The 41,256-nt window shown below is 44.2% G+C and carries 37 protein-coding genes and 3 tRNA genes; 32 read left to right on the top strand and 8 right to left on the bottom strand.

Annotation, left to right across the window (positions count from 1 at the left end):
- Positions 1-51 precede the first annotated feature (51 nt).
- The 3 genes from L3V35_RS19100 to L3V35_RS19090 all read left to right on the top strand — a co-directional run bounded on the left by L3V35_RS19100 (position 52) and on the right by L3V35_RS19090 (position 397).
- A tRNA-Gly gene (locus L3V35_RS19100) sits at positions 52-127 on the top strand.
- A gap of 61 nt (positions 128-188) precedes the next feature.
- A tRNA-Met gene (locus tag L3V35_RS19095) sits at positions 189-265 on the top strand.
- A gap of 56 nt (positions 266-321) precedes the next feature.
- Positions 322-397, top strand: a tRNA-Gly gene (locus tag L3V35_RS19090).
- Between the two features lie 631 nt (positions 398-1,028).
- Here L3V35_RS19090 and queG read toward each other — a convergent pair.
- Positions 1,029-2,171 (bottom strand): tRNA epoxyqueuosine(34) reductase QueG, encoded by a 1,143-nt coding sequence (gene queG / locus L3V35_RS19085; RefSeq protein ID WP_171331057.1) that lies wholly within the window; start codon positions 2,169-2,171, stop codon positions 1,029-1,031.
- Positions 2,172-2,418: 247 nt separating this feature from the next.
- On the opposite strand from queG, the gene tsaE reads away from it, so the two are divergent.
- The 8 genes from tsaE to hflC all read left to right on the top strand — a co-directional run bounded on the left by tsaE (position 2,419) and on the right by hflC (position 12,026).
- Positions 2,419-2,883: a tRNA (adenosine(37)-N6)-threonylcarbamoyltransferase complex ATPase subunit type 1 TsaE gene (tsaE, locus tag L3V35_RS19080; RefSeq protein ID WP_004735870.1), complete on the top strand. Its 465-nt coding sequence runs from the start codon at positions 2,419-2,421 to the stop codon at positions 2,881-2,883.
- Complete coding sequence (locus L3V35_RS19075) at positions 2,877-4,598, top strand: N-acetylmuramoyl-L-alanine amidase (protein ID WP_237300480.1); 1,722 nt, start codon at positions 2,877-2,879, stop codon at positions 4,596-4,598. Before tsaE ends, L3V35_RS19075 begins: the two co-directional genes overlap by 7 nt.
- 51 nt (positions 4,599-4,649) lie before the next feature.
- Entirely contained in the window at positions 4,650-6,974 is a 2,325-nt protein-coding gene (mutL, locus tag L3V35_RS19070; RefSeq protein WP_237300479.1) for a DNA mismatch repair endonuclease MutL, read from the top strand.
- A 97-nt stretch (positions 6,975-7,071) separates the two neighbouring features.
- Positions 7,072-8,004 (top strand): tRNA (adenosine(37)-N6)-dimethylallyltransferase MiaA, encoded by a 933-nt coding sequence (gene miaA, locus L3V35_RS19065; RefSeq protein WP_054548395.1) that lies wholly within the window; start codon positions 7,072-7,074, stop codon positions 8,002-8,004.
- Positions 8,005-8,197: 193 nt separating this feature from the next.
- Positions 8,198-8,464, top strand: a complete 267-nt coding sequence (gene hfq, locus L3V35_RS19060; protein WP_004735866.1) for an RNA chaperone Hfq — start codon at positions 8,198-8,200, stop codon at positions 8,462-8,464.
- Between the two features lie 44 nt (positions 8,465-8,508).
- Positions 8,509-9,816 carry a ribosome rescue GTPase HflX gene (hflX, locus tag L3V35_RS19055; RefSeq protein WP_004735864.1) on the top strand — a complete coding sequence of 436 codons (1,308 nt, stop codon included), beginning with the start codon at positions 8,509-8,511 and terminating at the stop codon, positions 9,814-9,816.
- Positions 9,817-9,843: 27 nt separating this feature from the next.
- A complete protein-coding gene (hflK, locus tag L3V35_RS19050) occupies positions 9,844-11,046 on the top strand; it encodes an FtsH protease activity modulator HflK (RefSeq protein ID WP_017078236.1) in 1,203 nt (400 codons plus the stop codon).
- Positions 11,047-11,048: 2 nt separating this feature from the next.
- The gene (hflC, locus tag L3V35_RS19045; RefSeq protein WP_054548394.1) at positions 11,049-12,026 is read left to right on the top strand and encodes a protease modulator HflC; all 978 of its coding nucleotides are present in this window, start codon (positions 11,049-11,051) and stop codon (positions 12,024-12,026) included.
- Between the two features lie 201 nt (positions 12,027-12,227).
- Here hflC and L3V35_RS19040 read toward each other — a convergent pair whose 3' ends face one another.
- Positions 12,228-12,416 carry a DUF2065 domain-containing protein gene (locus L3V35_RS19040; protein WP_026012244.1) on the bottom strand — a complete coding sequence of 63 codons (189 nt, stop codon included), beginning with the start codon at positions 12,414-12,416 and terminating at the stop codon, positions 12,228-12,230.
- Between the two features lie 172 nt (positions 12,417-12,588).
- On the opposite strand from L3V35_RS19040, the gene L3V35_RS19035 reads away from it, so the two are divergent.
- The gene (locus L3V35_RS19035; protein ID WP_017078237.1) at positions 12,589-13,905 is read left to right on the top strand and encodes an adenylosuccinate synthase; all 1,317 of its coding nucleotides are present in this window, start codon (positions 12,589-12,591) and stop codon (positions 13,903-13,905) included.
- Between the two features lie 332 nt (positions 13,906-14,237).
- Positions 14,238-14,873 carry a tetratricopeptide repeat protein gene (locus L3V35_RS19030; RefSeq protein WP_004735859.1) on the top strand — a complete coding sequence of 212 codons (636 nt, stop codon included), beginning with the start codon at positions 14,238-14,240 and terminating at the stop codon, positions 14,871-14,873.
- Between the two features lie 187 nt (positions 14,874-15,060).
- On the opposite strand, the gene L3V35_RS19025 is transcribed toward L3V35_RS19030, so the two are convergent.
- Entirely contained in the window at positions 15,061-16,470 is a 1,410-nt protein-coding gene (locus L3V35_RS19025) for an amidohydrolase (protein WP_237300478.1), read from the bottom strand.
- A 248-nt stretch (positions 16,471-16,718) separates the two neighbouring features.
- On the opposite strand from L3V35_RS19025, the gene rnr reads away from it, so the two are divergent.
- The 5 genes from rnr to rplI all read left to right on the top strand — a co-directional run bounded on the left by rnr (position 16,719) and on the right by rplI (position 21,734).
- Positions 16,719-19,217 carry a ribonuclease R gene (gene rnr / locus L3V35_RS19020; protein WP_017078239.1) on the top strand — a complete coding sequence of 833 codons (2,499 nt, stop codon included), beginning with the start codon at positions 16,719-16,721 and terminating at the stop codon, positions 19,215-19,217.
- A gap of 219 nt (positions 19,218-19,436) precedes the next feature.
- Positions 19,437-20,177, top strand: a complete 741-nt coding sequence (rlmB, locus tag L3V35_RS19015; protein WP_004735856.1) for a 23S rRNA (guanosine(2251)-2'-O)-methyltransferase RlmB — start codon at positions 19,437-19,439, stop codon at positions 20,175-20,177.
- Between the two features lie 292 nt (positions 20,178-20,469).
- Positions 20,470-20,883 (top strand): 30S ribosomal protein S6, encoded by a 414-nt coding sequence (gene rpsF, locus L3V35_RS19010; RefSeq protein WP_004735855.1) that lies wholly within the window; start codon positions 20,470-20,472, stop codon positions 20,881-20,883.
- A 132-nt stretch (positions 20,884-21,015) separates the two neighbouring features.
- Positions 21,016-21,243 (top strand): 30S ribosomal protein S18, encoded by a 228-nt coding sequence (gene rpsR, locus L3V35_RS19005; RefSeq protein WP_000090472.1) that lies wholly within the window; start codon positions 21,016-21,018, stop codon positions 21,241-21,243.
- A 38-nt stretch (positions 21,244-21,281) separates the two neighbouring features.
- Positions 21,282-21,734: a 50S ribosomal protein L9 gene (gene rplI, locus L3V35_RS19000; protein WP_004735854.1), complete on the top strand. Its 453-nt coding sequence runs from the start codon at positions 21,282-21,284 to the stop codon at positions 21,732-21,734.
- Between the two features lie 218 nt (positions 21,735-21,952).
- Here rplI and L3V35_RS18995 read toward each other — a convergent pair whose 3' ends face one another.
- Entirely contained in the window at positions 21,953-22,852 is a 900-nt protein-coding gene (locus tag L3V35_RS18995; protein ID WP_065205751.1) for a DUF481 domain-containing protein, read from the bottom strand.
- Positions 22,853-23,028: 176 nt separating this feature from the next.
- Here L3V35_RS18995 and L3V35_RS18990 point away from each other — a divergent pair, with 176 nt between their 5' ends.
- From L3V35_RS18990 to L3V35_RS18980, 3 genes are read left to right on the top strand one after another with little or no spacing between them, the layout of a single operon-like run.
- Entirely contained in the window at positions 23,029-24,420 is a 1,392-nt protein-coding gene (locus L3V35_RS18990; protein WP_171309440.1) for a replicative DNA helicase, read from the top strand.
- Positions 24,421-24,424: 4 nt separating this feature from the next.
- Positions 24,425-25,510 carry an alanine racemase gene (alr, locus tag L3V35_RS18985; RefSeq protein ID WP_017078240.1) on the top strand — a complete coding sequence of 362 codons (1,086 nt, stop codon included), beginning with the start codon at positions 24,425-24,427 and terminating at the stop codon, positions 25,508-25,510.
- Between the two features lie 23 nt (positions 25,511-25,533).
- Positions 25,534-26,739 (top strand): BamA/TamA family outer membrane protein, encoded by a 1,206-nt coding sequence (locus L3V35_RS18980; protein WP_029224181.1) that lies wholly within the window; start codon positions 25,534-25,536, stop codon positions 26,737-26,739.
- Positions 26,740-26,856: 117 nt separating this feature from the next.
- Here L3V35_RS18980 and L3V35_RS18975 read toward each other — a convergent pair whose 3' ends face one another.
- Positions 26,857-27,276, bottom strand: coding sequence for a secondary thiamine-phosphate synthase enzyme YjbQ (locus L3V35_RS18975; protein WP_237300477.1), 420 nt, complete (start codon positions 27,274-27,276; stop codon positions 26,857-26,859).
- A gap of 326 nt (positions 27,277-27,602) precedes the next feature.
- Between L3V35_RS18975 and pgi the strand changes: the two genes are divergently transcribed.
- On the top strand, positions 27,603-29,255 hold the full coding sequence (pgi, locus tag L3V35_RS18970) for a glucose-6-phosphate isomerase (RefSeq protein ID WP_004735848.1): 1,653 nt from the start codon (positions 27,603-27,605) through the stop codon (positions 29,253-29,255).
- 140 nt (positions 29,256-29,395) lie between these two features.
- Here pgi and L3V35_RS18965 read toward each other — a convergent pair whose 3' ends face one another.
- Together L3V35_RS18965 and zur are read right to left on the bottom strand one after the other, a co-directional pair.
- Positions 29,396-29,857 carry a chemotaxis protein CheX gene (locus tag L3V35_RS18965; RefSeq protein WP_004735847.1) on the bottom strand — a complete coding sequence of 154 codons (462 nt, stop codon included), beginning with the start codon at positions 29,855-29,857 and terminating at the stop codon, positions 29,396-29,398.
- A gap of 17 nt (positions 29,858-29,874) precedes the next feature.
- On the bottom strand, positions 29,875-30,333 hold the full coding sequence (zur, locus tag L3V35_RS18960) for a zinc uptake transcriptional repressor Zur (RefSeq protein ID WP_017078243.1): 459 nt from the start codon (positions 30,331-30,333) through the stop codon (positions 29,875-29,877).
- A 225-nt stretch (positions 30,334-30,558) separates the two neighbouring features.
- Between zur and L3V35_RS18955 the strand changes: the two genes are divergently transcribed.
- The 3 genes from L3V35_RS18955 (at position 30,559) to L3V35_RS18945 (ending at position 32,171) form a co-directional block, all read left to right on the top strand.
- Positions 30,559-30,759 carry a hypothetical protein gene (locus L3V35_RS18955; protein WP_237300476.1) on the top strand — a complete coding sequence of 67 codons (201 nt, stop codon included), beginning with the start codon at positions 30,559-30,561 and terminating at the stop codon, positions 30,757-30,759.
- Entirely contained in the window at positions 30,759-30,920 is a 162-nt protein-coding gene (locus L3V35_RS18950) for a hypothetical protein (protein WP_176680813.1), read from the top strand. Before L3V35_RS18955 ends, L3V35_RS18950 begins: the two co-directional genes overlap by 1 nt.
- Before the next feature lie 861 nt (positions 30,921-31,781).
- On the top strand, positions 31,782-32,171 hold the full coding sequence (locus L3V35_RS18945) for a hypothetical protein (protein WP_237300475.1): 390 nt from the start codon (positions 31,782-31,784) through the stop codon (positions 32,169-32,171).
- A 98-nt stretch (positions 32,172-32,269) separates the two neighbouring features.
- Here the strand turns inward: L3V35_RS18945 and L3V35_RS18940 are convergent, their stop codons facing one another.
- Positions 32,270-33,343, bottom strand: coding sequence for a site-specific integrase (locus L3V35_RS18940; protein WP_237300474.1), 1,074 nt, complete (start codon positions 33,341-33,343; stop codon positions 32,270-32,272).
- A gap of 104 nt (positions 33,344-33,447) precedes the next feature.
- Between L3V35_RS18940 and dusA the strand changes: the two genes are divergently transcribed.
- From dusA to L3V35_RS18905, 7 genes are all read left to right on the top strand, one after another.
- Positions 33,448-34,452 (top strand): tRNA dihydrouridine(20/20a) synthase DusA, encoded by a 1,005-nt coding sequence (dusA, locus tag L3V35_RS18935; protein ID WP_004735817.1) that lies wholly within the window; start codon positions 33,448-33,450, stop codon positions 34,450-34,452.
- A 262-nt stretch (positions 34,453-34,714) separates the two neighbouring features.
- Positions 34,715-34,936 carry an envelope stress response protein PspG gene (gene pspG / locus L3V35_RS18930; RefSeq protein ID WP_004735816.1) on the top strand — a complete coding sequence of 74 codons (222 nt, stop codon included), beginning with the start codon at positions 34,715-34,717 and terminating at the stop codon, positions 34,934-34,936.
- 135 nt (positions 34,937-35,071) lie between these two features.
- Positions 35,072-35,740: a TIGR04219 family outer membrane beta-barrel protein gene (locus L3V35_RS18925; RefSeq protein ID WP_054548390.1), complete on the top strand. Its 669-nt coding sequence runs from the start codon at positions 35,072-35,074 to the stop codon at positions 35,738-35,740.
- Positions 35,741-35,932: 192 nt separating this feature from the next.
- A complete protein-coding gene (locus L3V35_RS18920; RefSeq protein WP_004735813.1) occupies positions 35,933-36,163 on the top strand; it encodes a hypothetical protein in 231 nt (76 codons plus the stop codon).
- 123 nt (positions 36,164-36,286) lie between these two features.
- Entirely contained in the window at positions 36,287-38,152 is a 1,866-nt protein-coding gene (locus L3V35_RS18915; protein ID WP_237300473.1) for an assimilatory sulfite reductase (NADPH) flavoprotein subunit, read from the top strand.
- Complete coding sequence (gene cysI, locus L3V35_RS18910) at positions 38,152-39,879, top strand: assimilatory sulfite reductase (NADPH) hemoprotein subunit (RefSeq protein ID WP_004735811.1); 1,728 nt, start codon at positions 38,152-38,154, stop codon at positions 39,877-39,879. The genes L3V35_RS18915 and cysI overlap by 1 nt, the downstream gene beginning before the upstream one ends.
- The gene (locus L3V35_RS18905) at positions 39,872-40,648 is read left to right on the top strand and encodes a phosphoadenylyl-sulfate reductase (protein WP_017073463.1); all 777 of its coding nucleotides are present in this window, start codon (positions 39,872-39,874) and stop codon (positions 40,646-40,648) included. The genes cysI and L3V35_RS18905 overlap by 8 nt, the downstream gene beginning before the upstream one ends.
- Positions 40,649-41,256: the final 608 nt, after the last annotated feature.

Raw genomic sequence — 41,256 nt, 5'->3', positions numbered from 1 at the left:
CAGTTAGGCGCCATTTATTGCCCAAGGCAGTAAGAGCCGCGATTAACTAATGCGATACTAGCTCAGTTGGTAGAGCGCAACCTTGCCAAGGTTGAGGTCATCGGTTCGAACCCGATGTATCGCTCCAAATTCTTTCTTAGGATTGATGTTGGAAATATAGAGTCATTAACTCAAATAATGCATCCGGACGCGGGATGGAGCAGTTTGGTAGCTCGTCGGGCTCATAACCCGAAGGTCGTCGGTTCAAATCCGGCTCCCGCAACCACATTACAGTTAGGCGCCATTTATTGCCCAAGGCAGTAAGAGCCGCGATTAACTAATGCGATACTAGCTCAGTTGGTAGAGCGCAACCTTGCCAAGGTTGAGGTCATCGGTTCGAACCCGATGTATCGCTCCAGCTTTCTTCTAAAAAGCTATTAAGACTCTTTAAGCCACCGTGTTTTTCTTTAGATCACAGAGTTTAAAGACGACCTTAAAGGTCACGCTCTTTCTTTAATGCTGCGAAGCATAATCCCCCCAAAAAGCAAATAATCCTCCATCATGGTGGATATTTTTTTGTCTTAAATTTTTCTTAGCAACTGGAATGCTAGTAAACATCAGGTCTCTGAAGCAGATACTTGAGGTTTTTCACATCTATAAACAGACTTATCCACAAAATGTTAGGTGTGGATAACTTGGTTGATAAAGTTATTTCAGACTTAATTCTTTACATATCCCCAAAAGATCTTTCTTGTTTTCAATATATTAGCTGAATTGTGGCGATCGTAACTTGTTGTTTTTTATCAGTTTGAGTGTTTATCTTGAATTTGATAAAAGATCGTTAACTTGTTGTTTTTTGATCTTAATCATTTATCTGTACTGTGTTTAACTTTGTGAGAGTGTCGGAAGTTTACGAGAGTTCTGAATTTTTTCCACATTGCTGAAATTGAGAACAAGGTCAAACATTGTTCTAAAATTATGTGCAACGAGTTGTCTTAAATCTTGGACTGTTGGCGTCCGTTAGTCCGCCAATCGTTGGTACCTAAAGGCTAGGCGTCTCTCGGTAGTCCTTTTTCCACGATACGGATAAGTCTGTGCTTTTTGGTGGAGACTTTATTCTTGCCTTCTTGGATGCTACTGGCATTCGGCAACTGTTGTAGTTGTTTATTCAAAGCCCACTCAATATGCACATCTAGCATTTCGTTTTTGCCTTGATGAGATTCTAGTGTTTCAACAATGCGTTGTTGAAATGGCGCATTGCCCATAGCAACAAAGATATTGCGCAACCACTGGGTGTGGCCGATACGTCTTATTGCTGAGCCTTCCATTTTCTTTAGGAAGGTTGCTTCGTCCCAACTTGAAAGTGAAACCAGATCGGCTTCTTGGAAATCTTCTCTACGATGAAAGTCTGTTTGCTCTGTGAGTTCGGCATGACGATTCCACGGGCAAACTAACTGACAGTCATCACAACCATAAATACGGTTACCAATTGCGTCTCTAAATTCTTCAGGGATCACACCATCGTATTCGATGGTTAAGTACGAAATACATTTTCGAGCATCCACTACGCCATCAGCAATAATGGCACCCGTTGGGCAAGAAGTGATACATGCGGTGCATTTGCCGCACTCATCAACACTGGGCTCATCAACAGGAAGCGGGATATTAACCAATAGCTCTCCTAGAAAGAACCAAGAGCCCGCGTCTTTATCGAGAATTAACGAGTGTTTACCTGTCCAACCTAGCCCCGCTTTTTGAGCGAGCGGTCTTTCTAAAATAGGCGCTGAATCCACGAAAGGACGTGAGTCTAAACCTTCGACCTCTTTTTCGATTCTTTGTCCCAGCTTTTTCAACTGGTTACGGAACAATTTGTGATAATCGCGGCCTAAGGAATAACGGCTGATATAGCCTTGAGTGGTATCGCTTAGGTTAGAAGCAAACTGAGCTTCTGGTGGCAGGTAGTTCATTCGGGCGCTGATCACTCGAATGGTGCCTGGATGAAGTTCATCAGGACGTGCACGCATCATTCCATGTCGAGCCATCCAATCCATTTCGCCGTGGTTGCCAGCATCTAGCCATGCTTGAAGAGGGGCTTCATGTTCACTTAAATCAACATCGCAGATGCCAACTTTTTGAAAGCCTAGCTCTTTTCCCCAGATTTTAATTTTTTCAGCAAGATGGTCTAGATTCATGGCTTCATTCTTAATTCTTATTTTCTCTGTTTTACAATTAGAGATAAGGCTAATTAAAACTAGGTTCGGCAAAAATGGGGGCGGATCTTAACGGATCTTAGTGATATTGACCAGAACTGACGTGTTTTGATCAGTATTTTTCATAGAACTTACACTTGAGTGCTTGTCTACTAAAAGCATCACGGTTTACTATTCTTGTTCTTTTGATTTTTATATAGTCAACGATCGATTTTTAGAGAACGTATTCATGAGCACGAAACAATTTACTTTGAAAGATGAACAAGCAACGATTCAATTAGGGACGGAGCTTTCTAATCTTTGCTCACAGCAGACGACTATTTATCTGCATGGTGATCTTGGCGCAGGTAAAACGACCTTCAGTCGTGGCTTTGTAAAAGCACTTGGCCATCAAGGAAATGTAAAGAGCCCAACGTATACTCTAGTTGAACCTTATCAACTTGCCGATTGGCAGGTATATCACTTCGATCTTTATCGCTTAGCCGATCCTGAAGAATTAGAGTTCATGGGGATTCGTGATTACTTCACACCAGATGCTATCTGTTTGGTTGAATGGCCTGAGAAAGGCTATGGGATGCTACCAGAAGCCGATTTGGACATTGATATTCGTTACCAAGACGATCACCGTATTGTTTCTTTAACCGCTAATAGTGAATACGGACAGCGCTTACTTAGTCAGTTGGAGTTATGTTGATTTCTAGACGCCTTATTTCAGCAGTAGCCATGACGGCTGCTGTTTTTTCTATACTGTTTTCTTCACTTGTTTCTGCAAACTCACTGAAAAGTTTAAGGGTTTGGCCTTCTCCAGAAGAAACTCGTGTGGTTATCGACTTAAAATCAGAAGCGGACTTTAGCTATTTCACCTTGAGTAGCCCGAGTCGTTTAGTGGTCGATTTAAAACATACCAACCTTGCAACTAAGTTACCGGTCGTGGTGAAAGATAGCCCCGTTCTATCTAAGATTCGTAAGAGTTCACCGCCAGACAAAAATACCTATCGCTTGGTTTTTGAGTTGAAGAAGTCCTCTACAGCGGAGTTGTTTAAACTCAGCCCGACTCCTGGTGGTCAGTACGGACATCGTCTGGTGATCGATCTGCCTCATGGTGCGGTAAGCAAGGGGATAACGACGTCGAAGCCGAGTAAACCAACGGTGAGCAAAAATATTAATCAGGTTAAACGTCAGAAAGACATTCTGATCGTGATTGACCCTGGTCACGGTGGTGAGGATCCAGGCTCTATTGGTCCAAGTCGTAAGTATGAAAAGAATGCGACTCTGAGTATTTCTCGTAAGCTTGCTGCACAGTTGAATGCGGTTCCTGGGATCAAAACTCGCATGACCCGTAATGCCGACTACTTTGTAAACCTTAACCGACGTGTCGCGATTGCTCGTGAAAACGAAGCTCATCTGTTTATCTCTATTCACGCGGATGCTTTTACTACCCCTCAACCAAGAGGCGGTTCGGTGTTTGTGTTGAATACTCGACGCGCAAATACTGAGATCTCTCGATGGATCGAGAACAAAGAGAAGCAGTCTGAATTACTCGGTGGCAGTGGTGCGGCTTTCACTGGCAATATTGATGATAAGAACGTAAACCAAACCCTGCTTGATTTGCAGTTTAGTCACTCTCAAAAAGAGGGCTACAAACTGGCAACGGCGATTCTGTCTGAAATGGGTAAAGTCGCGAAGCTGCATAACAGTAAGCCGATTAACACCAGCTTAGCGGTATTACGCTCACCACAAATTCCATCGGTATTGGTCGAGACGGGCTTTATTTCAAACCCAACGGAAGAGAAGCTTCTTTTCCAACGTTCGCACCAAGATAAATTGGCACGAGCAGTGACTAAAGCTGTTGTTAAGTATTTGAAGGCTAACCCGCCAGAAGGGATTATCCTGTCTAATGCAACGTCGTCAACGGGTAGCGTGAGCCAACATAAAGTGTCTCGTGGTGAGTCTCTGTCTGTGATTGCGAGTAAATATGGCACGTCGACACAGACGTTGATGAAATTCAACAATCTGAAATCGAGCAGCCTAGCGATCGGCCAAGTGCTTAAGATCCCAAGCAGTGCTTCAGGGTCATCATCAAGCAGCGCAGTGAAAACCAAGACCATAACCCACACGGTTAAGTCTGGAGAGTACCTAGGCAAGATAGCCAGCCGTTACAAAGTACGGGTGGCAGATATCAAACGTGAGAACCGCTTGAAGTCTGAAACATTGAAAGTGGGTCAGAAGCTACGTATTACGGTTGAAGTGAAAGATGTCCCTCTGCGTAAACATAAAGTCGCAAGAGGTGATTATCTTGGCAAGATTGCGTCGAAATACGGCGTGAGTGTTAACAGTATTCGCCAAGCGAATAAGCTACGATCTGACAGCCTAGCGGTAGGGCAGGTGTTGATTATTCCGCACAAGTAAGCTTTTTAACGCAGACATGTTTCCATCAATGGCAGTAAGGTAGCTGTAAATATGACGATCAAAATACTGCCAGCTCGGTTAGCTAACCAAATCGCAGCGGGTGAAGTGGTAGAAAGACCAGCCTCTGTTGTAAAAGAGTTGGTTGAGAACAGTTTGGATTCAGGTGCCACACGTATCGATATTGATATCGAGAAAGGTGGCGCTAAGATGATCCGCGTTCGTGACAACGGCAAGGGCATCGTCAAAGATGAGCTTGCCTTAGCGCTGAGCCGTCATGCTACCTCTAAGATTCATACCCTTGATGACCTTGAGGCGATCGTCAGCCTTGGTTTCCGTGGTGAGGCGCTCGCGAGTATCAGCTCTGTTGCGCGATTAACCATGACTTCACGCCCTGCCACTCAAGATCAAGCTTGGGCAGCACACAGTGAAGGCCGTGACATGCAGGTGAAACTGCAGCCTGCGGCGCATCCCATTGGTACTTCGGTCGAGGTGTTGGACCTGTTCTTCAATACGCCAGCACGCCGCAAGTTCTTACGCACCGAGAAAACCGAATTCACGCATATCGATGAGCTGCTTAAACGCATCGCATTGAGTCGCTTTGATGTGACGATTAACCTTCGTCATAACGGCAAAATGATTCGTCAGTACCGCGCTGCCAAAACACAAGTTCAAGCAGAAAAACGCATCGCTGCGGTATGTGGCAATCCTTTTGTTCGTCATATGCTTAAGATCGAACTTGAGCATCAAGGCCTAAAGCTTCATGGCTGGATCACCACGCCAGAAGGAGCAAGACAACAAAGCGATCTGCAATACTGCTATGTGAATGGTCGTATGATGCGTGACAAGCTGATCAATCATGCGATTCGTCAAAGCTATGAGACTAGCCTGCGTCCAGACCAATTCGCAACTTATGTACTGTTTATTGAATTAGACCCGCATCAGGTGGATGTGAATGTTCACCCTGCAAAACATGAAGTGCGTTTCCACCAAGCTCGCCTTGTGCATGATTTCATTTATCAGGCATTGAGTGATGGACTAGCCCAAAGCAAACAGATTAATGCGGTACCAATCAAGCAGTCTGCGTTTCATCAATCAGAAGCAACGAATTATCAGCAAGATAATGCAATGCCTGAATCTAGTGATGTGACTAGTTACCCAACGCAAGAAAGCACTGTCCCTGTTTATTCGGATCAAAACCCAGTATCTGATCAAAGCCCTCCATCTGAAAGGGCGCGACATGCTATTGAGCAAACGCCTTCATACCCAAGAAAAGCAGAGTCTGAGCGCGCTTATGAGCAACCTCAACACAGCGTTAATGATGGTGGGCAACACTATGGATCAACAGCCAACCGAGGTTCATCGTCTAACAGAGGTTCTTCATCGAGTCTTGGTTCGTCACCTAGCCGAGGTTCGTCAGCTAACACAGGCTCGTCGCCTCGCGACACCAGTTTTACCGGGTCTCCTCGTCAAGAGTGGATCGAGTCTCGACCTGAACCTAAAAAAGAGAAAGAGCCACACCAGCATCATGCTGAACCCGCGCCCTCTAAGCGAGAAGTGAAAGCCTACAAAGAGCTTCTGAAAACGCCAGATTTTGATGATCAAGTTGTAGCTCCATCATCTCCTCAAGGGCATGTGGCACCAGTTGAAACCAGAGACAACATAGAAAATAAAGAAAACATAGAAAACATAGAAAATAGAGAAGCTAAGCCTGCTCAACAGAATCCTGTTCATTCAAAGCCAAGAGCACCTGTGACGGACTTAGGCAAAGCCGTCTCGGTAGTGGAACGCCAATATTTGGTAATGGGAAACAAAAACGGCAGCGTATTGCTGTCTCTAGCCAAAGCGGAATTGTTACGTGTGATTGGCCAACTTGATACTCGAGAAGGGGCGTTAAAAAGCCAACCGCTATTGGTGCCTTTATCGATTAAGCTTGGTAGTGAACTTGTCGAGGTTGCTAAGGCGTTGAGCCAAACACTGGCGTTATTGGGGATTGAGCTTAAGGCGCGAAACAGTGAAGCGGTAATGGTGATGGGCGTGCCTTCTCCTTTGAGGCAGCAAAACTTACAAATTTTGATCCCAGATCTGTTATCTTACGCGGCTTCATTAAACGCTCAGATTGTCGATAATCACGCTGCTACTGTTTTTAACGCAGATAATGTTTCTAACGCTGCTAATGTTTTTAACGATATGTTGCCATCATTGGTCAACTGGATCGGGATTCAAACGGCACAAGTAAAAAGCGACTACACTTTATCTGAAGCGGTTCAACTAGTTGGGGAACTTGAACAGCTTTGGCATGGTCTACTTCCATTAGATGATCCAGAGTTTGTCAATCCTATCGACTTTTCAGCGACCATAGCCGCGTTTACGGTTTAACTTTTTCGCGATGGCATTTGTCTTTTTAGCTGAATACGTCGCGACACAAAGCCCTTTTTTATAAAGCGCTCTAACAGAGAAACAAATACAAAATATCATGACTGAAAAATTACCTTTAGCGTTGTTTTTAATGGGCCCTACGGCATCAGGAAAAACAGATTTAGCTATCCGCTTACGTCAGAAATACCCAGTAGAGATCATCAGTGTCGACTCAGCATTGATCTACAAAGACATGGATATCGGCACCGCTAAACCGGATGCAGGAGAGCTCGCGCTCGCGCCCCATCGTTTGATTGATATTCTCGATCCAAGCGAAGCGTATTCTGCGGCAGATTTTCGTCGTGATGCGATCAATGAAATGAATAAGATTGTAGCGGAAGGAAAAATTCCGTTACTGGTTGGTGGCACAATGCTGTACTACAAAGCATTGTTGGAAGGCTTATCGCCATTACCGGCCGCGGATCAAGAGATTCGAAAGCAGATTGAAGCGGAGTCTATTGAACAGGGTTGGCAGGCATTGCATGATCAATTAAGAGAGATAGATCCCGTATCCGCTGAAAGAATACACCCAAATGATCCACAAAGGCTTTCAAGGGCATTGGAAGTTTACCGAATTTCGGGTAAAACATTAACAGAGCTAACTCAAACGAAAGGCGATAGCCTGCCATTTCGTGTAAAACAATTTGCAATAGCTCCCAAGGAAAGGAAAGAGCTCCATCGCCGTATTGAACTTCGCTTTGAGAAGATGATAGAGGCGGGGTTTGAAGATGAGATGAAGGCGTTATATGCCAGAGACGATCTTCACCCTGAACTGCCATCGATCCGATGCGTTGGTTATAGGCAGATGTGGGATTATTTAGATGGGAATTGCGATTTAGACGAAGCGGTTTTCCGTGGTGTCTGCGCAACCCGTCAATTGGCCAAGCGACAAATCACCTGGTTACGCAGTTGGGATGATTTAACTTGGTTGGATAGCGAAAACATTGATCAGGCGTTAGAAACTCTTTCAGATGCAATAGCATCTGATTAGTATTGCTGTGTATAATGTGATCGCTTTTTGCGTGAATATACTCTGAAAAGGATCAGTTATTGAGGCTTTTAAAAATCACAGCCTTTCAATAACAACGGAGTTTTTTTATTCGTTTAGCTCAGATGCAAAGGCCGCACCTTTTTGTGCACCACTAGCTAAATAATTACAACAAAATATAAATAAGGAAAATAAAATGGCTAAGGGGCAATCGCTACAAGACCCATTCCTAAATGCACTCCGTCGTGAGCGCATTCCAGTCTCTATCTATCTTGTTAACGGCATCAAGCTGCAAGGTCAGATCGAGTCTTTCGATCAATTCGTGATCTTATTGAAGAACACAGTAAACCAAATGGTTTACAAGCATGCGATTTCTACTGTGGTTCCTGCTCGTGCAGTTAGTCACCACAGCGGCGAGCAACAGCGTGCGCCATCTGATCGTCCAGAGAAGACTGAAGATTAATCGTTCAATTGATACAGCTTACGCTGTAATAAGGAGTTGGTTGCTTGTTTGACCGTTATGAATCCGGCGAGCGAGCCGTACTTGTTCATATCAACTTCACGCAAGAGGGAGAATGGGAAGACCTAAGCGAATGTGAAATGCTGGTCTCCTCAGCGGGGGTAGAAACGCTACAAGTGATTACTGGTAGCCGACAATCCCCACTCCCTAAATACTACGTTGGAGAAGGTAAAGCCCTAGAAATCGCTCAAGCCGTTCAGCTGACCGGTGCTGAAATTGTGATTTTTAACCACTCTCTCTCTCCTGCCCAAGAGCGAAACCTCGAGCAATTGTGTAAATGTCGTGTGATTGATCGCACGGGTTTAATCTTAGATATCTTTGCACAACGTGCGCGAACTCATGAAGGTAAGCTACAAGTTGAGCTCGCTCAGCTTCGTCATATCTCTACCCGATTGATTCGTGGTTGGACTCACCTTGAAAGGCAAAAAGGTGGTATTGGTCTTCGTGGTCCAGGTGAAACTCAACTGGAAACCGATCGACGTTTGTTGCGTGACCGTATAAAAGCGATATTACGTCGTTTAGCGAAAGTGGCTAAGCAGCGTGAACAAGGACGACGTGCTCGTAATCGAGCTGAAATCCCAACAATTTCTTTGGTTGGTTATACCAACGCAGGGAAATCAACACTTTTCAATCAAATCACTAGTGCAGGTGTTTATGCGGCAGACCAACTGTTTGCAACTCTAGACCCAACACTACGTAAGATTGAATTGGCAGATGTCGGGCCTGCAATTCTCGCAGATACCGTAGGTTTTATCCGTCATCTACCACACGACTTGGTCGCTGCGTTCAAGGCTACGTTACAAGAGACGCAGGAAGCTGACATTTTGTTACATGTTGTTGATGCCAGTGATGACCGCTTTCGTGAGAACATTCAGGCTGTTCATGAAGTATTAGAAGAAATCGATGCTCATGAAGTGCCAACCCTTGTAGTCATGAACAAAATTGACTGCATGGAAGACCAAAAACCTCGAATTGAAAGAGACGAAGAGGGCGCACCACGCGCTGTTTGGGTTTCTGCAATGGAAGGAGAAGGGATTGAACTGCTGTTTGAGGCTTTAACTGAGCGTTTAGCGAGTCAAATGGTTCAATTCCGGTTGTGTATTCCACATCAACATCAAGGCCGTATTCGCAGCTTATTCTTCGAGATGAAATGTATTCAACAGGAAGAGTATGATGAAAATGGTAACTTGTTGATAGATATCCGAATGCAACAAATAGATTGGTCTAAACTTGAAAAAAGAGAAGGGGCGCTCTTAGGTGACTTTATCGTTACCAAAGAGACTGCTACAGTATAACGTCATATCAAATGATGGAGCTTTCTAATGGCGTGGAATGAGCCTGGAAATAATAACAACGGCGATAATAACGGCCGCGATAATGACCCTTGGGGTAAGAACAATAATCGCGGCGGCCGAGATCAAGGACCGCCAGACTTAGACGAAGTGTTTAGTAAACTAAGTCAAAAGTTAGGTGGCAAGTTTGGTAAAAAAGGTGGCAACGGTAACGGGCCATCTATTGGTGGTGGCGGTGCGATTGGCTTTGGTGTCATTGCTGTCATTGCGATTGCTATCTGGTTCTTCGCTGGTTTCTACACCGTTGGCGAAGCAGAAAGAGCCGTTGTACTTCGACTGGGTCAATTCGACCGTATCGAAGAACCGGGTCTTAACTGGCACCCACGCTTCATCGATGAAATTAAAGATGAGCAACTGGTTAACGTTCAAGCGATTCGTTCTCTACGTGCTTCTGGCACCATGCTAACGAAAGATGAAAACGTTGTGACGGTTGAAATGGGCGTTCAATACCGTGTTTCTGACCCGTACAAGTACTTGTATCGTGTAACGGATGCGGATGATAGCTTACGCCAAGCAACTGATTCTGCGCTTCGTGCGGTAATTGGTGACTCACTAATGGATAGTATCCTAACAAGTGGTCGTCAGCAGATTCGTCAGAGCACTCAAGAAACGTTGAACCGTATTATTGATAGCTACGACATGGGTATTCTGATTGTTGACGTGAACTTCCAGTCAGCACGTCCACCTGAGCAAGTGAAAGATGCATTTGATGATGCTATCGCGGCTCGTGAGGATGAAGAGCGTTTTGAACGTGAAGCTGAAGCTTACCGAAATGACATTCTTCCAAAAGCAACAGGTCGAGCTGAGCGTTTGAAGAAAGAAGCGGTCGGTTATTCTGAGCGTATTGTTAATGGTGCTTTGGGTCAGGTTGCTCAGTTCGAGAAGCTTTTACCTGAATACCAAGCTGCTCCTGAAGTAACACGTAACCGTATGTACCTTGATACAATGGAAAAAGTGTACTCAAGCACATCGAAAGTCCTGATTGATTCTGAATCAAGCGGTAACTTGCTATACCTACCAATTGATAAGCTAGGCGCACAAGGTGGTTCTCAGTCGGGCACTCGCCCTGCAAAAGCATCATCAACTTACGATCAAATTGAGTTAGAAACTCAAGCGGATCCAAAGTCTAGCACTCAAACTCGTTCAGACAGTTCACGTCAAGGGAGATACTAATAATGCGTAAATTAATGATCCCTGTATTAGTTGTGACGATTGCCCTTCTATTGATGTCACTATTTGTGATTCAAGAAGGCGAACGTGGCATGGTAATTCGTTTTGGTCGAGTTCTCGATGACAACGGCGTATCACGAATCTATGAACCAGGCTTGCATTTTAAACTGCCACTGTTTGACCGCGTAAAAGTACTTGATGCTCGTATTCAAACGATGGATGGTCGTTCTGACCGTTTCGTAACATCAGAGAAAAAAGACGTTCTAATTGATACCTACGCAAAATGGCGTATTGCTGATTTTGGACGTTTTTATCTGAGTACCGGTGGCGGCAATATCATGACGGCAGAAGCACTTCTTGAGCGTAAAGTGACAGATGTTCTTCGTTCTGAAATTGGTGCTCGTGAAATTAAGCAGATCGTGTCAGGCCCTCGTAATAAGGACATCCTGCCAGACTCTGCTGATAGCGAAGTTGTTACAACGGTAGCGGCTGCAGAAGCTCTAGAAGTTGATGGCGAACGCGACAAGATCATGGAAAACGTTTTGTCTGGAACGTCAGAAAGTGCGATGGCTGATTTAGGTGTTGAAGTTGTTGATTTCCGAATGAAGAAGATTAACCTTCCTGACGAAATCAGTGAATCTATCTACCGCCGTATGCGTGCAGAACGTGAATCGGTTGCTCGTAGACACCGTTCTCAAGGTCGTGAGAAAGCAGAAGTTATCCGTGCTCAAGCTGAGCTAGAAGTAGCAACAGTTCTTGCAGAAGCTGACCGTACAGCTCGAATCACTCGTGGTGATGCAGATGCAGAAGCAGCGAAGATCTATTCTGATGTGTACAGTAAAGATCCTGAGTTCTATGGCTTCATGCGTTCATTGCAAGCTTATGAGACATCATTTAGCGATAAGAGCGACATTCTAGTACTGGATCCGAAGACTGACTTCTTCCAATACATGAATCAAGCGAGCGGCGCTCCAGCAAAATAAGCTGATGCGTTGTGGATGCTTAACTCAATAAGCAAAATACGTTAACACTTAAAAGGCTCCTATTATGGGAGCCTTTTTGTTTTCTATTCTTTGAAGACTCAAGACTCAAGACTAAAGACTAAAGACTAAAGACTGAAGACTGAATATTGGCCATTACGTCCTCGAGGGAAATCGAGCGACAGAGCTGTGCTTTGAGAAAGCCTAGCGGTAGGTCATGAAAGCGATAACGACGCCGGCAACCACAAGGCAACCGCCAATTCGACGCAGTTGCGTGTCTGGCTGTTGGCTTAATTGAGCAACCATGTTTCTCCAGCCATTGGGTGCAATCAAGGGCCCCAGCCCTTCAACGATAAGAACAAGCCCGATTGCGAGCCAGATAGAATTAGACATGTTGCTGCCTTTTGCCTGTAAAAAGATAATAATATCAGCATCTTTAAGGATCTTCGCGGTGTCATTGCAAATTTGCTTGTCGTTAGCTTTAACAATTATGAACAAAAAATGACTGCAAGAAATGTGATTCGGTGCTAGAATCCATTTTTAATTAGCAACAGAAATTGGAAAGATGGGAAATAACGTAGTCGTTCTAGGCACCCAATGGGGTGATGAAGGTAAAGGTAAAATCGTTGACCTTTTAACTGAAGATGCAAAATACGTGGTTCGCTACCAAGGCGGTCACAATGCAGGTCACACACTTGTAATTGACGGTGAGAAAACCGTTCTTCACTTAATTCCATCAGGTATCCTACGCAATAACGTTAAATGTGTTATTGGCAACGGTGTAGTATTATCGCCTGACGCACTTCTTAAAGAAATGAAACCTCTTGAAGATCGCGGTATCCCAGTACGTGAGCGTCTTTTCATCTCTGAAGCTTGTCCTCTAATTCTTCCGTACCACATTGCAATCGACAACGCGCGTGAAATCGCTCGTGGCGCTAAAGCTATCGGTACAACGGGTCGTGGTATCGGTCCTGCTTACGAAGATAAAGTTGCTCGTCGCGGTCTACGCGTTGGCGACCTTTTCGATAAAGAAGCATTTGCTGAGAAGCTAAAAGAAGTTATGGAATTCCACAACTTCCAACTAGAGCACTTCTACAAAGCTGAAACAGTAAGCTACGAAGAAGTTCTTGAGCAAGCGATGAGCTACGCAGACATGTTAACTGCGATGGTTATCGACGTAACTGACGAACTAGACGCAGCACGTAAGCGCGGCGACAAGATCATGTTCGAAGGTGCTCAAGGTACGCTACTAGATATCGACCACGGTACTTACCCATACGTAACGTCTTCTAACACGACTGCTGGTGGTGTTGCTGCAGGTTCTGGTTTTGGTCCTCGTCACATCGGTTACATCCTTGGTATTACTAAGGCTTACTGTACTCGTGTTGGTTCAGGTCCATTCCCAACTGAGCTATACGATGGCCTTGAAAAACAAGACCCAGTTGGTAAGCACCTAGGCGATGTTGGTCACGAGTTTGGCGCAACGACTGGTCGTCTACGCCGCACTGGTTGGTTCGATGCTGTTGCTATGCGTCGTGCAATCCAAATCAACTCTCTATCTGGTATCTGTCTAACTAAACTAGACGTTCTAGATGGCCTAGAAGAACTAAAAATCTGTACTGGTTACAAGATGAAAGATGGTTCTATCCTAGAAGTTTCTCCAATGGCTGCTGAGTCATTCGAAGAAGCGACGCCAATCTACGAAACAATGCCTGGTTGGTCTGAAAACACATTTGGTGCTAAATCTATCGACGCGCTTCCACAAGCTGCTCTAGATTACATCAAGCGTATCGAAGACCTAACTGGCGTTCCAATTGATATCGTATCAACTGGCCCAGATCGTAACGAAACTATCATCAAGGTTCACCCATACGGCGCATAATGCCCGCTGAGTGATTACCAGGCACTAACCGTGCTGTGGTAATTAAAGTGCTTTGTTAATTAAAGTGCTCTGATAATGAAATAGTTTTATAAAAGCCGACTTTATTAAGTCGGCTTTTTAATACCTGCAATTTAGCCACGCACTCTTTGATGGTGATCTTTTAAGCGTCATCAGGCAAAATATTGCCCATTAGCGGCAAGTTTTGTCTAAAGCCGTCAGGGTTATTGCCGATACAGATATCATGGAAAGTGAAGTTCACCCTGTTTTGTGCGTGTAGAAATCCTCTGCGGCCCTCAATAGATAACTTTAGCGACAGATAATAGAGTGCAGGTATGAAGCTACGAATTGTAGCAGCTTCATTAATAATGGCGCTGAGCTCACCCTTGAGTCATGCAAATTTGACTGACGTGGGAGAGCCCGTTCCAATATATACAGAAGCTGAACTGATTAATTTAATCGAGAATAATCAACATCTAGAGCGAGTGAAAGCTGATAAGTGCCAGTTAGTTGAAGATATCGTTGCTCGTGCGACGCGTATTAGCTTGCCTTCTTATGAGTTTTTATACGGTGATATGTTGGCTTGGGGCGTGTGTGTTCCACAAGATGTCGAGCTTGGCATTTACTATATGGAAAACGCGGCGCATCAAGGTTTACCTGCTGCACTAGAGCAGCTAGGTCGTTATTATTCTCGTGGAACCTTGGTTCAACAAGACAAAGAGCGCGCGATTCCGTATTTACGTGAAGCGGCCTCTATGGGTAATCTAAGTGCAAGCATTCACTTAGCGGAACTCTTGCTGCGTGATTACGGTAGCCCGTTAGATTATGAAGATGCTTACCGCTGGTTATACAACTCGGTGACTGCGGATGATAGGCAACACAAACGCATCACCGTGCTTCGTAGCGGTCTGGAACAGAGAATGCCGGACAACATTATCGCTCGAGCAAAACGTCGAGACGTGTTCTGGTAATTACGAATATTAATTAAGGTTGATGGTGAACGACTGCACTCGTTAGCCATCTATCTTGATATAGAAAGATATCGTATTAAAAAGGCCTCGTAGGTAAATACCTATGAGGCCTTTTTTGATCTGAACTGCTTTTTTGTTTAACCGCTTTTTAGATTAAACAGAAAGCGCAGTGATTTAGTTTTAGTCGTTATTGAACAACTTCACCAGATTCAATCACCGTCTTACGAACGACTTTAGTGAAATCGAGTGCTTCTTGGCGAATCTTATCTTCATCGACGGTTAGCATGTCGCGGTCTTGCATGATGATCTTACCGTCAACGATGGTGTGGCGAACGTTACCCGAGTTAGCTGAGTAAACTAATGCAGAGTATGGGTTGTAGACCGGAACCATGTTTGGCGCTTTCGTATCGATCACTATGATGTCGGCGAGTTTACCGGCCTCAAGAGAACCGATCTTATCTTCCATGTGTAGCGCTTTTGCTGCGCCCATTGTTGCCATGTCGATCACTTTGATCGGCGGCATTGCGGCACGATCTTTATTAACCAGCTTGTGAACTTTAGCGACTTGGTTGAATTCATCAATGGTGCTCAGTGTGTTACCAGACATTGGGCCATCAGTACCTAAACCAATACGAACGTTTTCGTCGTACATCTTAAGCGCAGGAGATACGCCTTTTGCTGACTTGATGTTGGCACTCATGTTGTGAGCCACACCCATATCCGATTTTTTCACCAGCTCGATATCATGATCGTCAACGAGGATCATGTGTGCACCCACCAAGTTTTTGTTGAGTGCGCCAATGCTGTCCATGTATTGAACCGGTGATAGCCCATCTGAACGCTCGGCGATTTTCTCTTCTTCACGGTGTGATTCTGCAAGGTGAATCATTACTGGTACATCGAGCTCTAGAGAGAGCTTAGAGATCTTCTGCAGTATCTCTGTGGTGTTGGTGTAAGGCGCGTGTGGTGCAAACGCGGGTGTGATACGCGGATGGTCTTTGTATTCTTCAATGAAATTCAGCGCGTATTGGATGCCTTCTTCAGCATTAGCCGCATCAGCGACTGGGAACTTAATAACGGTTTCACCAAGAATGGCTCGCATACCGATCTTATCGACGGTTTTCGCCACTTCATCTTCGAAGTAGTACATGTCGGCGTAAGTCGTGACACCGCCTTTAACCATTTCGACATTACCAAGGTTAGCGCCAATACGCACCATGTCTCGCGATACCAGTTTCTTCTCTAGAGGGAAGATATAACGGTGAAGACGGTCAGGCACATCATCGGCCAGCGAGCGGAAAACCGTCATCGATACGTGAGTATGAGTATTGATGAGACCCGGCATCACGATATCGCCATCCACGTCTAACACTTGTTTCGCTTGGTACTGCTTCTCTAGTGAAGCATCACCAACGGCAATGATTTTGTTGTCTTTTACGACAACAGTACCGCTCTCATAAACCGTTTTGTTTTGGTTCATGGTTAGAACCATCGCATCGGTAATCATCAAGTCAGCTTTTTCCATTGCTGAACTCGCAAATGGAAATAGAGCGAGGCTTGCCATTGCTGAAGCCAATAGGGTGCGTTTTAGTTTCATATCAATACTCAGAACAGGAGTTGGTAAAGTGTCAGGATAATAGTGTATTTCATTCATGGCGCAAACGTTTGTTTTATCGTTTGCTTGAAATTTTGATGATAGTCCGCCTCTATGAAGCGATGTTTCACAAAGTGAAGATATGTATCAATCTTAGGTTATTTTAGGCTTTTCCAAAGCATATCTGTAGCTTACCCCTAGCATCAGATATACTAGGGGTATATACATTCCTTGCTTAAGCAGGCCCGCCTATGTCAAAAAACACACCAATGTCAGAAAACACGACAGCGACAACCACTGTTGATCCTTTTGCCGACCGAGAGTCGAAAAATTACGAAAACCCAGTACCAAGCCGAGAGTTCATTATTTCGTTTCTAACAGACGCGAATATCCCAATGAACCGTAACGATCTATTCGAAGCTTTGGGTCTTGCTGGAGAGGAACAATATGAAGGGCTGCGTCGTCGTTTACGTGCAATGGAACGTGATGGACAGCTTATCTTTACCCGTCGTCAGTGCTACGCATTACCTGAGAAGATGGAATTGATTAAAGGCTATGTGATTGGTCATAAAGACGGTCATGGTTGGGTTCGCCCAGACGGCAGCGTGGGTAAAGACAATGATATCGTGTTGCCGCATCACCAGATGAAAACCATCATGCACGGTGATTACGTACTGGCTCAGCCTACTGACAACAGTAAACGTGGTCGTCGTGAAGGTCGTTTGGTTCGTGTTCTTGAAGAGCGTAAAACCCCACTTGTTGGCCGCTTCTTCCTAGAATACGGCCATTCTTACGTGGTTGCTGATGATTCGCGTATTAGTCACGACATCCAGATCCCTACTGAGCATAAAGGCGGTGCTCGAATGGGTAATGTGGTAGTGATTGAAATTACGGATCGTGGTGGTCGTTCTCGTAACATGATGGGCAAAGTGACCGAAGTTCTTGGTGAAAACATGGCTCCGGGTATGGAAACGCAGATCGCGATCCGTACTCACCAGATCCCACAAGAGTGGCCTGAAGCGGTAGATAAGCAAATCGTAAACCTCGGTGAGCACGTTCCTGAAGAAGCAAAAGAAGGACGTGTTGATCTACGCAAACTGCCATTGGTTACCATTGATGGCGAAGATGCGCGTGACTTCGATGATGCGGTTTACTGTGAAGCGAAGAAAGGCGGAGGCTGGCGCCTGTGGGTAGCGATTGCTGACGTAAGTTACTACGTTCGCCCAGATACCGCGCTAGACAAAGAAGCGATTAACCGTGGTAACTCGGTATACTTCCCGTCACAAGTTGTGCCAATGCTGCCAGAAGTCCTTTCTAATGGTTTATGTTCATTAAACCCTCAAGTCGACCGTTTATGTATGGTGTGTGAGATGACTATCTCAGACAAAGGTAAACTGTCGGGTTACAAGCACTACGAAGCGGTAATGAACTCTCATGCCCGTCTGACTTACAACAAAGTTGGCGCTATCTTAGATGGCAATGAAGAACTTCGTGAGCGTTACGAGCCTGAAGTACCACATCTTGAAGAGCTTCATAAGATGTACAAGGTACTTAAGAAAACGCGTGACGAACGTGGTGCGATTGAGTTTGAAACGGTCGAAACGAAATTCATCTTCAATGCGGATCGTAAGATCGACCGTATTGAACCAGTCATCCGTAACGATGCACACAAGATCATCGAAGAGTGTATGATTCTTGCGAATATCGCATCGGCGTCTTACGTAGAAAAAGCGAAAGAACCTGCACTGTACCGTGTTCACGATACTCCGGGAGAAGAGCGCTTAACGGGCTTTAAGAGCTTTCTTAGTGAGCTAGGTTTAACGCTGGAAGGTGGCCTGTCGCCATCACCAGTAGACTATGCACAACTGATGCAACAGATTAATGAGCGTGAAGATCGTGAGTTAATCCAAACCATGCTACTGCGCTCGATGAAGCAAGCGGTATACAACGCGGACAACGCAGGTCACTTTGGTTTAGCTCTTAAACGCTATGCTCACTTTACCTCGCCAATTCGTCGTTACCCAGATTTGCTATTGCACCGCGCGATTAAGTACCTTATTGCGAAAGAAGAAGGCCGTCAGAGTGAGCGTTGGACGCCAACGGGTGGTTACCACTACACTTTCGATGATATGGACTTCTACGGCGAGCAGTGTTCAATGACTGAGCGTCGTGCTGATGATGCTACGCGTGAAGTGAACGACTGGCTGAAGTGTGAGTACATGCAAGACCATGTCGGTGAAGTGATGGATGGCGTGATTGCCAACGTGACTGGCTTCGGTTTCTTTGTGCGTCTCACTGAACTGCACATTGATGGCTTGGTACATATCTCAGCGCTAGCGAATGATTACTACCAATTTGATGCTGTTGGTCAGCGTTTAGTCGGTGAAAGCTCAGGTAACATCTACCGCTTAGGTGATTCGGTTAAAGTGAAGGTTTCTGCGGTTAATCTAGAAACTCGCCAAATCGACTTTGATTTAGAAGACACCGATCGTCAGCCTCGTGGTAAAGGTAAAACGGCCAAGAAGCGTGCAGCTGAAGCGATGAAAAAGGCGAAAAGCAAGAAGCGTTCAGCGGTGAAGAGTAATAAGCCGGGTGTACCTGCGACGCCTTTAGTTGAACCTACTAAGCGACCAGACGGTAGCTCTGAAAGTTCAGCTAAGAAGAAGTCAGCGAATAAAACCGGTGCTGCGAAGGCGCGAGCTAAGAAAAAGCGTACTGCAAGTCGTAAGCCAAAGGCTGATAAGTCTTAAGTTTATAAGTCTTAAGCTTAATAAGGCGCTTTGCTAGTTAGGTTTAGCACAGCGCTAATTTAATGCGACATGACTTTAACGCGAGATGACTTTAACGCGAAAAGATTTTAATGCGAGAGTATCAGGCGCAAGACGCATACTCTCGAAATAAACAACACAGGGGTGGGTGCATCGGGTTTGATGTCATTCATCTCTGAGCAATAAGAGTAACCAGAGACAATGAGTAACGAATTTATTTACGGTATTCACGCGGTGAAAGCCGTACTAGAAAAAGATCCAGCGCGCTTTATTGAAGCGTACGTGCTTAAAGGTCGTCAAGACGATCGTCTTCTTCCATTACTGAATCAACTGCAGCAATTTGGTGTGTCGATTCAACAAATGGGCCGTAAGCCGCTTGATGAAAAAGCACAGGGTGCAAATCACCAAGGTCTTATTGCTAAGGTGAAGCCTGCTAAGCAGCTTAATGAAACTCACCTAGACGATATCCTAGCGCAGCACGAACAGCCTCTGCTGTTGGTTCTAGATGGCGTAACAGACCCTCATAACCTAGGTGCTTGTCTACGTAACGCGGATGCTGCGGGTGTGGCGGCTGTTATCGTACCTAAAGATCGCTCTTCGCCGCTAACGGCAACCGTAAGTAAGGTTGCTTGTGGCGCAGCTGAAACCGTTCCTCTAGTACGCGTAACCAACCTAGCTCGTACAATGCGTGCACTGCAAGAGCAGGGTGTATGGTTCGTGGGTACCGCAGGTGAAGCAACGCATGATATCTATCAAGCGAAGCTAACGGGTCCTCTTGCGGTAGTTATGGGTGCAGAAGGTGACGGCATGCGTCGTTTAACGCGTGAAACCTGTGATGACCTAATTAAGATTCCAATGTCAGGCAGCGTGTCGAGCCTCAACGTTTCGGTAGCATCAGGCATCTGTCTGTTCGAAGCGGTACGTCAGCGCCTAGCTCAATAGGGTTAAGCTGAGTTAAAAGGCAAAACGACTCTAAGTCTATGAATTTATTAACGCTCACCATTTGCTGGTGGGCGTTTCTTTTTAGGGCGTAGAGTGACAAATTGACAGAATCACAGATGGCTAGATGGCGAAAGAAAAACTGTTTCATTATTAGCCAAATACCGCTTGCCAATACCGGGTTCTTTCTATAATATTTGCCGTCCTTAAAACTCGGTCATTTTTCTTTAGTTCCTTGCTTCCCTTGGACGACCGAGCCTTTCGTGGAAGCTAATAATCCGTAAGGAGCAACCAAATGCGTCATTATGAAATCGTATTCATGGTTCACCCTGATCAAAGCGAGCAAGTTGCTGGCATGATCGAGCGTTACACTGGTTCAATCACTGAAGCTGGCGGTACTATCCACCGTCTAGAAGACTGGGGCCGCCGTCAAATGGCTTACCCAATCAACAAACTTCACAAAGCTCACTACGTTCTTATGAACGTTGAAGCTGGCCAAGAAGTGATGGACGAGCTAGAAACTGCTTTCCGTTTTAACGATGCAGTTCTACGTAACATGATCATGCGCACTAAAGGCGCTGTGACTGAGCAATCTATCATGCTTAAGCAAAAAGAAGAGCGTGCAGAGCGTGCTCCTCGTCGTGATGACCGTGAAGAACGTGCACCACGTCGTGAAGAAGAAGCTAAGCCAGAAGCTGCTGCTGAGTAATTCTTTTTTGGCCTTTTAGGTCATTAAATTTTATTCAACTCGTTTAGGTATTTTCACTACAAGCATTTGCTTACGCTTATTTATAAGCCTGTGTTAATACCGCATTATTAAATTTAGATCAGGAGATAGCCCATGGCTCGTTTCTTCCGTCGTCGTAAATTCTGCCGTTTTACTGCAGAAGGCGTACAAGAGATTGACTACAAAGACGTAGCAACTCTAAAAAACTACATCACTGAAGCTGGTAAAATTGTACCTAGCCGTATCACTGGTACAAGTGCTAAATACCAACGTCAGCTAGCTCGCGCTATCAAGCGTTCTCGTTACCTAGCTCTACTACCGTACACTGACAAGCATCAGTAATCGGTAATAGTTAACAATAGTTTAAGAGGACTAAGATAATGCAAGTTATTCTACTTGATAAAATCGGTAACCTAGGTGGCCTTGGCGACCAAGTAAACGTTAAATCTGGTTACGCTCGTAACTTCCTTATCCCACAGGGTAAAGTAGTTATGGCAACTAAAGACAACGTTGCTATGTTCGAAACTCGCCGTGCTGAACTAGAAGCTAAAGTTGCTGAGCAACTAGCTGCTGCAGAAGCTCGCGCAGAGACAGTTAACACTCTAGAAGGCGTTACAATCGCTTCTAAAGCTGGTGACGAAGGCAAACTATTCGGTTCTATCGGTACTCGTGACATCGCAGATGCTATTACAGCAGCTGGTGTTGCAGTAGTTAAGAGCGAAGTACGCCTACCTGAAGGCGCTCTACGTAACATCGGCGAATTCGAAGTAAGCATCCAACTTCACTCTGAAGTTTTTGCTACTGCGAAAATCGCTATCGTTGCAGCTGAGTAATTTCAGTACCAAGACGAATTCTTTCTTTTGAAAGTTTTAAACACCAGCTTCGGCTGGTGTTTTTTTATGTCTGAAATATAGGAAAACATAGCGAAGGGGTTATAGTAAGTAAAAAGCTTACAGTGATCCAAAAGCCCTTATTGCTGAACAGGCCGTTCTCAAGGTTAGAAGTGGCCTTAAGATTAGAACTGCTCTTGAGACTAGAACAGCTCTTGAAACTAGAACTGAAAGAGCAGGTTAATCGACAGAACAGAGTCTTCTTTGCTTAATCCATCAGGTACCTTATCGTGGTACTGGCGAGAGTGAGCTATTTTCAGCGCAATATTGTCAGTAATATCGTTGATCGCTTCTAATTCAGTATCAAATTTCAGGTTACTGTGGCCAGATACTAACGTCACATCAGCCTTGAGCTGCAAATTCTTCAACACCTGCCATGATGTATTCACATTGCCACGGAAAATCGCCTCTTCAACAATCTCTGGGAAGATGATGTCATCGTCGTCCAATTCATCGAGATTAGGTTCTTGGTAACGAAAACCCGGTCCGACTTCGACTTCCAACACAAACTCTTCAGTGTTCGAGAACTGATAACCCAAACCACTAGATATTGTGTAGTCTTTAAAGTAAGCACTGTATCGTGAATCGACACCTTTAAAGCTGCCGTAAAGGTAGGTTTTAGGGCTTAACTTGTAGTCACTCTGAGCCGAGTAAGTCGATTGCCTTTTATCTTCTTCACCGTCTTTGTAGAGGTTGTAGTATTTCCATTCGCCACTGGTTCTATGACGGCCAGCCGTATACTCACCGTTTAGGCGGGCATTTAGCGATCGTGAATCAGAATTACCAGTATGCGACTGATACCCAAATTCGACTTCCGTCTTGAGTGGGTTCGGCAGTTCTGTGTCACTCGTATCACTTGGTGCGATATCCATATCTTTTTCAGGTGTCGGTGCAACGACGATCGGCTCAACAGTAGGTTCTGAAACTACTATAGAGTCGAGGATTGCATCGACAGAGGCTTTAGCATCATCATCAGCTAAGGCCAACGGAGAGCTCAGAAGGCTGGTGCTTAGAAGACCAGAGCTTAGAAGACCAGTGCTCAGAGCCAATAATTTGGACACGCATACCTCTAGTTATACAGTGAGTGAATGGCAGGATCGTAATGCTACCCTTGGTTAATTCCGTCAGCAATAGGTAAATTCTTCCTGAAGAATAAAACAAACGCTTAGGAACGGATTACAAATGAGTGTTCTTGGGTATAATGAACGATCATTATTAGTTATTGAGTGTAGTCATAGTGGATACCAAAAGTCAGAAATCAGCCAACGATCAGGTGGACGCCATCAAGGTCCCGCCACATTCATTAGAAGCTGAGCAATCTGTTATTGGCGGTTTGTTATTGGATAACGAACGCTGGGATACAGTTGCTGAAAAGGTTGTGGCCAAAGACTTTTATAGCCGTCCTCACCGTCTGATCTTTGAAGCGGTAAAGGATATCCTTGAAGAAAGTTCTCCTCTGGACCTGATTACACTCTCTGAACATTTAGAGCTTCGTGAGCAGCTAGAAGACGTAGGTGGCTTTGCTTACCTTGCTGACTTAGCCAAAAACACCCCAAGTGCCGCTAACATTAATGCGTATGCGGATATCGTGGCACAGCGAGCACTGGTTCGCAGCCTGATCGGTGTGGCGAATGAGATCGCCGATTCTGGTTATGACCCTCAAGGTCGTACATCGGAAGAGCTGGTTGATCTTGCTGAAAGTAAAGTCTTCGCGATTGCAGAAGGCCGAGCAAGTGAAAACGAAGGCCCACAAAACGTTGATAGCATTCTCGAGAAGACGCTAGAACGTATCGAAATCTTATATAAATCGCCACAAGATGGTGTTACTGGTGTCGATACTGGCTTTAACGATCTCAACAAGAAGACAGCAGGCCTACAGGGTTCTGACTTAATCATTGTTGCTGCACGTCCATCGATGGGTAAAACCACCTTTGCGATGAACTTGTGTGAAAACGCAGCGATGAAGCAAGACAAACCGGTTTTAATCTTCTCTTTAGAGATGCCAGCTGAACAGCTGATGATGCGTATGTTAGCGTCACTTTCTCGCGTCGACCAAACCAAGATTCGTACTGGTCAATTAGACGATGAAGATTGGGCGCGTATTTCGTCGAGTATGGGTATTCTGATGGATAAGAAGAATATGTATATCGATGATAGCTCGGGCTTAACACCAACAGAGGTTCGTTCGCGTGCTCGACGTATTGCTCGTGAGCATGATGGTATCTCTATGATCATGATAGATTACCTTCAATTAATGCGTGTACCTTCGTTGTCTGAAAACCGTACGTTAGAGATCGCCGAAATTTCGCGTTCCCTAAAAGCGCTAGCGAAAGAGTTGAACGTTCCGGTTGTGGCACTTTCTCAGCTTAACCGTTCCCTAGAGCAACGTGCTGATAAGCGCCCAGTAAACTCGGATTTGCGTGAATCAGGTTCTATCGAGCAAGATGCCGATTTGATCATGTTTATCTATCGTGATGAGGTTTATAACCCAGACAGTTCACTGAAAGGCATCGCTGAGATCATCCTTGGTAAGCAACGTAACGGTCCTATCGGTTCGGTTCGTTTAACATTCCAAGGTCAACACTCCCGATTTGATAACTATGCAGGTCCTGCATTTGATGATGAGTAAGTTAATGACTTATATGAAAGCAGCGACGGCAAGCATTGACTTAAACGCGCTCGAACATAACCTGAACCAGATAAAGTCGAAGGCTCCACAGTGTAAAGTTATGTCGGTTGTGAAAGCAAATGGCTACGGGCACGGCTTACTGCATATCGCTAAGCACTCGAAAAACTCAGATGCTTTTGGTGTGGCACGTATTGAAGAAGCCTTGCAACTGCGAGCTGGTGGTATTGTTAAACCCATTTTGTTGCTGGAAGGGTTTTACTCTTCGGGTGATTTACCCATTCTGGTAACCAATAACATTCAAACCGTGGTGCATTGTGAAGAGCAATTAAGCGCGCTAGAGAATGCAGATTTGGAAACACCGGTTGTGGTATGGCTTAAAGTCGACAGTGGCATGCACCGATTAGGTGTTCGCCCTGAGCAATACCAAAACTTTGTTGAGCGTTTGCATCAATGTGCGAATGTTGCCAAACCTCTACGTTACATGAGCCACTTTGGTTGTGCTGATGAACTTGATAGAGCAACCACCGTTGAACAGACTGAGCTTTTCTTATCTCTCACTGACGGTTGTGAAGGTGAGCGTTCACTTGCTGCCTCTGCGGGTCTATTGGCTTGGCCTAACAGCCACCTTGATTGGGTTCGTCCGGGAATCATCTCTTACGGTGTTTCGCCTTTTGCTGATAAATCAGCGCAAGAACTTGGCTTTAAGCCTGTGATGACTCTGACCTCACATCTGATTGCGGTTCGTGATGTTAAAGCGGGTGAAAGCGTAGGCTATGGCGCTAACTGGACCAGTGAACGTGATACCAAGGTTGGCGTGATCGCGATTGGTTACGGTGATGGTTATCCACGCATGGCACCTAACGGCACTCCAGTGTTCGTTAATGGACGAAAAGTACCGATCGCAGGACGAGTGTCAATGGACATGCTAACGGTCGACCTTGGCCCTGATGCTGCAGATCAAGTGGGCGATGAAGCGACTCTGTGGGGTAAAGGCTTACCTTCAGAAGAAGTAGCAGATCATATCGGCACTATCGCGTACGAGTTAGTCACTAAGCTGACTTCACGTGTTGCGATGGAGTATGTGAAGTAGCTATGGATCTTGTAAACTAAATGATGTTCAAGCGAACGACTCGACACTGGTTAACGTCAGCTATGGCGTTGCTCGGTGTTAGCTTTTCTTCTTCTGTCTTGAGTGAAGAAAAAGATTCAGCCTTTGTCCCTTTCTATTTTAGTACTGAAACTTTGGGCAATACCTTTGGGGTTGCGGGTGTCGCAAAGGGTGTTTGGCAACCTCAAGCCGCTCTGTTTGGTATGGCGCTTTATTCAGACAAAGACAGTTACGTCGGTTTTCTATCGGCCTTTAACTACGCTTTGTCTGAGAATGTTTTATTCAGTACTCAGATGTACCAAGCGCGCTTCAACGACAATCCTTATTACATTGGCTCTCAAGGCGACAACGATTCATCTATTGATGATAAAACCATTGCCGATGGCTTAGAGCAAAACTATCAGTTTGAATTTAAGTATTTGCTACCTTGGGGCAATGTTGCAGAACATGGCTTGTTAGGGGCTTTTCAGCCAATCAAAGATGTGAGCTTTGCTTCGCCAGTCGAGTCGGGTGTCAGTTCGATTATCTTCACGCCTTTTTATACTGCTCGTGAGCTAGAAGGTTTAAATAATACTGAAGAGGCGACAGGCTTTAGTCTGGCATTGGATTGGGATAACCGTGATAGCACTCGTAATCCAACCACGGGCTCTCATACTAACCTTGAATTCACGACCGGAGCAGAAAGCTGGTCTAACGATGATTTATGGTTGAAGTGGACGTTCCAAAACAGTCAGTACTTCGCATTAGGCCCTTTAGGTGACCTGTTCGACCAACAAGTCGTGGCACTCGATTTCTATACCGCTGATACACCAACCTGGGATAACTGTTCTGGGCAAGATTGTGCTCGTCCACCGGAAACTGAACAAGCTCGATTGGGTGGTTTATATCGCTTACGAGGTTATACCGGAGGTCGCTATCATGGACGTTCTGCGGTTCATTACTCTGCTGAGTACCGAGTGATTCCTGACTGGCAACCTTTGGGTGATATCCCACTGATTAACTACTACGATTTGCCTTGGTGGCAATGGGTGGCGTTTGCCGAAGTCGGGCGCGTTGCTGATGAGTACGATATAAAAACACTGCACTCGGATATGAAATGGAGCCTAGGTGGCGCGGTTCGTTTCCAAGTAGAGGGTATTGTTGTTCGTGCTGAGTTAGCTCGAGGTGGTGATGAAGGGACCTTTAGGGTCATGATAAACCAGCCTTTCTAATCTGGTTTTACTAACTCGAATATCTCATATTTTTAAAGGGTGACGCATAACTGTGTCACCCTTTTTTGTTGTCTATCATTATGTTTTTAATGGTTTTTTATAGTTAGCTACTTAAGGTTATTCACCTTGAATGGTCGCAATGACCGTACGGCTTCCACCACAATCTCGGTGCTCTCCTAAGTAAATGCCCTGCCATGTACCTAAAGCTAAACAACCATTGGCAATGGGTATTGTCACACTGGTGCCAAGTGTCGATGCTTTAATGTGGGCTGGCATGTCATCATCGCCTTCATAGGTGTGTCTGTAGTAGGGGGCTCGCTCAGGTACAAACTTATTAAAGTGTGATTCCATATCGGTACGGACGGTAGGATCTGCGTTCTCGTTTAGCGTGAGGCTGGCAGAGGTATGTTGGATAAAAAGATGTAATAAACCAACAGATAGAGAATTGATATCGTGTATCTGTTGTTCAATTTCATCAGTAATGAGATGAAATCCACGCTTTCTTGCATTTAGGTGTATAGTCTTCTGAATCCACATACGCCATCCTTTATAATGTATTTGGAAAAAAAGTGGTTTAACGCTATCTTTTGAACTTGAATTTATCAGGTATCGCTCACATTTAATTATGTTAGAGCTAGAGTCTGTACCGATTCTTGTATCAGGAAATCGAATCCTGATTTATCTCAAGGTACAGCTCTTCATATGCGGCATAATACGTCGTGAAAAAAAATTACAAAGAATCTTTCAGTGGTGACGCGGTTTGGTCATCACAGAAAAATATAAACTTTCGCCTAATCGGGGGTTCTATTCATCACCCAGGTGACGTTTAGAATAAAACCTACAGTAACATCGGGATAGATACCATGTTGAAAAATATCAACCCAACGCAAACACAAGCGTGGAAAGCTCTAACTGCACATTTTGAGTCTGCTCAAGATATGGATATGAAAGAGCTGTTTGCTCAAGATGCAAAGCGTTTCGAGAGCTTTTCTACTCGTTTCGGTTCTGACATCTTAGTGGATTACTCTAAGAACCTTATCGATGCTGAAACGATGCAGCACCTATTTGCTCTTGCGAACGAGACTGAAGTTAAGTCTGCAATCGAAGCAATGTTCGGCGGTGATGCAATCAACAAGACTGAAGGTCGTTCAGTACTTCACACTGCTCTACGTAACCGTAGCGACAACCCAGTAATGGTTGATGGCAAAGACGTAATGCCAGCAGTGAACGCAGTACTAGCGAAAATGGAACTGTTCACGCACCGCATCGTTTCTGGTGAGTGGAAAGGTTACACAGGTAAAGAGATCACTGATGTAGTTAACATCGGTATCGGCGGTTCGGACCTTGGTCCATACATGGTGACTGAAGCACTTACGCCATACAAAACTCGCCTGAACATGCACTTCGTTTCTAACGTAGATGGCACTCACATTGTTGAGACACTTAAGCCTCTTAACCCAGAAACAACGTTGTTCCTAGTAGCATCTAAGACATTTACGACTCAAGAAACAATGACGAATGCACACTCTGCTCGTGATTGGTTCCTGGCTGAAGCGGGTGATGACGCACACGTAGCTAAGCACTTCGCAGCGCTATCAACTAACGCAACATCAGTTGCTGAGTTTGGTATTGATACTGACAACATGTTCGAATTCTGGGACTGGGTTGGTGGTCGTTACTCACTATGGTCTGCAATCGGCCTTTCTATCTCTCTTTCTATCGGCTTCGATAACTTCGCTGAGCTACTAGATGGCGCACACGAGATGGATAACCACTTTGCTTCAACTGAGTTTGAAAGCAACATTCCAGTGATCCTTGCGCTTATTGGTGTTTGGTACAACAACTTCCATGGTGCTGAGTCAGAAGCGATTCTACCTTACGATCAATACATGCACCGTTTTGCTGCTTACTTCCAGCAAGGCAACATGGAATCAAACGGTAAGTTTGTTGACCGTGAAGGCAACCCAGTAGAATACCAAACAGGTCCTATCATCTGGGGTGAACCTGGTACTAACGGCCAACACGCTTTCTACCAACTGATTCACCAAGGCACTAAGCTGATCCCATCAGACTTTATTGCCCCTGCAATCAGCCACAACCCAGCATCTGATCACCACCAGAAGCTAATGTCTAACTTCTTTGCTCAAACTGAAGCACTAGCATTCGGTAAGACAAAAGAGACAGTGGAAGCTGAATTCCTAGCGGCAGGCAAAACAGCTGAAGAAGTGGCTGAGCTTGTACCTTTCAAAGTATTTGAAGGTAACCGTCCAACGAACTCTATTCTTGTTAAGCAAATCAACCCTCGCTCTTTAGGTAACCTAATCGCGATGTACGAGCACAAGATCTTCGTTCAAGGCGTTATCTGGAACATCTTCAGTTTCGACCAATGGGGTGTAGAACTTGGTAAGCAACTAGCAAACCAAATTCTTCCAGAGCTTGCTGACGATGCTCAAGTAACCTCTCACGACAGCTCAACTAACGGTCTAATCAACGCATTTAAAGCGTTGAAAGCTTAAGACTGTTTGAGTAACACCAAGTAATAACTGTAAACGCCAACCTTTCGGTTGGCGTTTTTTTATGTTCGTTGATTTTACGGCAATAAAAAAGGCTGACGTATGTACGTCAGCCTTTCGTTTTTTTATTTACTCGATTGCCTCTATTCGAAACAGATCTCGATGAAGGCATTACCCCACTGAGATGTGAAAGGCATGATGATAATAGCACCTTCACACTTATGACGAATGGTGTGGCCTTTACCTGAAACGACGATTGGCGTTGCCATGTCGAAATCAAAGCCGCTTTCTGCAAGAATACGTTTTGCACCACCAGTCACCATATTAGTGATTTCACCCACCATATCGGTCACTTCTTCGTTCAAGCCATTTGGTCGTTCACCCAACATGTTTTCCATGATTTCTAGGGCAAGACCTTCATCAAAAGTGATCGACATTGAGCCACGAGATTGTGTGCCAACCATACCAATTAGGCCGGATACATCACCACGAGCGATCTCATCTTTCTTAACTCTTGGTTTTTGTGGCTTCAATTCAAGAGAAGCCATCGTTTTTAATACGTTCATCAAAGAAGCTAAAAACGGGTTTACAAATTCAGCGCGCATAATGTTCTTCTATAATCTTATTCTTTCATTTCGGAGGAGCAAGATTGGCAAATGCCATGCGATTCAATGACATGATTGGTCAATTGAAAGCCATGCTTCTCAGCGTTACTAGCGAGTAGAGTGACAAGCGCATCGTCTTGCAATTCTATCACAGTGCCACATTTATCGCAGATCAGTAGTTGGGAGAAATGTTTGTTTGCATTGCAAGAACAGCAACATATGAAGCTATTGGTTGATTCAACTCGGTGAATGAAACCTTGTTCCAACAAGAAATCCAAAGCACGATAAACTGTAGGAGGCTTGGCTTGCGGTTCACTGACTTTCAACTGCTCTAATAATTCATAAGCACTAGAGGCTTTTTTATTAGAGAAAATGAGCTCAAACACTCGCTTTCTCTGAGGTGTTAATCTAACGCCTCGAGATGCGCATATCCCTTCAACTTGCTCTATTAATGTGTGGTCCAAATTTTTCACCATTCAATCGGACATCCCTATTCAAACCCTATTTCTAGGTTACTACGTTTTGGGAGCCAATGATTTCTATTAAAGTCAGGTACAGAGCGTATTGTGACCCACGACTTTGAATAAGACAAGGTAACTCAAAATGACAGTGTGACTCAAGGCATAACTGATTAATGAGGCTGAATTAGAGATCTGGTGAATGTGTTTATAAAAAAATGTGCAATAAGGTGCTTTTATAAAATGATCTCAATCGACATTGGCTTGTCATCGACTAAGAAAGGTTTAGCGTTACTTGGCGCGGGAGCGGCTTTGGTAGCTGGTCACCCTGAACTTGTCACCGCGAGCATATCGGCAGACGGTGTTCAATTCGGTGGCATTATTGGCGCAAGTGCTCCAATAGTATTTGGCTTATGGGAAACTCTACGTAATGAGTTCAAGTAATGGCAGAGTATCAAACAATAATTGTTGCCGTTGTTAGTGCCTTGTCTAGCGGTGTTGGTGTGGGGATAGCGCTTAAAACGGATGTGAAGTGGTTGCGGCTGATGATGGAAAAGATGGATGAGAGATTAACTAAGCTTGAAAATAAAAGCCTTAGTTCGTAGGGGCATTGATCAAATGAGACTATCGTTAGTTCTTAAGTGATATCTGCGTAAAGCAGAACAACCAGTAACAAGGTTCAAAGCCAACAAGAGAAAATAGACATGCTAGAACCAATATTTCCTTATGAATACACTACAAGCAATATTGCTTTAAGGACATTACTGGCAACTCTACGCCCTAAAGAATAAGTTATCGGCAGCTAAATGTGATCTAAATCACATTTTTTGTGATTTATATGATATTTTAAAAGCACTGGTTATTCATCCATGAATATGGTGCATATACATTAAATACGTATAATATGCGCACGTAAGAGGCAGTACGCAGTTTTTACGCACTATCGCAGTAATGTATTTGTTTTGACAAAAAATGCACCTATAGCGCTTTTAGGGGCGTTTAATATTAAATTGACTTTGAAGTTGACAGTTATTGAGAGGTCAGTATAATTCCGCGCCCTAAGAACGGCTATCTGCTGGCATTGACCTTCAGGTCGATAGCAATTAGAGTTCGTTTGTAGTCAGTAGTTAATGGAATTTATTCCATTAAGGCTATACAAAATTTTGTCTCTGGCTTGATAACCCAGAAGACGATCTGAAGGATTAAGAACCCTGAGGATGTAAAACAAAGTCCGTTTGAACGTACATCAAAATGACTATAAACATTAAGCCCGTTCCCTGTAGGTGACGGGCTTTTCTCGTGCCTTGAGTTTGCATGTGGGAATTTGTGTGGTAACATATCAATATTCAAGTGAAAATACCTTCATATCTAGCTTGAATACATCTGTCTTATCAACAGATTGAAATGTAAATGTCGGCTCTTAACCGACTTAATGTACGAATGCATAACCTACAGAGGTAACACTAATGCGAAATGTAAACTTGCAACAGAATCAACCTAGCCTACACAAAGTGGGACACCCAATCGTAAAGCTAACAGAGAAACAATTCACTAACTACAGCAGCTTATGGGCTTCTCGTCAGGTTGGTAAATTGTCTAAAACAGCTCTATTGCTCAAAGCAATCTCTGACAACCCTCTCTCCCAAACGAATGAACTAAGACAACTAGCTGGTTGTAGTAATGTCCCTGACTTAGTGAATTCAATTAATAAGAAGCTGATGGGTAAAGGCTTAATGGTTATTCGTGTTGAACCCGTTGGTGTGGCTCGAAATGATGACTTCCATTTCTGGTGTCTAATTGAAGCACCAATCATGAGTATTCCAGTGCAAATGGCTGTTAATGACCCTCTTAACTAGCACTTATATCAGCGATTAATTAAAGCACTACGATTGTAGTGCTTTTGGCATATCTCAATATTCTTAACTTATTATCCGTAGAGTTAGCAGTAAAAGATTCATTGCGGAGTCTTATTGTGTAATTTATGCGGAAACAGCTGTGTATACACCTGCCATAATATGTTTAGGTTTCTATGACCTGTCACTTGGGCTACCTCTTCAATGGAGTAGCCCTTTTCAAATAGTCTACTAGCTCCCTCTCTCCTTAAATCGTGATATCTCAAGTCCTCAATACCCAGTTCGTTTCTCACTCTTTGAAAGCCAGCACTAACACTTCGTGAGTTGTACGGGAAAATTAGTTCACCTTTGTTCGGTTGCTTTAGTGCGATCTCAAATGACTCGCCAAGCAACGGCACAATCATGTGGTTACCTTCTTTCTTCCTTGGGTCTTTTCTATCTCTAACCAGTATCGTCTTATGTTCTTGGTTAAGGTCTTCCCAACGCAGCTTGCAGACTTCGCCAATTCGCATACAAGTAAGAATGCTGAACTCTAGAATGTCAGTGAATGGGATTCGAGTTGTGCCATTTGGCCGGAAAGACTCACGTTGTTCTAATCCAAGCTTTAATAGTTTCAGTTCTTCAGAAGTCGGGCGGCGTGTTCGTTTCTGACTTTTACCGACTAACCCCATATCAATCAGAACAGGGACGGCTTCATCAAAAATCTGGTGATTGGTGTCGATGTTGAAGACAGGCTTAGACTTTTTCATTACAGAACGTAGGTAAGCAATATCATGATAAATCGTTGCGGGTTTGGCTCCTGCGCCTCTTCTGTTTTTACAGTGCTCGATTAAGTCGCTAGTTCGTAGCTGATTACTCTCAACTTGGGCGATATCGCAATCTCTAAGCATCTTAATCACATAGCGTTTGGTGCGGCCTGTATTGTCCCAAAGGTCACGCTCGGCCATGAACAAATCGAGGAGTACCGAAAGGGGGACTGTTTTTGGCTGATTGAGTACCCCTTGAGCCTCTAGTTCAGCTACCCTTTTTTTACCGAAAGCTTTAGCGAGTGCTTTCTTTTTTAGAGTTTTGCTTTCCCTGTGTATAATGCGCGAATTCTTTTTAACGATGATTGTTACCTTGAACCTTGGTTCACCGCTTTTTAGCTTTCTGGTCTCGATGGTGTAACTTGCCATTGTCCAACTCCTAAAGGGGTACTTGAGGGGTACTACAGGAAGTAATTCCGTTTAATTCTAGGTAATTCACTGTATGTTTGTACAGTATTAATTGAGACTGAATCATGACAAACACTAATAAAACCAGTAAATACGCTAGTAACCGACTTTCTGTTGCACCCATGTTGGATTGGACTGACCGCCACTGTCGTTACTTTCACCGTTTGCTTTCTCAGCAGACGCTTCTGTACACGGAAATGATAACAACAGGTGCGATCTTACATGGTAAGGGCGATTTTCTAGAATATAACGAGCAAGAACATCCTCTTGCACTTCAACTCGGCGGTTCAAACCCGGTTGATCTAGCTGCTTGTGCCAAGCTTGCTGGAGAGCGTGGCTATGATGAAATCAACCTTAATGTCGGTTGTCCTTCAGACCGAGTTCAGAATGGTCGATTTGGTGCTTGCCTAATGGCTGAACCTGAGCTGGTGGCAGATTGTGTGTCGGCAATGAAAGAAGTCACTGATATTCCAATTACCGTGAAAACGCGTATTGGTATCGACGACCAAGACTCTTATGAGTTTCTAACTAAGTTTGTTTCGACGGTTTCTGAAAAAGGCGGCTGTGAACAATTTACTATTCATGCTCGTAAAGCATGGTTGAGTGGCCTTAGCCCGAAAGAGAACCGAGAGATCCCACCGCTAGATTACGATCGTGCATACCAAATCAAGAAAGACTTCTCTGATCTCGTGATTGCCGTGAATGGTGGCGTTACTACTCTTGAGCAAACTAAAGAGCACTTGCAACACCTTGATGGTGTGATGATCGGTCGTGAGGCTTACCATAGCCCATTTATCTTGGCTGAAGTTGATCAACAGATTTTTGGTTTAGACACGCCAATCAAGAAGCGCTCGCAAGTGGTTGAAGAAATGTACCCGTACATTGAGCGTGAGCTTTCAAATGGTGCAAGCTTAGGACACATCTCTCGTCATATGCTTGGTTTGTTCCAAAGCATGCCGGGCGCAAGGCAATGGCGTCGCTACATCAGTGAAAACGCACATAAGAAAGGTGCAGGTATCGAAGTGATGCAGACAGCATTGGCTAAAATCCCTAAAGAGCTAAACGTATAACCTCCCTCTAGGTTAAAAGTTCGAGTTTAAAAGCCCAAGCTAAAAAAACAAGCTTATAAACCTAAGCTTAAAAACCTAAGGCTAAATTCGCCACTAGAGGCTAAATTTACCATTGATAGTTTCTTTAAAAGCCACGCATTTAGATGTGTGGCTTTTTATTTACCTGATAAATAAGGGTTTTATTGGTTTTACTAACTTGGTATGGAAGCTGCAATGTTAGAAAGTAGGAAAGATAGGTCATTAACTCATTAGGGAGACCATTATGTTTGAATTAATCTTTGTTCTTATTTTCGTCGCAACTCTACTTGTCACTGGTATCACGTTTATGACGGTATTGGCTGCAACCGGAATCGCGTTAGTCGTCATGTTGGTCTTGGGTATGATGGGGGTTGTGTTTAAGTTGCTGCCTTGGTTAATTGTGATTGCATTGGGTATCTGGTTTTTCAAAAACTTTGTACACAGTTCTAACCAAAGACGTTACTAAGGTCATGGTGTCGTCAAATCTTTGATCGTCATCGGTTTATCGTTTTAGAATTTAAGATGTGTGATAGAATTTTCCCCAATAATCTATGAATGTGCATACAATTAGCACAACGATATGGAATTGGAGCTATCTCAAATGAATAAAATGCCATTAATTGCTTTAGTGGGAATGCTATCTTTAAGCTCGGCAGTGTCTGCTGAAGAAGAGTTTTCTTACACGGCTAAAGTCGGTGCCGATATGTGGTGGGGAAGTACAAAGCTAAACGAAGTTAGACAAGATGATGATTCTAACTCACCTTCGTTGTATCTCGCATTTGAGCATAATGCCCCGATGCTACCAAACGCTAGCTTTCGCTATACTTCTGTTGATGCAGATTCATTGGCTTTCGATAAGTACGACTACACCTTCTATTACACGTTGTTAGATCACAAGTTGATGAACTTCGATGCGGGTGTGACGTTTACTCAGTATTCAAACTCGAATTATATCGAACCGAAAACGGGTGGCGCTCAAACAAGCTTTGATGAATTCACTTGGAGCTTCTACGGCAACGCAGAGATCAACGTTCCTGAGACCAATTTCGATATCATCGGTACGATGGAGTTCGGTGATAGCAGTGGTATTAAGAGCACTGATTTGATGGCAGGTGTTCAGTACCGAATTCCTGTAGCAGAAACTGAGATAGCACTGCGTGGTGGTTACCGCGTGATCGACCTTGATTCGGAAGAGTTCTTCTCTTCAGAGGTTGGCAAAGAGTTTGTCATGGTTGATGGCTGGTTTGCTGGCGCTGAAGTGCGCTTCTAGGCCATAGAAAGCAAATTTAGAACGAATTTTGAGAACGCCACTTTATTAAGTGGCGTTTTTTTATATCTATTGGTTATATCCTTCTGGAATTAGTTAGCACATTCATCACTTTCGACCATCCTTTATACAGAGAGCTAATTAGCGTCTATTCTTATAAGGTCTATGTTGTGAGGTCAAAGCAAGGGATGGAATATGACACTCAATGAATTACGAAATTTATATAGAGAAAATCTGTTAGTTGAAGCGATCATAGAGCCCTCAATTCAAGAAGGGTCTTGGGTTGTGGAGTTTCGCCATATGGGAGGTGGCTTTGTTCTGCTTACTGATGTTCATGGTGAAGAGTGCCATTACGCGGATTTAGACTTAGCATCTAAATCGGCAATGGCGGTTGGCTTTCAGCAAGTGCGTATTGAAAACCAGTAAGTCAATTTAGGTTTCAATCGGTTTTTACTTCCAAAAAGTTATAAAACATACTTTTCTATTCTTTCTTGTTATTAAAAGGAGTGGTTAATCTATCGTCACGCAATGATTAGGGATGTCGTGACCATGTCTTTAAATAAGAAAGAGTCTTCACAAAATAATAATGCACAGTCTGGGGCTAATGAGTTACCTGGGCTAGCAGCACCACTTAATGACCAACAATTGGGTCATCTTCAACACACTGTTTCTGAGTTATCTTCACAACAACTGGCATGGGTCAGTGGTTACCTTTGGGGAGTTAGCCAAGCTCAGCCTGTCGGTGCAGCTGCGCCAATCGCTCAAGCGGCTGCTGCAGTAGCGGCTAAACCAGCGGGTAAGCTCAGCATTATCTTCGCATCTCAAACAGGTAATGCTAAAGGTGTCGCTGAATCGCTTGAGGCAGAAGCTAAAGCCTTAGGTATTGCGGTCGAGCTTTTCGATGCAAGTGATTATAAAGGTAAGAACCTAGCCAAAGAGACACACGTCATTTTTGTGGCTTCAACCAATGGTGAGGGCGAAGCCCCTGATAACGCTATTGAGTTGCATGAATTCCTACAATCGAAGAAAGCGCCAAAATTATCAAACCTACAATACGGTGTGATTGGTTTAGGTGACTCAAGCTATGAGTTCTTCTGCCAAACGGCTAAAGACTTCGATAGCTTCCTCGCTAAGCTTGGTGCTAAATCGTTTGTCGACCGTCTTGATTGTGATGTTGATTACGAAGAATCAGCAACGGAATGGTGCGCTAAAGCATTAGAGCAAGTAAAAGAGACGCTATCGACAGGCACTGAAGCCGATGTGGTTCAATTACCAGTCGGTCAAGCGGCCGCCGGTCATTCGCAATACACCAAACAAAACCCATACACCGCGACACTATTGACGAGCCAAAAGATCACCGGCCGTGATTCGGGCAAAGATGTTCGTCACATCGAGATTGATCTTGATGAGTCGGGTATTACTTACCAACCGGGTGATGCGCTAGGCGTATGGTTTGAAAACAGTTCAGAACTCGCAAATCAGATCCTTTCTAAGGTTGGGTTGTCTGGTATCGAAAGTGTTGATGTCGATGGTGACAACTTATCTATCCACAGCGCACTCGTCAGTAAATTCGAAATTACATCTTCAAATCCTCAACTAGTGACTAAGTTTGCTGAGCTTTCGGGCAGCAAGAAGTTAATTAAGCTGGTGGAAGATAAAGACAAGCTTCGTGAATACGCGGGTAATACTCAAGTTGTCGATGTTTTAGCTGAGAAGAAAACTAAGCTATCGGCTGATGAATTGATTGGTCTACTACGTAAGCTGACACCGCGTCTCTACTCTATTGCATCAAGCCAAGCTGAAGTGGATGAAGAAGTTCACTTGACGGTTGGTTTGGTTGAATACCAAAAAGGCGATGAATCTCGTTTAGGCGGAGCTTCTAGCTTCTTAGCTCAGCGCTTGGAAGAAGGTGGTGAAGTGAAGGTGTTTGTTGAGAACAACAATAACTTCAAACTACCACAAGACGACAATACACCAATCATCATGGTTGGGCCGGGTACCGGTATCGCACCGTTCCGCAGTTTTGTTCAAGAGCGTGAAAACAATGATGCTGAAGGCAAAAGCTGGCTCTTCTTTGGTGACCGAACTTTCACTCAAGATTTCTTATATCAAGTTGAATGGCAGAAGTACCTTAAATCTGGTGCGCTAACCAAGCTTGATGTTGCCTTTAGTCGTGACCAAAAAGAAAAGGTTTATGTTCAAGACCGCTTAATTGAACAAGCAGCTCAGGTTTGGCAATGGCTTCAAGAGGGCGCGTACCTCTATGTATGTGGCGATGCGACTCGAATGGCGAAAGATGTTCATGAAGCGTTAGTTACAATTGCGGAAAAACATGGCAATCAGAGCCGCGAGCAAGCTGAACAATATATTAATGATTTACGTAAAGCGAAACGTTACCAAAGGGATGTGTACTAATGAGCAAGCAAGTAATAGAGCAAGAAGTGCTAGGTCAAGTACTGGGACCTTTGGCTGATAACGAACGTCTTAAGCGTGAAAGTAAAAATCTTCGCGGTACGATTGAACAAGATCTCCAAGATAGAATTACGGGTGGTTTTACTGCTGATAACTTTCAGTTGATTCGTTTCCACGGTATGTATCAACAAGACGACCGTGATATTCGTAATGAACGTACCAAGCAAAAGCTAGAACCTTTACATAACGTCATGCTGCGTGCGCGTATGCCTGGCGGGATCATCACTCCGAAGCAGTGGCTCGCGATTGATAAATTCGCAGATGAAAGTACCTCTTATGGTTCTATCCGTCTCACAACTCGTCAAACTTTCCAGTTCCATGGCGTGTTGAAGCCGAACATTAAGTTAATGCACCAAACACTAAACAGTATTGGTATTGATTCCATTGCAACGGCGGGTGACGTAAACCGAAATGTTTTGTGTACCACAAACCCGGTTGAGTCTGAGCTCCATCAAGAAGCTTATGAGTGGGCGAAAAAGATCAGTGAACATCTATTACCTAAGACTCGTGCTTATGCAGAAATCTGGTTAGATGGTGAAAAGCTAGCAACAACGGATGAAGAACCTATCTTAGGTAGCAACTACTTACCACGTAAGTTCAAGACGACGGTTGTAATTCCTCCACAGAATGACGTAGATGTTCATGCTAACGATCTTAACTTCATCGCGATTGCTAAAGACGGAAAGCTGGTGGGCTTTAACGTATTAGTGGGTGGTGGTCTTGCAATGACGCACGGCGATACTTCTACTTATGCACGTAAAGCTGACGATTTCGGTTTTGTGCCATTAGATAAAACGTTAGATGTAGCAGCTGCGGTGGTAACGACTCAGCGTGATTGGGGTAACCGTTCGAACCGTAAGAACGCCAAAACCAAATACACACTAGACCGTGTTGGTATTGATGTATTCAAAGCAGAAGTAGAAAAACGTGCAGGCGTTGAGTTTTCTGAAAGCCGTCCTTATGAGTTTACTGGCCGTGGCGATCGTATCGGTTGGGCGGAAGGTATTGATGGTAAGCACCACTTAGCGTTATTCATCGAAAATGGTCGTTTACTTGATTTCCCGGGTAAAGCGCTGAAAACAGGTGTTGCTGAAATAGCGAAGATCCACAAAGGTGACTTCCGTATGACAGCGAACCAAAACCTAATTGTTGCTGGTGTACCTAAGAGCCAAAAGGCAAAAATTGAAAAGCTGGCACGTCAATACGGTCTGATGGATGATGCCGTTTCCGAGCAGCGTAAAAACTCAATGGCTTGTGTGGCATTCCCAACATGTCCTTTAGCAATGGCAGAAGCTGAGCGTTTTCTTCCTGAGTTTGTAACGGATGTTGAAGACATTCTGAAGAAACATGGATTACCAGAAGAAGATAACATCATCCTTCGTATCACGGGTTGTCCAAACGGTTGTGGTCGTGCAATGTTGGCTGAACTGGGGTTAGTCGGTAAGGCTCCGGGGCGTTACAACATGCACTTAGGTGGCAACAAAGCCGGAACTCGTATCCCGAAGATGTATAAAGAGAACATCACTTCAGCTCAGATCTTAGAAGAGATTGATTCGCTGGTGGGACGTTGGGCTACGGAACGTAACGACAATGAAGGGTTCGGTGATTTTACAATCCGAGCTGGCATCATCGAAGAGGTGATCATTTCAAAGAGGGATCTGCATGCATAATTCTGTCGCTTCAAAACTGAAGTTAGCAGAGCTACTCGCATTGACTAAGACGGAGCAGATACTTCGTCTTGGACAAATCAATGCTGAGTTAGAGCAGCTAACCGCATTAGAAAGAGTTAAGTGGGCACTCGAACATTTAGAAGGGACACATGTTGTGTCTTCTAGTTTCGGAATCCAAGCGGCGTTGATGCTGCACTTAGTGACTCAAGCAAAACCAGATATTCCGGTTATTCTTACGGACACTGGGTATCTATTCCCGGAAACGTATCAATTTATCGATGAGTTAAGTCAGAAGTTGACTCTAAACCTTCAAGTTTTTCGTTCTCAGCAGAGCCCTAATTGGCAAGAAGCGCAATATGGCAAACTTTGGGAGCAAGGTATAGAAGGGATAGAGAAGTACAACAAGCTTAATAAAGTTGAACCGATGAGAAGAGCGCTGGATGAACTCGAGGCTGGCACTTGGTTTTCTGGGTTGAGAAGAGAGCAATCTCAATCGCGTGCAAACTTGCCTATCTTATCTATCCAAAATGGTGTGTTTAAGTTCTTGCCAGTAATTGATTGGACAAATAAAGATGTTCATTATTACTTAGAAGAGCATGGTCTCAGTTACCACCCACTTCGCGAACAGGGGTACCTTTCTGTTGGAGATACTCATACGACTAAGAAATGGGAACCGGGTATGACTGAAGAAGAAACCCGTTTTAATGGTCTAAAACGAGAATGTGGTCTCCATGAAGACGATGGAGAGCAATATGGCTCTGGGATTTAGACTCATTGCCATTTCAAAAGCTGCCATAAGGCAGCTTTTTTGTTTTCTAGCATGAAAATTAGAGCAATTGTGGATAAGTCTGTGGTTATTCTGTAGGTACTTTGTAGTTAAACTTGCACAAATAAGGCTTTGAGTGTTTATTCGTCATCTAACCGTTATTTTTACATTTTTCTTTAATAAACACTTGCCAATGTGAGGAACATCTCTATAATGCCGCCTCACTGACACGGTAGACGCCACAAGGCTTCAGCGAAGAATGTTAGTAAGGCAACTAGCTTTAAGCGATTATTCGCTTCTACTTTTTAAAAGTAGAAATTAATTTTCAAAAGTGTTTGACACTGAGAATTAAAACGCTAGAATGGCCGCCTCTTCCGAAGTGATGTAAGTCACAACGAAGAGAAGCTCTTTAACAATTTAAACCTATCAATCTGTGTGGGCACTCGTTGATGAATATCAAAACGTTTTATCTTCCCTTTTAATTAAGAGAAGTAAAACAGATTCCTCGGAATCAACTTTGGTTTCAATGAACTGAGTGACCAATACGAATAACTACTTTCTCTTGTAGAAAGAAAGTATTTGGCACAGTCAATTCATTATCTTTCTGTTGG

The sequence above is a fragment of the Vibrio sp. L5-1 genome (assembly GCF_021728315.1).
Taxonomy (GTDB): Bacteria; Pseudomonadota; Gammaproteobacteria; order Enterobacterales; family Vibrionaceae; genus Vibrio; species Vibrio splendidus_K.
The sequence above is the reverse complement of the archived record's forward strand: the minus strand, read 5'-3'. Positions and strand labels throughout refer to the sequence as shown.

What these genes read in the sequence shown, in the direction of transcription:
- queG (WP_171331057.1), bottom strand. Translation starts at nt 2,171, where the DNA reads ATGAATCTAGACCATCTTGCTGAAAAAATTAAAATCTGGGGAAAAGAG.
- tsaE (WP_004735870.1), top strand. Translation starts at nt 2,419, where the DNA reads ATGAGCACGAAACAATTTACTTTGAAAGATGAACAAGCAACGATTCAA.
- L3V35_RS19075 (WP_237300480.1), top strand. Translation starts at nt 2,877, where the DNA reads ATGTTGATTTCTAGACGCCTTATTTCAGCAGTAGCCATGACGGCTGCT.
- mutL (WP_237300479.1), top strand. Translation starts at nt 4,650, where the DNA reads ATGACGATCAAAATACTGCCAGCTCGGTTAGCTAACCAAATCGCAGCG.
- miaA (WP_054548395.1), top strand. Translation starts at nt 7,072, where the DNA reads ATGACTGAAAAATTACCTTTAGCGTTGTTTTTAATGGGCCCTACGGCA.
- hfq (WP_004735866.1), top strand. Translation starts at nt 8,198, where the DNA reads ATGGCTAAGGGGCAATCGCTACAAGACCCATTCCTAAATGCACTCCGT.
- hflK (WP_017078236.1), top strand. Translation starts at nt 9,844, where the DNA reads ATGGCGTGGAATGAGCCTGGAAATAATAACAACGGCGATAATAACGGC.
- hflC (WP_054548394.1), top strand. Translation starts at nt 11,049, where the DNA reads ATGCGTAAATTAATGATCCCTGTATTAGTTGTGACGATTGCCCTTCTA.
- L3V35_RS19040 (WP_026012244.1), bottom strand. Translation starts at nt 12,416, where the DNA reads ATGTCTAATTCTATCTGGCTCGCAATCGGGCTTGTTCTTATCGTTGAA.
- L3V35_RS19035 (WP_017078237.1), top strand. Translation starts at nt 12,589, where the DNA reads ATGGGAAATAACGTAGTCGTTCTAGGCACCCAATGGGGTGATGAAGGT.
- L3V35_RS19030 (WP_004735859.1), top strand. Translation starts at nt 14,238, where the DNA reads ATGAAGCTACGAATTGTAGCAGCTTCATTAATAATGGCGCTGAGCTCA.
- L3V35_RS19025 (WP_237300478.1), bottom strand. Translation starts at nt 16,470, where the DNA reads ATGAAACTAAAACGCACCCTATTGGCTTCAGCAATGGCAAGCCTCGCT.
- rnr (WP_017078239.1), top strand. Translation starts at nt 16,719, where the DNA reads ATGTCAAAAAACACACCAATGTCAGAAAACACGACAGCGACAACCACT.
- rlmB (WP_004735856.1), top strand. Translation starts at nt 19,437, where the DNA reads ATGAGTAACGAATTTATTTACGGTATTCACGCGGTGAAAGCCGTACTA.
- rpsF (WP_004735855.1), top strand. Translation starts at nt 20,470, where the DNA reads ATGCGTCATTATGAAATCGTATTCATGGTTCACCCTGATCAAAGCGAG.
- rpsR (WP_000090472.1), top strand. Translation starts at nt 21,016, where the DNA reads ATGGCTCGTTTCTTCCGTCGTCGTAAATTCTGCCGTTTTACTGCAGAA.
- rplI (WP_004735854.1), top strand. Translation starts at nt 21,282, where the DNA reads ATGCAAGTTATTCTACTTGATAAAATCGGTAACCTAGGTGGCCTTGGC.
- alr (WP_017078240.1), top strand. Translation starts at nt 24,425, where the DNA reads ATGACTTATATGAAAGCAGCGACGGCAAGCATTGACTTAAACGCGCTC.
- L3V35_RS18980 (WP_029224181.1), top strand. Translation starts at nt 25,534, where the DNA reads ATGTTCAAGCGAACGACTCGACACTGGTTAACGTCAGCTATGGCGTTG.
- L3V35_RS18975 (WP_237300477.1), bottom strand. Translation starts at nt 27,276, where the DNA reads ATGTGGATTCAGAAGACTATACACCTAAATGCAAGAAAGCGTGGATTT.
- pgi (WP_004735848.1), top strand. Translation starts at nt 27,603, where the DNA reads ATGTTGAAAAATATCAACCCAACGCAAACACAAGCGTGGAAAGCTCTA.
- L3V35_RS18965 (WP_004735847.1), bottom strand. Translation starts at nt 29,857, where the DNA reads ATGCGCGCTGAATTTGTAAACCCGTTTTTAGCTTCTTTGATGAACGTA.
- zur (WP_017078243.1), bottom strand. Translation starts at nt 30,333, where the DNA reads ATGGTGAAAAATTTGGACCACACATTAATAGAGCAAGTTGAAGGGATA.
- L3V35_RS18955 (WP_237300476.1), top strand. Translation starts at nt 30,559, where the DNA reads ATGATCTCAATCGACATTGGCTTGTCATCGACTAAGAAAGGTTTAGCG.
- L3V35_RS18950 (WP_176680813.1), top strand. Translation starts at nt 30,759, where the DNA reads ATGGCAGAGTATCAAACAATAATTGTTGCCGTTGTTAGTGCCTTGTCT.
- L3V35_RS18945 (WP_237300475.1), top strand. Translation starts at nt 31,782, where the DNA reads ATGCGAAATGTAAACTTGCAACAGAATCAACCTAGCCTACACAAAGTG.
- L3V35_RS18940 (WP_237300474.1), bottom strand. Translation starts at nt 33,343, where the DNA reads ATGGCAAGTTACACCATCGAGACCAGAAAGCTAAAAAGCGGTGAACCA.
- dusA (WP_004735817.1), top strand. Translation starts at nt 33,448, where the DNA reads ATGACAAACACTAATAAAACCAGTAAATACGCTAGTAACCGACTTTCT.
- pspG (WP_004735816.1), top strand. Translation starts at nt 34,715, where the DNA reads ATGTTTGAATTAATCTTTGTTCTTATTTTCGTCGCAACTCTACTTGTC.
- L3V35_RS18925 (WP_054548390.1), top strand. Translation starts at nt 35,072, where the DNA reads ATGAATAAAATGCCATTAATTGCTTTAGTGGGAATGCTATCTTTAAGC.
- L3V35_RS18920 (WP_004735813.1), top strand. Translation starts at nt 35,933, where the DNA reads ATGACACTCAATGAATTACGAAATTTATATAGAGAAAATCTGTTAGTT.
- L3V35_RS18915 (WP_237300473.1), top strand. Translation starts at nt 36,287, where the DNA reads ATGTCTTTAAATAAGAAAGAGTCTTCACAAAATAATAATGCACAGTCT.
- cysI (WP_004735811.1), top strand. Translation starts at nt 38,152, where the DNA reads ATGAGCAAGCAAGTAATAGAGCAAGAAGTGCTAGGTCAAGTACTGGGA.
- L3V35_RS18905 (WP_017073463.1), top strand. Translation starts at nt 39,872, where the DNA reads ATGCATAATTCTGTCGCTTCAAAACTGAAGTTAGCAGAGCTACTCGCA.